This window comes from Methylobacterium sp. E-045, assembly GCF_022829685.1.
Taxonomy (GTDB): domain Bacteria; phylum Pseudomonadota; class Alphaproteobacteria; order Rhizobiales; family Beijerinckiaceae; genus Methylobacterium.
The window spans coordinates 1-55749 of the sequence record NZ_JAKSYE010000014.1; the positions used below are offsets into that span (position 1 = coordinate 1).

Annotated in this window: 52 protein-coding genes, 1 tRNA gene and 1 pseudogene (1 of these 54 only partly in view); 30 read left to right on the forward strand and 24 right to left on the reverse strand. The window is 66.1% G+C overall.

Annotation, left to right across the window (positions count from 1 at the left end; translation table 11 throughout):
- The 4 genes and pseudogenes from MKK51_RS00690 to MKK51_RS00705 form a co-directional block, all read left to right on the forward strand.
- Positions 1–219: pseudogene (locus MKK51_RS00690) on the forward strand (hypothetical protein); the annotation flags it as partial.
- A 13-nt stretch (positions 220–232) separates the two neighbouring features.
- Positions 233–1330 carry a redox-regulated ATPase YchF gene (gene ychF, locus MKK51_RS00695; RefSeq protein WP_243974365.1) on the forward strand — a complete coding sequence of 366 codons (1098 nt, stop codon included), beginning with the start codon at positions 233–235 and terminating at the stop codon, positions 1328–1330.
- A gap of 225 nt (positions 1331–1555) precedes the next feature.
- The gene (locus tag MKK51_RS00700; RefSeq protein WP_243974367.1) at positions 1556–2551 is read left to right on the forward strand and encodes a MaoC family dehydratase; all 996 of its coding nucleotides are present in this window, start codon (positions 1556–1558) and stop codon (positions 2549–2551) included.
- Between the two features lie 60 nt (positions 2552–2611).
- Positions 2612–2863 (forward strand): antitoxin MazE family protein, encoded by a 252-nt coding sequence (locus tag MKK51_RS00705; protein ID WP_243974369.1) that lies wholly within the window; start codon positions 2612–2614, stop codon positions 2861–2863.
- A 142-nt stretch (positions 2864–3005) separates the two neighbouring features.
- On the opposite strand, the gene mtnA is transcribed toward MKK51_RS00705, so the two are convergent.
- The 4 genes from mtnA to trmD form a co-directional block, all read right to left on the reverse strand.
- A complete protein-coding gene (gene mtnA, locus MKK51_RS00710) occupies positions 3006–4103 on the reverse strand; it encodes an S-methyl-5-thioribose-1-phosphate isomerase (protein ID WP_243974370.1) in 1098 nt (365 codons plus the stop codon).
- Positions 4104–4442: 339 nt separating this feature from the next.
- A complete protein-coding gene (gene serA, locus MKK51_RS00715) occupies positions 4443–6035 on the reverse strand; it encodes a phosphoglycerate dehydrogenase (protein WP_243974371.1) in 1593 nt (530 codons plus the stop codon).
- Positions 6036–6315: 280 nt separating this feature from the next.
- The gene (locus MKK51_RS00720) at positions 6316–7482 is read right to left on the reverse strand and encodes a phosphoserine transaminase (protein WP_243974372.1); all 1167 of its coding nucleotides are present in this window, start codon (positions 7480–7482) and stop codon (positions 6316–6318) included.
- Positions 7483–7624: 142 nt separating this feature from the next.
- Positions 7625–8356 (reverse strand): tRNA (guanosine(37)-N1)-methyltransferase TrmD, encoded by a 732-nt coding sequence (trmD, locus tag MKK51_RS00725; RefSeq protein ID WP_243974373.1) that lies wholly within the window; start codon positions 8354–8356, stop codon positions 7625–7627.
- A 135-nt stretch (positions 8357–8491) separates the two neighbouring features.
- On the opposite strand from trmD, the gene MKK51_RS00730 reads away from it, so the two are divergent.
- Together MKK51_RS00730 and MKK51_RS00735 are read left to right on the forward strand one after the other, a co-directional pair.
- Positions 8492–9250 carry a class I SAM-dependent methyltransferase gene (locus tag MKK51_RS00730; RefSeq protein WP_409565591.1) on the forward strand — a complete coding sequence of 253 codons (759 nt, stop codon included), beginning with the start codon at positions 8492–8494 and terminating at the stop codon, positions 9248–9250.
- A 79-nt stretch (positions 9251–9329) separates the two neighbouring features.
- On the forward strand, positions 9330–10121 hold the full coding sequence (locus tag MKK51_RS00735) for a DUF4239 domain-containing protein (protein ID WP_243974374.1): 792 nt from the start codon (positions 9330–9332) through the stop codon (positions 10119–10121).
- Positions 10122–10149: 28 nt separating this feature from the next.
- Here MKK51_RS00735 and rimM read toward each other — a convergent pair whose 3' ends face one another.
- The 4 genes from rimM to MKK51_RS00755 all read right to left on the reverse strand — a co-directional run bounded on the left by rimM (position 10150) and on the right by MKK51_RS00755 (position 13142).
- The gene (gene rimM / locus MKK51_RS00740) at positions 10150–10836 is read right to left on the reverse strand and encodes a ribosome maturation factor RimM (RefSeq protein ID WP_243974375.1); all 687 of its coding nucleotides are present in this window, start codon (positions 10834–10836) and stop codon (positions 10150–10152) included.
- A 12-nt stretch (positions 10837–10848) separates the two neighbouring features.
- Complete coding sequence (rpsP, locus tag MKK51_RS00745; RefSeq protein ID WP_227439274.1) at positions 10849–11211, reverse strand: 30S ribosomal protein S16; 363 nt, start codon at positions 11209–11211, stop codon at positions 10849–10851.
- A 120-nt stretch (positions 11212–11331) separates the two neighbouring features.
- The gene (gene ffh, locus MKK51_RS00750) at positions 11332–12894 is read right to left on the reverse strand and encodes a signal recognition particle protein (protein ID WP_243974376.1); all 1563 of its coding nucleotides are present in this window, start codon (positions 12892–12894) and stop codon (positions 11332–11334) included.
- A 17-nt stretch (positions 12895–12911) separates the two neighbouring features.
- Positions 12912–13142: a glutathione S-transferase gene (locus MKK51_RS00755; RefSeq protein ID WP_243974377.1), complete on the reverse strand. Its 231-nt coding sequence runs from the start codon at positions 13140–13142 to the stop codon at positions 12912–12914.
- Between the two features lie 307 nt (positions 13143–13449).
- Between MKK51_RS00755 and MKK51_RS00760 the strand changes: the two genes are divergently transcribed.
- On the forward strand, positions 13450–13647 hold the full coding sequence (locus MKK51_RS00760; RefSeq protein WP_243974378.1) for an amino acid transporter: 198 nt from the start codon (positions 13450–13452) through the stop codon (positions 13645–13647).
- A gap of 252 nt (positions 13648–13899) precedes the next feature.
- Here the strand turns inward: MKK51_RS00760 and MKK51_RS00765 are convergent, their stop codons facing one another.
- Both MKK51_RS00765 and MKK51_RS00770 read right to left on the reverse strand, forming a co-directional pair.
- Entirely contained in the window at positions 13900–14268 is a 369-nt protein-coding gene (locus MKK51_RS00765; RefSeq protein WP_243974379.1) for a hypothetical protein, read from the reverse strand.
- A gap of 75 nt (positions 14269–14343) precedes the next feature.
- Positions 14344–15366 carry an LLM class flavin-dependent oxidoreductase gene (locus MKK51_RS00770; protein WP_243974380.1) on the reverse strand — a complete coding sequence of 341 codons (1023 nt, stop codon included), beginning with the start codon at positions 15364–15366 and terminating at the stop codon, positions 14344–14346.
- Between the two features lie 187 nt (positions 15367–15553).
- Between MKK51_RS00770 and MKK51_RS00775 the strand changes: the two genes are divergently transcribed.
- Positions 15554–16468, forward strand: coding sequence for an MBL fold metallo-hydrolase (locus MKK51_RS00775; RefSeq protein ID WP_243974381.1), 915 nt, complete (start codon positions 15554–15556; stop codon positions 16466–16468).
- Positions 16469–16484: 16 nt separating this feature from the next.
- Here the strand turns inward: MKK51_RS00775 and MKK51_RS00780 are convergent, their stop codons facing one another.
- Positions 16485–17186, reverse strand: coding sequence for a glutathione binding-like protein (locus MKK51_RS00780; RefSeq protein ID WP_243974382.1), 702 nt, complete (start codon positions 17184–17186; stop codon positions 16485–16487).
- Positions 17187–17366: 180 nt separating this feature from the next.
- Here MKK51_RS00780 and MKK51_RS00785 point away from each other — a divergent pair, with 180 nt between their 5' ends.
- The 9 genes from MKK51_RS00785 (at position 17367) to MKK51_RS00825 (ending at position 23649) form a co-directional block, all read left to right on the forward strand.
- On the forward strand, positions 17367–17630 hold the full coding sequence (locus MKK51_RS00785) for a hypothetical protein (RefSeq protein WP_243974384.1): 264 nt from the start codon (positions 17367–17369) through the stop codon (positions 17628–17630).
- 69 nt (positions 17631–17699) lie between these two features.
- Positions 17700–17894, forward strand: coding sequence for a hypothetical protein (locus MKK51_RS00790; protein ID WP_243974385.1), 195 nt, complete (start codon positions 17700–17702; stop codon positions 17892–17894).
- A gap of 72 nt (positions 17895–17966) precedes the next feature.
- The gene (locus tag MKK51_RS00795; RefSeq protein ID WP_243974386.1) at positions 17967–18218 is read left to right on the forward strand and encodes a PilZ domain-containing protein; all 252 of its coding nucleotides are present in this window, start codon (positions 17967–17969) and stop codon (positions 18216–18218) included.
- A 128-nt stretch (positions 18219–18346) separates the two neighbouring features.
- Positions 18347–18423, forward strand: a tRNA-Pro gene (locus MKK51_RS00800).
- 49 nt (positions 18424–18472) lie between these two features.
- Positions 18473–18784, forward strand: coding sequence for an ETC complex I subunit (locus MKK51_RS00805; protein WP_243974387.1), 312 nt, complete (start codon positions 18473–18475; stop codon positions 18782–18784).
- Positions 18785–19385: 601 nt separating this feature from the next.
- Positions 19386–20798, forward strand: coding sequence for a glycosyltransferase family 61 protein (locus MKK51_RS00810; RefSeq protein ID WP_243974388.1), 1413 nt, complete (start codon positions 19386–19388; stop codon positions 20796–20798).
- 46 nt (positions 20799–20844) lie between these two features.
- Positions 20845–21618, forward strand: coding sequence for a glucose-1-phosphate cytidylyltransferase (gene rfbF, locus MKK51_RS00815; protein WP_243974389.1), 774 nt, complete (start codon positions 20845–20847; stop codon positions 21616–21618).
- A complete protein-coding gene (gene rfbG, locus MKK51_RS00820) occupies positions 21615–22718 on the forward strand; it encodes a CDP-glucose 4,6-dehydratase (RefSeq protein ID WP_243974390.1) in 1104 nt (367 codons plus the stop codon). The genes rfbF and rfbG overlap by 4 nt, the downstream gene beginning before the upstream one ends.
- A 22-nt stretch (positions 22719–22740) precedes the next feature.
- On the forward strand, positions 22741–23649 hold the full coding sequence (locus MKK51_RS00825; protein ID WP_279600905.1) for an NAD-dependent epimerase/dehydratase family protein: 909 nt from the start codon (positions 22741–22743) through the stop codon (positions 23647–23649).
- A 62-nt stretch (positions 23650–23711) separates the two neighbouring features.
- Here MKK51_RS00825 and MKK51_RS00830 read toward each other — a convergent pair whose 3' ends face one another.
- Entirely contained in the window at positions 23712–24467 is a 756-nt protein-coding gene (locus MKK51_RS00830; RefSeq protein ID WP_243974392.1) for an SHOCT domain-containing protein, read from the reverse strand.
- 195 nt (positions 24468–24662) lie between these two features.
- On the opposite strand from MKK51_RS00830, the gene glgX reads away from it, so the two are divergent.
- The 3 genes from glgX to MKK51_RS00845 all read left to right on the forward strand — a co-directional run bounded on the left by glgX (position 24663) and on the right by MKK51_RS00845 (position 29060).
- Entirely contained in the window at positions 24663–26939 is a 2277-nt protein-coding gene (gene glgX / locus MKK51_RS00835) for a glycogen debranching protein GlgX (RefSeq protein ID WP_243974393.1), read from the forward strand.
- A gap of 139 nt (positions 26940–27078) precedes the next feature.
- On the forward strand, positions 27079–28701 hold the full coding sequence (locus tag MKK51_RS00840) for a histidine kinase famiy protein (RefSeq protein WP_243974460.1): 1623 nt from the start codon (positions 27079–27081) through the stop codon (positions 28699–28701).
- A 35-nt stretch (positions 28702–28736) separates the two neighbouring features.
- Positions 28737–29060 carry a plasmid stabilization protein gene (locus MKK51_RS00845; RefSeq protein WP_243974394.1) on the forward strand — a complete coding sequence of 108 codons (324 nt, stop codon included), beginning with the start codon at positions 28737–28739 and terminating at the stop codon, positions 29058–29060.
- A gap of 113 nt (positions 29061–29173) precedes the next feature.
- Here the strand turns inward: MKK51_RS00845 and MKK51_RS00850 are convergent, their stop codons facing one another.
- Positions 29174–30385 carry an NADP-dependent isocitrate dehydrogenase gene (locus MKK51_RS00850; RefSeq protein ID WP_243974395.1) on the reverse strand — a complete coding sequence of 404 codons (1212 nt, stop codon included), beginning with the start codon at positions 30383–30385 and terminating at the stop codon, positions 29174–29176.
- A 207-nt stretch (positions 30386–30592) separates the two neighbouring features.
- Between MKK51_RS00850 and MKK51_RS00855 the strand changes: the two genes are divergently transcribed.
- The 3 genes from MKK51_RS00855 to MKK51_RS00865 all read left to right on the forward strand — a co-directional run bounded on the left by MKK51_RS00855 (position 30593) and on the right by MKK51_RS00865 (position 34375).
- Positions 30593–31141, forward strand: a complete 549-nt coding sequence (locus MKK51_RS00855) for a formaldehyde-activating enzyme (RefSeq protein WP_018042789.1) — start codon at positions 30593–30595, stop codon at positions 31139–31141.
- Between the two features lie 100 nt (positions 31142–31241).
- Entirely contained in the window at positions 31242–31964 is a 723-nt protein-coding gene (locus MKK51_RS00860) for an RNA methyltransferase (protein WP_243974396.1), read from the forward strand.
- A gap of 65 nt (positions 31965–32029) precedes the next feature.
- Complete coding sequence (locus MKK51_RS00865) at positions 32030–34375, forward strand: putative bifunctional diguanylate cyclase/phosphodiesterase (protein ID WP_243974397.1); 2346 nt, start codon at positions 32030–32032, stop codon at positions 34373–34375.
- On the opposite strand, the gene MKK51_RS00870 is transcribed toward MKK51_RS00865, so the two are convergent.
- The 3 genes from MKK51_RS00870 to MKK51_RS00880 form a co-directional block, all read right to left on the reverse strand.
- The gene (locus MKK51_RS00870; protein ID WP_243974399.1) at positions 34376–35674 is read right to left on the reverse strand and encodes an O-acetylhomoserine aminocarboxypropyltransferase/cysteine synthase family protein; all 1299 of its coding nucleotides are present in this window, start codon (positions 35672–35674) and stop codon (positions 34376–34378) included.
- Positions 35675–35709: 35 nt separating this feature from the next.
- Positions 35710–36108, reverse strand: coding sequence for a response regulator (locus MKK51_RS00875; protein ID WP_243974401.1), 399 nt, complete (start codon positions 36106–36108; stop codon positions 35710–35712).
- 108 nt (positions 36109–36216) lie between these two features.
- A complete protein-coding gene (locus tag MKK51_RS00880; RefSeq protein WP_243974403.1) occupies positions 36217–37497 on the reverse strand; it encodes an O-acetylhomoserine aminocarboxypropyltransferase in 1281 nt (426 codons plus the stop codon).
- A 389-nt stretch (positions 37498–37886) separates the two neighbouring features.
- Between MKK51_RS00880 and MKK51_RS00885 the strand changes: the two genes are divergently transcribed.
- Positions 37887–39173: an MFS transporter gene (locus MKK51_RS00885; RefSeq protein ID WP_243974405.1), complete on the forward strand. Its 1287-nt coding sequence runs from the start codon at positions 37887–37889 to the stop codon at positions 39171–39173.
- A 66-nt stretch (positions 39174–39239) separates the two neighbouring features.
- On the opposite strand, the gene MKK51_RS00890 is transcribed toward MKK51_RS00885, so the two are convergent.
- On the reverse strand, positions 39240–42326 hold the full coding sequence (locus tag MKK51_RS00890; RefSeq protein WP_243974406.1) for a hypothetical protein: 3087 nt from the start codon (positions 42324–42326) through the stop codon (positions 39240–39242).
- Between the two features lie 898 nt (positions 42327–43224).
- The gene (locus MKK51_RS00895; RefSeq protein ID WP_243974408.1) at positions 43225–43776 is read right to left on the reverse strand and encodes a CoA-binding protein; all 552 of its coding nucleotides are present in this window, start codon (positions 43774–43776) and stop codon (positions 43225–43227) included.
- 83 nt (positions 43777–43859) lie between these two features.
- On the opposite strand from MKK51_RS00895, the gene MKK51_RS00900 reads away from it, so the two are divergent.
- The 5 genes from MKK51_RS00900 (at position 43860) to MKK51_RS00920 (ending at position 48525) form a co-directional block, all read left to right on the forward strand.
- The gene (locus MKK51_RS00900) at positions 43860–44288 is read left to right on the forward strand and encodes a PaaI family thioesterase (protein WP_243974410.1); all 429 of its coding nucleotides are present in this window, start codon (positions 43860–43862) and stop codon (positions 44286–44288) included.
- 705 nt (positions 44289–44993) lie between these two features.
- Positions 44994–45455: a 50S ribosomal protein L13 gene (gene rplM, locus MKK51_RS00905; protein WP_243974412.1), complete on the forward strand. Its 462-nt coding sequence runs from the start codon at positions 44994–44996 to the stop codon at positions 45453–45455.
- A gap of 2 nt (positions 45456–45457) precedes the next feature.
- A complete protein-coding gene (gene rpsI, locus MKK51_RS00910) occupies positions 45458–45937 on the forward strand; it encodes a 30S ribosomal protein S9 (RefSeq protein WP_026175762.1) in 480 nt (159 codons plus the stop codon).
- Between the two features lie 82 nt (positions 45938–46019).
- Positions 46020–46271 (forward strand): hypothetical protein, encoded by a 252-nt coding sequence (locus MKK51_RS00915; protein WP_243974414.1) that lies wholly within the window; start codon positions 46020–46022, stop codon positions 46269–46271.
- 163 nt (positions 46272–46434) lie between these two features.
- The gene (locus MKK51_RS00920) at positions 46435–48525 is read left to right on the forward strand and encodes a prolyl oligopeptidase family serine peptidase (protein WP_243974415.1); all 2091 of its coding nucleotides are present in this window, start codon (positions 46435–46437) and stop codon (positions 48523–48525) included.
- A gap of 4 nt (positions 48526–48529) precedes the next feature.
- On the opposite strand, the gene MKK51_RS00925 is transcribed toward MKK51_RS00920, so the two are convergent.
- The 5 genes from MKK51_RS00925 to cyoA form a co-directional block, all read right to left on the reverse strand.
- Complete coding sequence (locus MKK51_RS00925; protein ID WP_243974416.1) at positions 48530–49273, reverse strand: SURF1 family protein; 744 nt, start codon at positions 49271–49273, stop codon at positions 48530–48532.
- Between the two features lie 120 nt (positions 49274–49393).
- Positions 49394–49795 carry a cytochrome o ubiquinol oxidase subunit IV gene (cyoD, locus tag MKK51_RS00930; protein ID WP_243974417.1) on the reverse strand — a complete coding sequence of 134 codons (402 nt, stop codon included), beginning with the start codon at positions 49793–49795 and terminating at the stop codon, positions 49394–49396.
- Positions 49792–50421 (reverse strand): cytochrome o ubiquinol oxidase subunit III, encoded by a 630-nt coding sequence (gene cyoC, locus MKK51_RS00935; RefSeq protein ID WP_243974418.1) that lies wholly within the window; start codon positions 50419–50421, stop codon positions 49792–49794. Before cyoC ends, cyoD begins: the two co-directional genes overlap by 4 nt.
- A gap of 5 nt (positions 50422–50426) precedes the next feature.
- The gene (cyoB, locus tag MKK51_RS00940) at positions 50427–52430 is read right to left on the reverse strand and encodes a cytochrome o ubiquinol oxidase subunit I (RefSeq protein ID WP_243974419.1); all 2004 of its coding nucleotides are present in this window, start codon (positions 52428–52430) and stop codon (positions 50427–50429) included.
- A gap of 132 nt (positions 52431–52562) precedes the next feature.
- Positions 52563–53687, reverse strand: a complete 1125-nt coding sequence (gene cyoA, locus MKK51_RS00945) for a ubiquinol oxidase subunit II (protein WP_243974420.1) — start codon at positions 53685–53687, stop codon at positions 52563–52565.
- 366 nt (positions 53688–54053) lie between these two features.
- Here cyoA and MKK51_RS00950 point away from each other — a divergent pair, with 366 nt between their 5' ends.
- Positions 54054–55385 (forward strand): MFS transporter, encoded by a 1332-nt coding sequence (locus tag MKK51_RS00950; protein ID WP_243974421.1) that lies wholly within the window; start codon positions 54054–54056, stop codon positions 55383–55385.
- Between the two features lie 75 nt (positions 55386–55460).
- Here the strand turns inward: MKK51_RS00950 and MKK51_RS00955 are convergent, their stop codons facing one another.
- Positions 55461–55749, reverse strand: partial view of a hypothetical protein gene (locus MKK51_RS00955; protein WP_243974422.1) — the 3' portion only. Its footprint extends 107 nt past the window's final position; the window shows 289 of its 396 coding nt (coding positions 108–396); its start codon lies beyond the right edge, outside the window — the gene reads right to left on this strand; it ends in the stop codon at positions 55461–55463.

Consider the following 55749-nt stretch of genomic DNA (forward strand, 5'->3'; position numbering starts at 1 on the left):
TGCACGGCGCCCCTCGACGCGCAGACCCACCGGGCGGCGATCGTCATCGAGGAGCGCTACCGCTTCTCGTGGTGGGACAGTCTCGCCATCGCCTCCGCGCTCCAGGCCGGATGCCAGTTCTTCGTGTCCGAGGACATGAGCGACGGCCAGACCGTCGATACGCTTCACATCGTCAATCCCTTCACGACTCACGCCGGCGCGACGCTGGCACTCACCTGACGGACACGCGATCATGGGCTTCAAATGCGGCATCGTCGGCCTGCCGAACGTCGGCAAGTCGACCCTCTTCAACGCGCTGACGCAGACCGCGGCGGCCCAGGCGGCGAACTACCCGTTCTGTACCATCGAGCCGAATGTCGGCGAGGTGGCGGTGCCGGACCCGCGCCTCGACGATCTGGCGAAGATCGCCGGCTCGAAGGAGATCATCCCGACCCGGCTGACCTTCGTCGACATCGCCGGCCTCGTGCGCGGCGCCTCGAAGGGGGAGGGGCTCGGCAACCAGTTCCTCGCCAATATCCGCGAGGTCGATGCCATCGCCCATGTGGTGCGCTGCTTCACCGACGGCGACGTGACCCATGTGGAGGGCAAGGTCGACCCGAAGGCCGACATCGAGACCATCGAGACAGAGCTGATGCTCGCCGACCTCGACAGCCTCGAGAAGCGCCTCTTCGCCCTGGAGAAGAAGGCCAAGGGCGCCGACAAGGAAGCCAAGGAGATGCTCGACCTCGTCCAGCGGGCGCTGCCGCTCCTGCGCGAGGGCAAGCCCGCCCGCCTAGTGAGCCGCAAGCCGGAGGAGGAGAAGCTGTTCCAGACCCTCGGTCTGATGACGGCCAAACCCGTCCTCTACGTCTGCAACGTCGACGAGGGCGATGCCGACAAGGGCAACGCCTATTCCGAGGCGGTGATCGCCCAGGCCAAGGCCGAGGGCGCGCGCGCCGTGGTGGTCTCGGCCAAGATCGAGAGCGAGATCGCGGTGATGCCGCTGGCCGACCAGGGTGACTTCCTCGAAGCGGTGGGGCTTGTGGAGCCGGGTCTCAACCGCGTCATCCGCGCCGGCTACGAGCTCCTCGGTCTCATCACCTACTTCACCGTGGGACCGAAGGAGGCGCGCGCCTGGACCGTCGAGAAGGGCACTCGCGCCCCGGCGGCGGCGGGCGTGATCCATACCGATTTCGAGAAGGGCTTCATCCGCGCCGAGACCATCGCCTTCGCCGACTACACCGCCCTGAAGGGCGAGAGCGGCGCCAAGGAAGCCGGCAAGTTCCGCCTCGAGGGGAAGGAGTACGTGGTGCAGGACGGCGACGTGCTGCATTTCCGCTTCGCCAATTGAGGGGTCGATACGTCCTCGCCTCTGCGGCACCGAGGGGGATATCCCCTCTCCCCGCGCGCAGGGCTACTGGATCGAACAATCTGTTGTTTCAGGCAGACCGCGTCCCTCTCCCCCTTGTGGGGAGGAGGGCTGCGCATCCCGCGACATGTGTGACCATCGCAGACGGGCGAAGGGAGGGGGCTGCTGCCATCGCCAGTGTGGCTCCATCCATCGATGAGAGGTTCAATGACCGGCATCACCTTCGAGGATTTCACCCCCGGCGACGTAATCGAGGGCGGCCCGCTCGTGGTCACCCGCGATGAGATCGTCGCCTTCGCGACGGAGTTCGATCCGCAACCGTTCCATCTCGACGAGGAGGCGGCCAAGGCGACGCTCGCGGGGCAGCTGATCGGCTCCGGCTGGCAGACGGCCGGGTTCGGCATGCGCCTGCTCCAGGCCCATGTCTTTCGCGGCGCCACCTCCATGGGCTCGCCCGGCATCTCGCAGCTGCGCTGGCTGCGCCCCGTCCTGCCGGGCGACGCCCTGCGAATTTCCACCAAGGTGGAGGAATGCCGGGCCTCGAACTCCAAGCCGGATCGCGGCTTCGTGCGCTTCACCCTCACGGTCCTGAACGGCCGCGACGATGTGGTGATGATCCAGGCCTTCACGGTGATGTTCGCCCGGCGCGGGGCCGATCCCCTGCCGCCGCGCGCGGTAAATCCGGCCGAGCCCTCGCCCGTCGTCGAAGGCGAGGACGCCGAGACGCTGCTCTTCCTGAAACAGGCCAAGCTCGGCACCGTCCGCGACCTCGGCCGGCACGTCTTCACCCCGGAGGCGATCGTCGCCTTCGCACGGGCCTATGACCCGCAGGCCTTCCACCTGGACGCGGACGCCGCGAAAAAAACTCATTTCGGCGCGCTCTGCGCCTCCGGCTGGCACACGGCGGCGGTCTGGATGAAGCGCCTGCACATCACCCGCCAGAGGGACATCGAACGGACGGAGCGCGACGGCCCGGTGCCGCAGCTCGGCCCCTCGCCGGGCTTTCGCGACATGCGCTGGCTCGCCCCGGTCTATGCCGGCGACACGATTCGCTATGCTTGCACCCTCCTCGACAAGCGCGAGTCGGCCTCACGCCCCGGCTGGGGCGTGGCCACCCATCACAACACCGCGCAGAACCAGCGCGGTGAGCGGGTGTTCGAGTTCACGGGGTCGGTGTTCTGGCAGTGGGCGCCGGCGGGCTGAGCGGCGGCGCCCCAACATCGAAGGCAGACGTCTTTGGCATTCATGCTTGGGCGCGGTAGCATGACGCCACAAGCGTTGAGGTTTGCCGTGAGCGCTCCACCGAAGCCCGAACCGATCATAGAGACCATTCGTCAGCGTCACGCCCGCCTGCGCCGCCAGGGATTACGGCTGGTGAGGATCTGGATTCCGGATCCAAGCTCCGCTTCGTTCGCCGAGGAAGCACATCGTCAATCGGCGGCGGTCGCCACGAGCCATCACGCCAAGGACGATCAGAGCTTCATCGATGCCGCGTCGAATTGGGACGAAGCGTGAAGCGTGGTGAAGTCTGGACGAGGACGATATCGCCTGGCTCGACCGCGCGATCTTCGTTTTCCTCGGTCTAGCCTCGATATGACCGGCTGAGTCCACAAAGGGCTCTCAGCCGCCGCCGGAGACGGCGGGAAGTCGTCCCTCGCTAAGCCTCCGAACGCCGCTCAGGATACAGCGACAGCAACCCCTCCGCATCCGCCGAGGCCACGCCGCGCTCGGTGATGATCCCGGTCACCAGCCGGGCCGGCGTCACGTCGAAGGCGGGGTTCGCCACCGGGCTGCCGGGCGACACCACCTCGATCGTGGCGAAGCCGCCATCGGCGAGGCGGCCGGTGAGGTGCGAGACCTCGCGGGCGTCGCGCTCCTCGATGGGGATCTGCGCGACGCCGTCGTCGAGGGTCCAGTCGATGGTGGAGAAGGGCAGGGCGGCGTAGAACGGTACGCGGTTGTCGGAGGCCGCCAGCGCCTTCAGGTAGGTGCCGATCTTGTTGCAGACGTCGCCCGAGGCCGTGGTGCGGTCCGAGCCGACGATGCAGACGTCGATCTCGCCATGCTGCATCAGGTGGCCGCCGGCATTGTCGGCGATGACGGTATGGGGCACCCCGTGCGCGTTGAGCTCGAAGGCGGTGAGCGCCGCGCCCTGGTTCCGCGGTCGGGTCTCGTCCACATAGACATGGACCGGGATGCCGGCCTCGTGCGCCACGTAGATCGGCGCGAGGGCGGTGCCCCAATCGACGGTGGCGAGCCAGCCCGCGTTGCAATGGGTCAGCACGTTGAGGCGCCGCCCCTTGGCCTTGTGGAGGTCGGCGAGGATCGCGGCGCCGTGGCGGCCGATGGCGTGGCAGCTCTCGACATCCTCCTCGGCGATGCGCCCGGCCTCGGCGAAGGCAAAAGCGGCCCGCTCGGGAAGCGCGACCTCGCGCAGCTTGGCGGCGACACGGTCCAGTGCCCAGCGCAGGTTGATCGCGGTGGGGCGGGTGGCGGCCAGGGTCTCGACGGCGTGGTCGATCCCGGCATCGGAAGCGTCCCGGCGCAGGCCCAGGGCCAGTCCGTAGGCCGCAGTCACGCCGATGAGCGGCGCGCCGCGCACGATCATGGTGCGGATGGCGACGGCCGCTTCGTCCAGGGTGGCGAGCCGCTTCAGCTCGAAGGCGAAGGGCAGGCGGGTCTGGTCGATGACCTCGACGGAGGCGCCGTCGGCGGCGGGAAGGATGGTGCGGTAGGGTTTGCCGTCGATGTTCATGGGCGGGCCTCTCGCATGTTCCGGGCGCAAGGGCCAGTCCTTGGGCCAAGCGCCATGCTTCCTGCTTCGATCAGGAGCGGGTGCAAGACGTTGACGGCCAGCCGGTGGAAATCCCGCCCAACCTTCCCTGGCTCGCCGGGCAAGATTCACGGGAAGCGCGATGCCTTGGCATGAGACAGCAAGCGCGAGCCCTCTCCCCTCAGCGGGAGAGGGTGGCCTTCGCGTCAGCGAAGGTCGGGTGAGGGAAGCGACGCCTCCGGAAAGACCTGTGCCGGCCCCTCTCCCGCCCGCTCCGCGGGCACACTCCCCCGCAGAGGGGGGAGGGTGGGCTCGCCCCGTTCAGAAGTTCACCGGCCGCGCCCGCTTCACCTGCGGGATCGTCTCGATCTCCGCCCGCACGCCCTCGGAGATCGGCGCATCCACGGCGCAGAAGCAGATGGCGTTGCCGCCCTCTTCCTCGCGCCCGAGATTGAACGTGGCGACGTTGACGCCGGCCTCGCCGAGGATGGTGCCGAGCCGGCCGATGAAGCCCGGCTTGTCGAAGTTGCGCACGTAAAGCATGTGCGGCGCGAAGGCGGCGTCGATGGCGATGGAGCGGATCTCGATAATCCGCGGCTTGCCGTCATGGAACACCGTCCCGGCGGCGTCGCGCGGCATGTCCTCGGCATCCACGGTGATGCGGATGACGGATTCGTAGTCGCTCGCCCCGCCCTCGCGCTTGATCTCGTCCACCACGATGCCGCGCTCGCGCGCCAGGGCGGGGGCGGAGACCATGTTGATGTCCTGCAGGAACGGCCGCAGCGCCCCCGTCACCGCCGCCGCGGTGAGCGCGCGGGTGTTCATCCCGGCGACGGCGCCTTCATAGGTGATGCGGATGCCCTTGATCGGCGCGTCCGTGAGCTGGCCGAGGAACGAGCCGAGCTTTTCGGCCAGCGCGACGAACGGCTTCAACCGGGGGGCCTCATCCGCCGAAATGGACGGGAAGTTGATCGCGTTGGTGATGGCGCCGGTCATCAGGTAGTCGGACATCTGCTCGGCGACCTGCAGGGCCACGTTCTCCTGAGCCTCGTTGGTGGAGGCGCCGAGATGCGGCGTGCAGATGACGTTCGGGTGGCCGAAGAGCGGGTTGGCGGTGGCGGGCTCCTCGATGAACACGTCGAAGGCCGCCCCGGCCACATGGCCCGCATCGAGGGCGGCACGGAGGGCCACCTCGTCCACGAGGCCGCCGCGGGCGCAGTTGACGATGCGCACGCCGGGTTTCGTCCGGGCGAGGTTCTCCGCCGACAGGATGTTGCGGGTCTTGTCCGTCATCGGCACGTGGAGCGTGATGATGTCGGCCCGCGCCAGGAGGGCATCGAGCTCGACCTTCTCGACGCCAATCTCGAGAGCGCGCTCGGGGGAGAGGTAGGGGTCGTAGGCCACGACCTTGAGCTTCAGGCCGATGGCGCGGTCGGCGACGATGGCGCCGATATTGCCGCATCCGATGACGCCCAGCGTCTTGCCCGTGAGCTCGACGCCCATGAAGCGGTTCTTCTCCCACCTGCCGGCCTGGGTCGACAGATCCGCCTGGGGGATCTGCCGCGCGAGGGCGAACATCATCGCGATGGCATGTTCGGCGGTGGTGATGGAATTGCCGAAGGGCGTGTTCATGACGATGACGCCGCGCGCCGTGGCGGCCGCGACATCGACGTTGTCGACGCCGATCCCGGCCCGGCCGATGACCTTCAGCCGGGAGGTCTGCGCCAGCACCTTCTCCGTGACCTTGGTGGCCGAGCGGATGGCCAGACCGTCGTAATGGCCGATGATCGCGGCGAAGCGTTCCTTGTCCTTGCCGAGGTTGGGGAAGAAATCGACGTCGATTCCACGGTCACGGAAGATCTGGACAGCCGCGTTCGAGAGGGAATCGGAAATGAGCACCTTGGGAGCAGCCATGATGGCCTCCGGCTCTTGAGGACGGGAATTGTTTCGGGGGTGAGGCGTGACCTATCATTCCCTCCTCCCAGCGAGGGCGCTCGTCTCCACGTGTCCGTAGGTCACGCACGGGTTCCCTCTCCTGAAAGGAGAGGGACAGGGTGAGGTGTGTGACCTTTCCCGAGATGGACCACACCTCACCCCAACCCTCTCCTTCCAGGAGAGGGGGCCATGGTGCCTTACGCGCACATCTTCTGCGGGGCGAGGCCTAGCTTCTTGGGTGGGGGACCGTAGTGTCGCCTCACGCAGCCTTGGCGAGCTTGGCCTTCTCAGCCGCATAGGCCCAGTCGAGCCACGGCATCAGGGCCTCGAGGTCCGAGGTCTCCACCGTGCCGCCGCACCAGATCCGCAGGCCGGCCGGGGCGTCGCGATAGGCGCCGATGTCGAAGGCGATGCCCTCGGCATCGAGCGTGTCGGCGATGCCCTTGGCCACCGACGCCACCGTGGCGTCGCCCTTGGCCAGCACGTCCGGATCGGTGATGACGAGGCAGACGCCGGTGTTCGAATACGTCGCCGGATCGACGGCGAGGTGCCCGATCCACGGGGTCCGCGCCACCCAGTCGTGGACGACCCTGGCGTTGGCGTCGGCGCGGGCATGGAGCGCGTCGAGACCGCCGATGCCTTGCGCCCAGCGCAGGGTGTCGAGGTAATCCTCCACCGCGAGGAGCGAGGGCGTGTTGATCGTGTCGCCCTTGAAGATGCCCTCGATCAGCTTGCCGCCCTTGGCCATGCGGAAGACCTTCGGGATCGGCCAGGCCGGGGTGTTGCTCTCGATGCGCGCCACGGCGCGGGGCGAGAGGACCAGCATGCCGTGCGCGGCCTCACCGCCCATGACCTTCTGCCAGGAGAAGGTGACGACATCGAGCTTGGCCCAGTCGAGGGGCATGGCGAAGGCGGCCGAGGTGGCGTCGCAGATGGTGACGCCGTCACGGTCGGCGGCGATCCAGTCGCCGTTCGGCACGCGGACGCCGGCGGCGGTGCCGTTCCAGGTGAAGATGACGTCGTTGTGCCGGGTGTCGATGGCCGACAGGTCCGGCAGCACGCCGTAGGCGGTCTGGTGGACGATGGGCGCGATCTTCAGTTCCTGCAGCGCGTCGGTGACCCATTCGGAGCCGAAGGCTTCCCAGGCGGCGACTTCGACCGTCTTCGGGCCGAGCATCGACCACATGGCCATCTCGACGGCGCCGGTATCGGAGGCGGGGACGATGGCGATGCGGTAATCGGCGGGCACGCGCAGCACGGTGCGGGTCAGCTCGATGGCCTCGACCAGCTTGGCCTTGCCGGCGGGGGAGCGGTGCGAGCGGCCGAGGGCGGCGTTCTGAAGGGCCTGGAGGGTCCAGCCGGGACGCTTGGTGCAGGGGCCGGACGAGAAGTTCGGCACGCGGGGGCGCGTGTTGGGACGTGTCATGACAAAGTCCATCCTTACAGATGAATGCTCCTCGTTGGGGAGGAGTGGCCCGGTGCTGCCAATGAACCTCTCGCAGCGACTTAGCAAGATGCTCGCGCGAGAAATTCAGTCCCGCCCAGAACAGGGGTGCCCGGTTTCCCGATCAAGTCTTTGAGAATGGGACCTTTGTCGGGTGAGACTTTCCCGTGTCCAGCAGGTCGGGCCGGCGCTCGCGGGTGATCCGTTCCGCCTCGTCCCGGCGCCAGCGGCCGATGGCGCCATGGTTGCCGCCGGTGAGGATGTCGGGGATCGCACGGCCCTCCCAGTCCCGCGGCCGGGTGTAGTGGGGATATTCAAGGAGGCCGCCCTCGAAGCTCTCCTCGTCGCCCGAGACCGCCTTGCCCATGACGCCGGGCAGCAGGCGCACGCAGGCATCGATGGCGACGAGGGCCGCGACCTCGCCGCCCGACAGGATGTAGTCGCCGATGGAGACCTCTTCGAGTTGCCTCGCCGCGATCACCCGCTCGTCCACCCCCTCGAACCGGCCACAGACGATGACGACCCCCGGCCCCTGGGCGAGGTCGCGCACGCGGCCCTGGGTCAGGGGGCGGCCGCGCGGGCTCATGAGCAGCCGGGGGCGGGTATCGCCGGGGGAGGCGGCGGCATCGATGGCCGCACCGAGCACATCGCAGCGGAGCACCATGCCCGCGCCGCCGCCGGCGGGGGTGTCGTCCACCGCCCGGTGGCGGCCGATCCCGTGCTCGCGGATCTGACGGGCCTCCAGGGTCCAGGTTCCCCGCGCGAGGGCATCGCCCGAGAGGGACATCCCGAGGAGCCCGGGAAACATCTCGGGGTAGAGGGTGAGGATCGTGGCGGACCAGGGCGCGCTCGTCATGCCGCTTGATGGCGCGTGTGGTGAGGGCGGGTCAACAATGCCCTTCTCTCTTACGCCGCGACAGACTTCGCCGATACGCCAACGCGTTGCAACCGGGGGAGGGCACTTCCCGGGGGGCGACCTCGTTGTCCCGCCATGTCCCGTCGTCTTGCCATGTCCCGTCGTCTCGCCCTCGCGGCCTGCCTCGCCCTCATCGTCCCGGCCTTCGCCGCAGAGCCGCTGGCACCTCCCGGCGCCCCCGCCTCCGCCTTTCCGAGGCCGGACCGGCCGGTGGCCGAGATCATCGCGCCCCTCTGGGCGTCGGAATCCCAGCGCGACCGGGTCGACGAGGTCGGACAGGTCGCCCGGCTGATGCGGATCGCGCCCGGGGAGACGGTGGCCGATATCGGGGCCGGCAGCGGCTATTACACGGTGCGCCTCGCCGAACGCGTCGGGCCGCAGGGCCGTATCCTCGCCGAGGACGTGACGCCGCGCTACCTCGCCGACCTGACGGCGCGCATCGCGCAGGCCAAGCTCGGGAACGTCACCGTGGTACGGGGCGAGCCCCACGACCCGAGGCTCCCGTCCGGCTCCCTCGACGCGGCGGTGCTGGTCCACATGTATCACGAGATCAGCCAGCCCTACGGCCTCCTGCACAACCTCGCCGCCGCCATGAAGCCCGGCGGCCGTGTGGGGATCGTCGATGCCGACGCGATTCCCTCGCGGCACGGTACGCCGCCGGCCCTGCTGCGGTGCGAACTCGCGGCGGCCGGCTACCGGGAGACGGGGTTCTCCGTGCTGGAGGGCGGGGTCGGCTATCTCGCTATCTTCGAGGCGCCCACGGCCGATGCGCGTCCCGCCCCCTCCTCGATCATCCCGTGCAAGGATGGGGCGACACGATCCGACCGGCGATGATCGCGCACGGATTCACGGTTCGGTAGCGGCGAACCTCTAGGGTGGCCCCGCCTCGAAGACCGAGCGGGAGAATGCGTGCGTGGTCCTGACGTTTTGGCTCGATCAGCCTGTCTGGCTGATGTTCGTCCTTTTGAGCGCGGTCTTCGCGGTCTGCATGGGTGCGATCAGCATCCTCTCGATCTGGTCCGCGACCCGGCCGGGCATGCACAAGCTCGGGATCGGCGTCGTCGCCCCCTACTTCAACGCCATCTCGGTGATGCTGGCGCTGCTCACGGGCTTCGTCGCCAACGACGCCTGGGAGCGTCAGCGGCAGGCGACCAAGATCGTCCAATCGGAGAAGACCAACCTCCTCGCCGTGCATGACCTGAGCCTCGCCACGGCATCCGACATGTCCGCCATCCGCGCGAAACTGGTCGCCTATGCCAATGCGCTGATCGACGACGAATGGCCGAAGATGACGGTGGGCGAGTCGTCGGCGACCGCCAACGACGCCCTGGGCCAGCTGATGCAGTCCGTGGCCGATCCCCGGCACAGCGCCGAGGCGGGAGCCGCCGCGCACGGGAGCCTTCTCGACGCGGTGATGAACCTGCGGGCCGAGCGCGGCACCCGCCTCGGCCTCGCCGATGTGCAGGGCGACCAGTCGAAATGGCTCACGCTGATGGTGCTGGCCCTGCTCACCCTCGTGTCCATCGGACTGATCCACGTGGACAAGCCGGTGCCGCAGGCCGTGGCGATGATCCTGTTCTCCATCGCCACGGTGACGACTTTGGGCATGATCGGCCTGCACGAGCGGCCGTTCGACGGGCCGATGCCGGTGACGGCGGCGCCCTTGGAGACGGCGCGGACGGCGATGACCAGCGTCAAGCCCTGACCGGTGCCCCAGTCCGGGCGCGCTCGCCTCAGGCCGGCTCGTCGGGCGGCTTCGGCCCGGCGGGCGCGAACAGGTCGTCCGGCGGATCGACGACGACCCGGCCGTTGGCGACGTCCAGGGTCGGGACGAAGAGTTTGGTGAAGGGCAGGAGCGCGGTGGGACCGCCGAGGGCCGGCTTGATCTCGAGGAGATCGCCGCCGCCGTAATTCGGCACGTCGGTGACGGTGCCGAGGAGCGCGCCGGACACATCCACCACGTCGAGGCCGACGAGGTCGGCCGTGAAGAACTCGTCTTCGTCCTCCGCGGTGCCGAGGCGTTCGCGCGGCAGGTAGATGGCGAGGCGGTTCAGGGCTTCCGCGCCGTTGCGGTCGGACACGCCCTTCACCCGCACCACGAGGAGGTCGGGAGAGGCTCCGCCGGCTCGGCGCACGTCCGTGAGTTCGATACGCTGGCCACCGGCGCCGATCAGCGGCCCGTAGGAGCCGATCGCCTGCGGATCGCCGGTATAGGATTTCAGGCGGATCTCGCCGTTGAGCCCGTGCGCACGGCCGAACTCGCCCATCTGGACGAGGCTCGGATCCGTGGAGGGAAGCGGGACCTCCGGCATCGGCCGGGGCCGATGCGCGGAGGTCGCCGAGCCCGAGCCGATACGGCCCGGGCGGTCGCGACGGCCGCCATCGCCGGTGGGGGTGCTGCCTCCGGGACGGCGCGCCATCGCGGGACCGCCTTAGGCCGCGGCGTCTTCGGCCGGGGCGGCGGCCTTCTCGGCGCGCTTGGCGGCGCGCTCCTTGGCCTTCTCGCCCGGCTCGGCCTTCTGCGGGTTGTTGCGCGCAGGGCGCTTGGCGAGGCCGGCGGCGTCGAGGAAGCGAAGGACGCGGTCGGTGGGCTGGGCGCCCTTGGCGAGCCAGGCCTGGATCTTCTCGGACTCAAGCACGATGCGGGCCGGATCGTCCTTGGGCTTCATCGGGTCGTAGACGCCGACCTTGTCGATGAAGCGGCCGTCGCGGGGGGCGCGGGCGTCGGCGACGACGATGCGATAGTACGGGCGCTTCTTGGCGCCGCCACGGGTGAGGCGAATCTTGAGGGACATGGTTGTGCTCCTAGAGGTTACTGGGTCTGGTCATGAGGCGAATGGCGAATGGTAAGTGGCGAATGGAGCTCCGAACCGCGCCCCACCTCTTCGCCCTTCGCCATTCGCCATTCGCTCAATTCATTTCTTCTTCCCGAATGGGAAACCGCCGAGGCCCGGCAGACCGCCCGGCCCCTTCGGTCCTCCGAGCCCCGGAAGGCTCGGCATCTTTCCGCCGCCGAAGCCCGGCGGCATGGGCGGCAGCTTGCCGCCCATCTGCTTCTGCATGGCCTCGATCTGCTCCGGCGTCGGCTCCGGCATGCCGGGGGGAAGGCCGGGCATGCCGCCCATCCCGCCGCCGCCGAGACCGAACATCGAACCGAGCGCCTGGCCGATGCCGCGCTTGCCCGAGCCCATCGCCTTCATCATGTCGGCCATGGTCCGGTGCATCTTGAGGAGCTTGTTGAGCTCCTCCACCTTCGTCCCCGACCCCGCCGCGATGCGCTTCTTGCGGGAATTCTTGAGGATGTCGGGATTCTTGCGCTCCTGCGCGGTCATCGAGGAGATGATGGCGCGCTGGCGCTTGAACATGTTCTCGTCAAGATTGGCGCCCTCGACCTGCTTCTTCATGGCGCCCATGCCGGGCAGCATGCCCATCAGGCCGCCGATGCCGCCCATCTTCTCCATCTGGGCGAGCTGCATCGACAGGTCGTCGAGGTCGAACTTGCCCTTGCGCATCTTCTCCGCGGTGCGGAGCGCCTGCTCGTGGTCGATGGTCTCGGCCGCCTTCTCCACCAGCGAGACGATATCGCCCATGCCGAGGATGCGGTTGGCGACGCGGGAGGGGTGGAACTCCTCCAGGGCGTCGACCTTCTCGCCGGTGCCGACGAGCTTGATCGGCTTGCCGGTGACGGCACGCATGGAGAGGGCCGCGCCGCCGCGCGAATCGCCGTCCATGCGGGTGAGCACGATACCGGTGACGCCCAGGCGCTCGTCGAAGGCGCGGGCGGTGACCACCGCGTCCTGGCCGGTGAGCGCGTCGGCCACCAGCAGGACCTCGTGGGGCTTCGTCGCCGCCTTCACCTCGGCGGCCTCGGCCATCAGCGCCTCGTCGAGGGTGATGCGGCCGGCGGTGTCGAGCATCACCACGTCGAAGCCGCCCAGACGCGCGGCCTCCATGGCGCGACGGGCGATCTGCACCGCAGACTGGCCCTCGACGATGGGCAGGCTGTCGACGCCGACCTGACGCGCCAGGATCGCCAGCTGCTCCATGGCGGCCGGGCGGCGGGTGTCGAGGGAGGCGAGCAGCACCTTCCGCTTGTCGCGGTTGGTCAGGCGCCGGGCGATCTTGGCGGTGGTGGTGGTCTTGCCCGAGCCCTGGAGACCGACCATCAGGATGGCGACGGGAGCAGGCGCATTGAGATCGATGAGGCCGGCTTCCGAGCCGAGCATGGCCACGAGTTCGTCGTTGACGATCTTCACGACCATCTGGCCGGGGGTCACCGACTTGACGACGACGGCGCCCACCGCCTTCTCGCGCACCTTCTCGGTGAAGCCGCGCACCACTTCGAGGGCCACGTCGGCTTCGAGCAGGGCGCGCCGCACCTCGCGGAGCGCCGCGGTGACGTCGGCCTCCGTGAGCGCACCCCGGCGGGTGAGCCCGGAGAGGATACCGGACAGGCGGTCGGACAGGCCTTCGAACATCGCGTGTGTCTCCGAACCTACTGGAACAGGCCGGCGGACGAGACGCGGCGCGCCTGTAGCGCGGCCTCGAAACCGCTGATCGCCGCCGCGAATTTGTCCCGGCACTCGGGGTTGCAGAACCCGACCACGGCGCCGTTGTAGAGCGTCAGGGAATCGGCCGCGATCGGCTTGCCCGACCAGGGGCAGACCTCGTTGACCGCATCCTCGATGCGAAGGGGTTCATGGACTGGCGACAGGGCGAGACTCACTCGACTGGATCGGCGGAGCGACGACCTGTTCCCAACGCGAAACTCGCCCGAGGGCGCATCGCGCTGTCGGGCGTTGACCTCCGGCCTCGCAGGGCCGGTCGGCGTTCGAATTGACGACATGTCGTCGAATGAAGTGTGAGGCGGTTAGTCCGATGACGGCGGCAAGTCAAGTTTTCGCGGTTGCGGCCTGACCTTCCACTCGGCAGCCGGCATCGTGAGACTGCCGCATCGACGGACCGGTCATACCGTTCGGACGGACATCGGACGGGGGCGCCATGGATGCCGAACGCGATGGATGAGAGAAACAATGGGTAACGGGAACGATGCCGGCTCCCAACTCGTCGCGAACGAGCGCGCGAAGCTGACGGCGGCCTATGTGAACGGTGTCGCCATCGCCGTCCTGGCCGTCGGAGGTCTGGCACCGCTCTTCGCCCAACGCACGGCCGCACCGGGTTCGCCCGGTCAGCCTTGGCTGACACCCGCTCTCTCATTGCTTTGCATCTGAGTCAGCGGAGTCCTACATTGGGCGGCAAGAGGTTTCTCGCGGGAACTCCGGTGATGGACGCGCACACCCTGACGTCGCTGCTGTTTCCCATCGGCGCCCTGGCGCTGGGACTCGGAACGCTCTGGTTCGCGCGTCGCGCGCATTGAGCAGCCTGCCCCGAGGGAACCGCTTCGCCCCGGGATGACCGGGCGCCCCCGGCAGCGTCTCCGGCGCGGGATCGGCCGCCGGCACAGACGAGCGACGGCAACACGATCACCGGGCCTCGAATTTCGGCTTTCGCAATTCCGCCTGGAGTTTCAGAACCTCGTCGAGGGTCATCGAGCGGCTGCTCCAGTTCGTCTCCATGATGTTGATGGCGGTGAAGCTATAATGGGCCTTGCCGCCATAGGCGTCGAAGGCCGTCCCGTCCGGGTCCGGCGCCACCGGCTTCACGTAATCGACCCGGTAGGACGGGTGGCCGCCCTTGCCCGTCACCGCGATGCGGACCGACGCATTCCCGTGCCGCTTCTGGCAGAAGCGCATGTTGGTGAGCAGCCGGCTCAAGTAGGCATCGGCCTCCTCCAGGTTCGGAACCACGTCCGCGAGGGTCGCGTCGGAGGGAAGGTGCGTCTTATTGATCATGTCGGCCTATAGGGTTGGTGGCGCACCATAGGCACACCATTCCGGCGACGCGAGACCCCGCCGGCGCAGCTGGGGTCAGCCCGCGACGAGTTCCCGCGCCGGCGCGGTCCGGACCGGCGCCGCGGCCACATCCGCCAGGATCTCGTAGGAGCGCACGCGCGCGGCATGGTCGTGGATGGCGCTGGCGACCATGAGTTCGTCCGCGCCGGTCTCGGCGATCAGGTCCGCCAGCCCCCGGCGCACGGTCTCCGGCGACCCGACGATGGCGCGGGCGAGCATCCCCGAGGCCTGGCGCTTCTCGGAGGGCGACCAGTAGGTCTCGATATCGTCGATGGGCGGCGGCAGCAGGCCCCGCGTGCCGCGGAACATGTTGGCGAATTGCTGCTGCGCCGAGGTGAACAGGCGGCGTGCCTCGGCGTCGGTCGCGGCCGCCACGACGTTGACGCCGACCATGGCATGGGGCGCGCTCGACTGCTCGGACGGGGTGAAGCGCTCGCGATAGACGCCGAGCGCCTGGATCAGGGCATCCGGCGCGAAATGCGAAGCGAAGGCGTAGGGCAGGCCGAGCATGGCGGCGAGCTGCGCCCCGAACAGGCTGGAACCGAGGATCCAGAGCGGCACCTTCGTGCCCGTCCCAGGCACCGCCTGGATCACCTGGCCCGGCTGCGCGTCGCCGAGAAGCGCCTGGAGTTCGAGGACGTCCTGCGGGAACTGGTCCGACGTCTCGGGCGAACGCCGCAGGGCGCGCAAGGTGCGCTGGTCGGTTCCGGGCGCCCGGCCGAGGCCGAGATCGATCCGGCCCGGAAACAGGGTCTCCAGGGTGCCGAACTGCTCGGCGATGACCATGGGCGAGTGGTTCGGCAGCATGACCCCGCCGGCCCCGACGCGGATGCGGCTCGTGCCCGCCGCCACATGGCCGATCACGACGGAGGTCGCCGCGCTGGCGATGCCCACCATGTTGTGGTGCTCGGCGAGCCAGAACCGCCGGTAGCCCAGGCGTTCGGCGGCCCTGGCGAGGTCGAGGGTGTTGCGCAGGGCGCCGCCGGGGGTCGAGCCCTGCGGCACGAAGGCGAGGTCGAGAACCGACAGAGGGATCATGAATCGCGTGTCCGTTTGCATCGGCGACCGGCTCGCGCCGGCCATGAACGTCCCCATAGCTAGGGAAGATCGAGACGGGACCGCCGCTTCGCAAGCGGGCCGACCGGCGCGGGAGCCATGCGTTCAGGCCGGCTCCGGGGTGAGGCGATCGTCACCCGACCCGCGACAGCGCCCCGCGGCGACCTATATGGCTGTGCCCCGACGTCCCGCCCCGAACCCGAGCAACGCCGCCGTGTCTCCCGGATACCTGCCCTTCGCGGGCGCCCTCGATCTCCCCGCCTATACCTGTGACAATTGCGGGTACTGGCAGCGCCATTTCGAGCCGCCGCCCTCGTGCCCGATGTGCCTCGACGCACGTCACGTGGTGCCGCAGAAGGGCTGGCAGTTCTGGAGCGAGCGCGAGGCGCAGGAGCGCTTCCCCTGCCATTGGGAGGAGCTGGAGCCGGGAATCTGGCGGTTCTGGAACGATCCCGTCTCGGGCATCGGTCCGAGCGCCTACCTGATCCAGACGCCTCACGGGAATATGGGCTTCGAGGCCTGCCCGGTCTTCAGCGAGGCGGCGCTGAAGCACATCGCTGCCCTCGGCGGCATGCAGGTCCTGTCCTCCTCGCACCCGCATGCCTATGGGGCGCTGGTGCAGCTGCAGGACCGGTTCGACCCGGAGCTGTGCCTGCCGGCCGCCGACTTCATCTGGAGCGCGGCGCTGCAGGTCTCCTGGCCCTATGACGACTTCCTCGAACCGCTCCCCGGCCTCGAACTGCACCGCACCGCCGGGCATTTCGACGGCCACGCCGTGCTGTTCGACCGATCGCGAAAGATCCTGTTCTGCGGCGACGCCCTCAAGTTCGAGCTCGACCCGAAGGATTTCCGTCGGGCCGAGACGATCTCGGCCCACAAGGCCTTCGTGCGCGGCGTGCCGCTCACCACCAACGAGTTGCGCCGCTACCGCAACGTCTTCGCCCAGCTCGACTTCACCCAGACCTGGACGCCGTTCGAACCGGCCGCCAATTGCGGCCGGGCCGAAGTCCTCGCCCTCATCGACGGCATGCTGGCGACCCGCCCGCATGCCGCTCCGGTGAGGCTCGACAGCCTCCGGCGTTAGATCAACCCCGCTTGGGTCAGACGCGTTTGGCGGTCTGGCCGAACATGACCTTCTTGGCGTCCTCGCTCATGGTCTTGCCGTGGTCGGGATTGACCTCCGGGGCGCGGGCGTAGGCGGCCTTGGTCGCCGGGCGCTCGGCGATGGCCGTGAACCAGCGCTTCAGGTGGGGGAAATCGTCGAGGTTCTGGCCCTGCTTCTCCCAGGGGACGATCCACGGATAGGAGGCCATGTCGGCGATGGAATAGGCGGGACCGGCGACGAACTCGCGGTCGGCCAGCCGATGATCGAGGACGCCGTAGAGGCGGTTCGTCTCCTTCACGTAGCGCTCGATGGCGTAGGGGATCTTCTCCGGCGCGTATTGCGAGAAATGGTGGTTCTGGCCGAGCATGGGCCCGAGCCCGCCCATCTGCCAGAACAGCCATTGCAGCACCTCGGCCCGCCCCGGCAGGTCGGCGGCGATGAAGCGTCCGGTCTTCTCGGCGAGATAGAGCAGGATCGCCCCCGATTCGAAGAGGGTGATCGGTGCGCCGCCCCCCGGCGGTTCGTGATCGACGATGGCGGGCATCCGGTTGTTGGGAGCGATGGCGAGGAAGTCCGGCTTGAACTGCTCGCCCTTGCCGATGTTCACCGGCTTGATCGCGTAGGGAAGCCCGGTCTCCTCCAGGAACATCGTCACCTTGTGGCCATTCGGCGTCGGCCAGTAATGTAGATCGATCATCGAAATTCCTTTCAGCGCGCCGCGCGTGCCGGGGAGCGCCGAAGGTCGAGTTGGCGACCGGCCGCACGGAGGTCAAGCCGCGCCGTTCACTCGAATGCGAGGGATTGTTCGAGCGATCGATTCAGAGGTATCGTGCTTGCATGATCCTTCACGGGGAGACCCGAGCGGGAGAGTGGCAGGATGAGCAGCGCGATCTCGATCACCAGCGGCGGGATGGTGGCGGCGTCCCAGCGCTTCGGCAACGCGGCGGAACAGATCGCCGCGGTCGGCATGACGCTTCCCAGCCCGACGCAGGTGGAGACGAACCTGCCCAGCGCGACGCAGGTGGACCTGTCCAGTTCGGCCCTGCAGCTGATGGAAAGCAAGGCGGGCTTCGATGTCGGCACGGCCGTCCTGAAATCGACCCTCGACACCGAGAAGCGCGTCCTCGACATCCTCGTCTAGCATCCCGCTCGTGTAGCGTCCCGCGCCACGAGGCATCGCAACCCCATCCATCGACGGAGGCCCCTCCCGATGACGATCACGGTTTCGCTGAACTCGCTCGGACTGTTGAAAGCCCTCGACGTGGTGACGAGCGCCCGCATGGAGGCCCTGCGCAACCGGGAGACCGAGACGAAGCTGGTCTCCGTCAATGTGGGCGCGCCCACCGCACCGACCGTGAGCGCCCGTCCGACAGGCCAGGACCGCGTCGTCGACGTGTTGGTCTAGCAGACGACCGAAGGCCTGAAAATTAACCGGCGTCGATGACAGTCGATGTCCGGTTAGAGCGGGATCCATGACGTGACTACCAATCGTCGCAGTGCCTCACGCAAGGATGCCTTTCGCATCGGGGCGCTTTCCTTCGGGGGCAGCCGGGCGGATATCGACTGCCTGGTCTGGGACCAGTCCGAAACCGGCGCCCAGATCGAGGTCGAGGCGCCGGAGGCGGTTCCGGATCAGTTCACCCTGGTGATGACGGCCTACGCCAAGCCCCGCGCCTGCACCGTGGTCTGGCGACGGGATCGGAAGCTCGGCGTCACGTTCTCCGTCTGATCCGCATCGCCGTCGACGTGGGGGGGCGAGGGAAATCCGGCCCTCCTTCACCATCGTGGCGGTTATCGCTGCGGCGCGCTTGCTGTTTGCTCCCAAAAACCGTACCTCCGCACTGCGCGCGAGCGTGTCGGGGTGTAGCGCAGCCTGGTAGCGCATCTGGTTTGGGACCAGAGGGTCGTAGGTTCGAATCCTATCGCCCCGACCAATCGCCTGCGTATCGGCCGTCCCCTCCTGCTGGAGCTATCGACCCCACGATGCCGAGTGCCCGAATCTTCCAGCCCGCCAAGGATGCCTCGCAATCCGGCACGGCCCGCACCAAGGCATGGCTGCTGGAATTCGACCAGAGCTCTCCGCGCGACACCGACCCCCTGATGGGCTGGACCGGGTCGTCGGACATGCTGCAGCAGGTCAGGCTGTCGTTCGACACGCAGGACGAGGCCGTCGCCTACGCCACCCGCAACGGCATCACCTACCGGGTCGAGCAGCCCCAGAAGCCCGCGATCCGCAAGGGCCTGTCCTATTCGGACAACTTCAAGTTCAACCGCACGGCTCCCTGGACGCACTGACGGGTCTTCGGAGCCGTCAGCCGAGCGCCCGGCTCAGAGCTGAATCAGGATCGTGACCGCGCCGAAGATCAGGACCGACGCAACCGCGACGGCGAGCAGGATCAGTGCGGCGCGTGATTCGCGCATGTCATCATCGGTCATCGAACCCATGCTACAACATCGGGTGACATTCTGGGAGTGGGACCGGAGAAGGCGGATGGTCGATCGATAGCGGCACGAGACCTGCTTTTCAGATCGGAATGGACCAGATCACCTTCATGCTATCGCGGACCTCCCTGTGGATGAGGTCGTGATCGCGGCGCAGAGAAACTTGATTGATTGTGCGGCCATGACATTGAGAGTGGTTGCACATACGATCCAGAGGACGATCGGATTGATTGTAGGTCTCGCAAGCGTCACTCGCTCCCATACCGACTATTGGACGCGAGAAATCACCGGAGACGATAGCCTCAGTCATTCATCAAGACTTCATAATCGCGAACTGTTGGGCGACAGTCGACCAATTTACGCCGCAAGGTTATGACAAATGGATCGCGATACGACATTGATGAATAATTCGCTTATTATAGGATCGCCCGCCAATGAGAGCTTCCACCGAACAATGCGCAAGCTGAAAGGTTTCGCTTCTGCGGGGCGCTGGCTCAAACTTCTCCTGACCGCCAAAAAGAGCGAAAGTCCAGTCGATCATCCCTATTTCCTCGATTATCAACTGCGCGCTGCTCTCGAGCTCGGCGATGAGGCCGAGATTAAACGTTGCTGTGCCGAAAGCCGACAGATCGATGATGCCGGTCGTGTCATCAAACTCGTGTCACTGGCCACGAAGTGGAAGCGACCACTCGACGCCGCTGAGATGCTAAATGGGCTTCCTCCTGATTTTAAATCAGACAAGGCCCGGCGGCTCGCAGTACGCCTCAAGAAGATGCCGAAAGACCGCGTTACACGCCGCGAAGTCCATCGGCTGATCTCAAGATTCATAGCGCCGCAGGCCGCACGAACGGAAACCGTGACACATCGTTTTCCCACCGACTCGGAAAATTTCAGCGTGCCCCCGTCGCGTATCGAGGTCGTCCGCCTCGAAGGTATCGAACCGGCGATAGAGGAACTCGTCAAGACTCTGTTTACCAAGTTCGAAGAGCGCCTCGAAGAAAAGAAGTTTCCCGTCGTCACGGAATACAGAGACGTTTTCACCAATGAATTGGGAATGATCTGGTCCGCGGACGGAAGCGTCTTCCAGGCATCGAACCGCGGCGGACCAAGTGTGACCGACCCAACCTCCGTACCCATCTTCGAAGCAGCCTTCAGCTGCGCCGGCCGGCACAAAGGCTATTTCGAGTGGATCGTGCGACGGCTGAGCGGCCTCGCCTGGCGCCTTGATCCCAGCACGCCCGACTGCCCAATCCTGCTCCGGAAGCAACATCTGAGCTTGGCCAAAGACGCGCTGGGCGTGCTCGGTATTGCCGAAGACAAGCTCATTGCAATCGAGAGCCCGGTATTCTGTCGCCGGCTATACGTGGGACACGCGGAGATGGGCGTACTGCCTCGCAGGGATGCCTTCCAGAGGACGTACGGCGACCTTATCGCCGCGGCGGAACACCGGAACGATCGCGACGTGCCTCGCCGCTTCTATATTTCCCGCCGCGATTCGGCACGCCGCTCCATGGCCGGCGAACTGGATTTCGAGACGGCTCTCGCCGAACGCGGTATCACACCCATCGTGCTCAGCGAGCTTGGCTTGCTCGAGAAAATCAATCTCTTTCGCGACGCGGAACTGGTCGTCGGCGCACATGGCGCCGGCTTGTCGCATCTTGTCTTCGCTAAGCCAGGCGTGAGGGTCATCGAGATCGCGCCCACCACGTTGGCCAAATCCAAGATGCTGGGCGTGCAGACGTGCTTCACGCGGTTGTCAGCCGTCTACGGGCATCATCATACGTTCGTGCTCCAGCCCATGGACCCGGTGACGTTCGAGTGGTCGCCCAATATCGCGGATATCGATAGGGTGCTGGCCGCCGGCTGATGTCGCTCAATAACATTTCTGTTCAGACAGATTCCGAGGAGAGACTATGAAGGCGATTATTCTCGCAGGCGGACTCGGTACTCGTCTCAGTGAAGAAACATCGGTGAAGCCGAAGCCCATGGTGGAGATCGGTGGCAGGCCGATCCTGTGGCATGTCATGAAGATCTATGCCGCTCATGGCGTGAACGATTTCGTGATCTGCTGTGGATACAAAGGCTACATCATCAAGGAGTACTTCGCCAACTATGCACTGCACAACTCCGACATGACCATCGATCTGTCGAGCGGCGAGATGGTGTTCCATCGCCGTTGGGCTGAGCCGTGGCGCGTGACGCTGGTCGATACCGGCGAGGACTCGATGACGGGCGGCCGGTTGCTGCGCACAGCGGACCATGTCCGCGACGAGCAGGAATTCTTCTTCACCTACGGCGACGGGTTGGGCGACGTGGACATCACCGCCAGCCTCGCTTTCCATCGCGAGCATGGCCGTCAGGCGACGCTCACCGCCGCCTACCCGCCCGGTCGTTTCGGCGCGCTGGGCATCCACGACAAGGTCGTCACGAATTTCGAGGAAAAGCCCAAGGGTGACGGATCGATGATCAATGGTGGCTTCTTCGTACTGTCGCCCAAGGTGATCGAGCGCATCGCCGATGATCTCACCGTCTGGGAGCAGGAACCGTTGCGCGGCCTTGCCAGCGATGGGGAGTTGATGGCGTTCGAGCATCGCGGATTCTGGCAGCCGATGGATACGCTCCGCGACAAGCACATGCTCGAAAGCCTGTGGGCGTCAGGCAAAGCACCGTGGAAGGTGTGGGCATGAGCGCCGTAGCCAGCGCCGCATCCGAACGTGGTGGCGCCGCATGGTGGCGCGGCAAGCGTGTCTTCGTCACGGGTCATACCGGCTTCAAGGGCGCATGGCTGTCCCTGTGGCTCACCCGCTGGGGAGCCGAGGTCACGGGCCTGTCCCTGGCGCCGCCGACGCAGCCGAGCCTGTTCGAGGAGGCGGAGATCGCGAAGCGGATGACGTCGCATATCGGCGACATCCGTGACGCCGAACTCGTCAAGCGCCTGATCACGGAGGCGCAGCCGGAGATCGTGCTTCACCTCGCGGCCCAGCCCCTGGTGCGCTTGTCCTATCGCGAACCGGCCGAGACCTACGCCACCAACGTCATGGGCACGATCCATGTACTGGAAGCCGTCCGCGCCACGCCGTCAGTGAAGGCGGTCGTCTCGGTGACCAGCGACAAATGCTACGAGAACCGCGAATGGCCCTGGGGCTATCGGGAGAACGACCCGATGGGCGGGCACGATCCATACAGCAGCAGCAAGGGCGCGTGCGAGATTGTCATCGCATCCTGGCGCAAGTCGTTCTTCTCGACGCCGGATTCGGCCCGGGTCGCCTCGGTGCGCGCGGGCAACGTCATCGGCGGCGGCGACTGGGCGGAGGATCGCCTGGTTCCCGACATCCTGCGGGCCTTCGAGGCGGACAAGCCGGCGGTGATCCGCAATCCGGGCGCGACCCGGCCGTGGCAGCACGTGCTCGAACCGATCGGCGCCTATCTCCGCATCGCCGAGCACCTGTACGAGGACGGCCACGACTGGGCCGAAGGCTGGAACTTCGCCTGTGACGGGGACGACATCCGCCCGGTGGGTTACATCGTCGACCGGATGGTGACGCTGTATGGCGGCACGGCGCGCTGGGAGCTGGACAAGGACGGGCATGTCCACGAAGCGCATGCTCTGTCGCTGGATTGCTCGAAGGCACGCCAGCGGCTTGGCTGGCGGCCCACATGGCGCCTGGACCGGACCCTGGAGCGGATCGTCGACTGGTCGCAGCGTCGGCTCGCGGGCGAACCCGTCGGCGCCTTGAGCGAGGCCGAGATCGACCTGTTCCTGGCCGATATGGCCGCTCGCGCGTAGCGCGGTGCTGCTCCGTTCGGGCATGGGAAGGTTTGGATGTGGCAAGGAGGCCGGCACGGTGCGGGTAGCGATAACCGGAGCGTCCGGCTTCCTGGGCAGGAGAGTGACCGCCGCCCTCGTGGCGCGGGGCGACGACGTCGCCCTCCTGGCCCGTCCCTCCTCGGTGCTCGAGTCGGGCGGGGCCTTGATCTTCCGATTCGCCGGCTCGGATGAGGCGGCACGGCATGTGAGCGCGATCGCGCCCGACGTGCTGATCCACCTCGCAGCCGCCCAGGGGCGGCGGGGCGAGAGCCCGGCGATGATGGTGGATGCCAACGTGACGTTGAGCGCGGCGCTGCTCGGGGCGATGGGTGACGGAACGCTGTTCGTCAATACCGCGACGACCCTGCCGCCCACGGTGAACCTCTATGCGCTGACCAAGCGCCACTTCGTCGATCTCGCCCGCCTGCTCGTTGCGCAGGGTCGAACGGGCGTGCATGTGGCGAATGCGGAATTGCAGATGATCTACGGTCCGGGGGACGATCCGGACAAGTTCGTTCCCGGCCTCGCCCTGCAACTGGTTCAGAACCTGAAGCCGCTCGTGACCACGCCGGCAACGCAGCGCCGCGATTTCGTCCATGTGGACGATGCCGTGGCGGCCATCCTCGCCCTGATCGATGCACGAGGGCGGCTTCCCTCTTGGCAGGATGTGCCCCTCGGGTCCGGTGTCGCGGTGCCGCTCGGTGACTTCATCGAGCGCGCCATCCGGGCGAGCGGCTTTGATCGGCCGTGGCAGCGGTCGCTTCCTCCCCGTACCGGAGAGCCGCCCGAAATGGTGGCCGATACGTCTGTCCTGCGAGATCTGGGCTGGACCGCTCGAATGGACCTCGACGACGGGATCGCCCAGTTGATCGCCGACGCCCGCCGCCGCCTGAGCGTCGGCGGCGACTAAGCGTATTTCGCTAGGGCGGTTTCCGATTCTGTTCTTTGACGCGAGCGACCCTGCGAGACCGCCTACAGCCGCGCCAGGAGTTCGGCCTTCTTGGCCGAGAACTCCGCTTCGGTCAGCACGCCCTTGCGATGGAGGTCGGACAGTCTCTCGAGGGTCGAGATCACGTCCCCCGACGGGGCTCCGGCCTGATGGGAGTCCGGCTCCGGGGCCGGGCGCGGGCGGTCTTCGGTGCGTGTCGGGGCTGCGATCGGGTCGGGGTGGAACGGCTTCGGCTCGAGGGAGCGTTCCGGCGTGGGGGCTACGCTGACCCGCTGGAGCGATTCGAGGTCGACGTCACCGTTGCGGCCGCTGAAGCGAAGGCTCTGGGTATCGCCCTGCTGCTGCGAGACGCCGGAGATGTCGTAATGCCCGGTATCGTAGAGCACCAGGGTTCCGGCGGTCTCCACCGCAAGCAGCCGGCTATCCGGGAAATAGGCGTAGCGCATGCTATTCTGCGAGCCCGACGTCGCCGGCCTGCCGAGTTCGGCCGGCCACCAGTCGGCGGACGGCGAACCGCTGTCCCAGCCGCCGGGGGGCAGGGATTGGGCCAGATCCGAGCAGATCGCCGCCACGCGCGACTTCAGACTGGCGTCGAACATGTTGCCGATCATCGTCATGCCGCCGGACGACCATTGGCCGAACCCTCCGAGTTCGGGATGGTTGAACTGAGCCATGGTCCCATTGCCCGCTTCCAGCGCGCGCATGAGATGGCGGACGGCGTCGATGCTGACGCCGTGCCGGTCGGCGACGGTCTGTAGAACGGACGATCTGTCGGGCATGGGCTGGCTCCGGGACGGCGACGATGTCGAGGGCGGCAAAGCAACGCGATCATAGAACGGCACTGACGCGAAAAGGCGTCTCGCAGCGCAAAAAGTTTCCGCGCTGGCGGACCCTACGGTCAAGCATGAACGTTCACTCGGCAGAATTCATGTCGTCGGGCGCCGCCTCACGCCGCGAGCCCCCCTGGAGTGATCATGGTCGCCAAGAACCCCCCGATGCAGCAGGCCGCCGCGCAGACAAAGGCGGTGCGATCGCGCATCAAAGAGGGATCACCGTATCCGCTGGGCGCCAACTGGGACGGACTCGGCGTCAACTTCGCCCTGTTCTCCGCCCATGCCACGAAAGTCGAGCTTTGCCTGTTCGACGATGCCGGAGAGCAGGAGCTCGAGCGGATCGAGCTTCCCGAATACACCGACGAGATCTGGCACGGTTACCTGCCCGACGCGCGGCCCGGCACGATCTACGGCTACCGGGTCCACGGTCCCTACGAGCCCAAGGCCGGCCATCGCTTCAACCCCAACAAGCTGCTGATCGACCCCTACGCCAAGGGACTCGTCGGCTCCATCACTTGGAACCCGGCCCTGTTCGGCTATCAGATGGAGACGGGTGACGACCTCACCTTCGACGAGCGCGATTCCGCGCCGTTTACCCGTCGCAGCCGCGTGATCGACCCGGCCTTCACTTGGGGACGGGACCGCAAGCCGCACGTGCCGTGGGAGAAGACGATCTTCTACGAGACCCATGTGAAGGGCTTCACCAAGCTGCATCCGGCCGTGCCGGAGAAGCTGCGCGGCACCTATGCCGGCCTCGGCAACCCCGCCGTCCTCGACTACATCAAGAGCCTCGGCGTCACCTCGGTGGAGCTCCTGCCGGTCCATGCCTTCGTGCAGGACGACTATCTCCAGGAAAGGAACCTGGTGAATTACTGGGGCTACAACACGATCTCGTTCTTCACCCCGGCGCGGCGCTACGCGGCGGTGCCGGACTTCGCCTTCTCCGAGTTCAAGGAGATGGTGGCGCGGATGCACGGCGCCGGCCTCGAAGTGATCCTCGACGTGGTCTACAACCACACCGCCGAGGGCAACGAGAAGGGGCCGACCCTGTCGTTCAAGGGCGTCGACAACGCCTCCTACTATCGCCTCATGCCGGGCGACGAGCGCTACTACATCAACGATACCGGCACCGGTAACACCTTCAACCTGTCGCACCCGCGCGTCCTGCAGCTCGTCACCGATTCCCTGCGCTACTGGGCGACGGAGATGCGGGTCGACGGCTTCCGCTTCGACCTCGCCACCATCCTCGGGCGCGAGCCGCACGGTTTCGACGAGGGCGGCGGCTTCCTCGATACCTGCCGGCAGGACCCGGTGCTGAACTCGGTCAAGCTCATCGCCGAGCCGTGGGATTGCGGTCCGGGCGGCTATCAGGTCGGCGGCTTCCCGCCGGGCTGGGCCGAGTGGAACGACCGGTTCCGCGACGACGTGCGGGGCTATTGGCGCGGGGATTCCGGACTTCTGCCGAGCCTCGCCTCGCGCATCACCGGATCGGCCGACAAGTTCAACAAGCGCGGGCGCAAGCCCTGGGCCTCGGTGAACTTCCTCACCGCCCATGACGGCTTCACCCTGAACGATACGGTCTCGTACAACGAGAAGCACAACCTCGCCAACGGCGAGGACGGGCGGGACGGCCACTCGCACAACCTCTCGAACAATTACGGCGTCGAGGGACCGACCGACGACGAGGCCATCCGCGCCGTCCGCACCCGCCAGATGCGCAACATGATGGCGACGCTGTTCCTCTCGCGGGGAACGCCGATGCTGCTCGCCGGCGACGAGTTCGCCCGGAGCCAGGGCGGCAACAACAACGCCTATTGCCAGGACAACGAGATTTCCTGGCTCGACTGGGAGGGGATCGACGATGCCGGCCGCGACCTCGCCGAGTTCACGCAGCGCCTCACCATCCTGCGCGAGGCTCTGCCGATCCTCACCCGGGGCCGGTTCCTGACGGGGGCCTACGACGAAGACCTCGGCGTCAAGGACGTGACCTGGCTGCGGCCCGACGGCGAGGAAATGTCCACGGAGAACTGGACGGATGGCGGCGCGCATTCCATCGCCGTCCTGCTCGACGGCCGCGCCCAGGCCTCGGGCATCCACCGCCGGGGAGGCGATGCGACTCTGCTGATCCTCTACAACGCCTACAGCGACCTCGTCTCCTTCACCCTGCCGGGTTCCGTCGGCGGCGTCGGCTGGACGCGGCTCCTCGACACCAACCTGCCCGACAGCCAGGAGGTCGGAACCTGGGCGATCGGCGATCGCTACGACGTCACCGGACGCTCGATGCTGATGTTCGTGCTCAAGCCCGAGGAGACGCCGGACGGCGAGGTGACCGAGATGGAGCGGTCCTACCAGCACGTGATGCAGGCCTTCGAGCGTGCCAATATCGAGAGCGTGCGCTTCGCCTCGCCGGCGACGTAGGCGTCCGGTGCCGGTGACGACGCGGGTGAACCCCGCACCTGCGTCGTCATCACGGGGACCGTCACGGAAACGAATGCGATGCGGACCGTTGATCAGGGCGGCCCGCTTCGTACTCCATGGCTGAAACAATCGACCGATGATGATCACCCCTCCCGAGACACCGCCCGCAGGTCGTTCGCCGCGCGTGAGAACCGGGGCGGAATCTGAGATCGCCGAGCGCACCAGCGACATCTTCTTCACCGCCGTCGAAGCGACCCGCATGCCGATGGTGGTCACCGACCCGCGGCAGGACGACAACCCGATCATCTTCGTCAACGACGCCTTCACGGCCATGACGGGCTACGACCGCGAGGAGATCATCGGCCGCAACTGCCGTTTCCTCCAGGGACCCGATACCGACCGCGAGACCGTGGGCGAGGTGAGCGACGCGATCCGGGGCAAGAGGGACCTCGCCATCGAGATCCTCAACTACCGCAAGGACGGGTCGACCTTCTGGAACGCGCTGTACGTGGCGCCGATCTACGACGCGGCCGGCGAACTGGTCTATTTCTTCGCTTCGCAGCTCGACGTCTCCCGAAGGCGGGATGCCGAGGAGGCCCTGGGCCAGGCACAGAAGATGGAGGCGCTCGGCCAGTTGACCGGGGGCATCGCGCACGACTTCAACAACCTCCTCCAGGTCATCGTCGGCTACGTCGATATCCTCAGCACCGGCCTCGACCAGCCGGACGCGGACCGGAACCGCCTGCGGCGCGCCACCGACAACATCCGCACCGCCGCCGAACGGGCGACCACCCTGACCCAGCAGCTCCTCGCCTTCGCGCGCAAGCAGCGGCTCGACGGGCGCGCGGTCAATCTCAACGCCCTGGTGAAGGGCATGGAGGATCTGGCCAAGCGAACCTTCAGCGATGCGGTCAATCTGCGCCTCGACCTGCGCGAGGGCCTCTGGAATTGCCGCGTGGACCCGGCCCAGGCGGAGGCCGCCCTTCTCAACATCCTGATCAACGCCCGGGACGCCATGCCCGACGGCGGGGACCTCGTGATCTCCACGGACAACCAGGATATCGCCGCGACGTCCTCGCGCGGGTCGGGTCCCCTGAGCGAGGGCCGCTACGTCACCGTGACCGTCACCGACACCGGAGCCGGCATTCCCCCGGCGATCCTGGCCCGGGTGATGGAGCCGTTCTTCTCCACCAAGGACGAGGGCAAGGGGACGGGTCTCGGCCTGTCCATGGTCTACGGCTTTGCCAAGCAATCCGGCGGCGCGGTCCAGATCGACTCGGTGGAGGGCAAGGGCACGAGCGTGCGCCTGTCCTTCCCGGCCGCCGCCGAGGACGACCGGCGGCCCACGCCCGTGGTGCAGCAGACGGCCGACCGTCAGGGCACCGAGACCATCCTCATCGTCGACGACCGCGAGGACGTGGCCGAACTGGCGCGCACCATCCTGCGGGATTTCGGCTATACCCTGTTCATGGCGCGGAACGGCCGCGAAGCCCTGGACATCCTCGATTCGAACGGTTCGGTGGACCTGCTGTTCACCGACCTCATCATGCCGGGCGGCATGAACGGCATCGTGCTGGCCCGCGAAGCCAAGCGGCGCCAGGCGCATCTGAAGATCCTGCTGACCACCGGTTACGCCGAGGCGAGCCTCGAGCGAACCGATGCCGGGGGTTCGGAGTTCGATCTCCTGAACAAGCCCTATCGCCGGACCGACCTGATCCGCCGCGTTCGCGCCATCCTCGACGGCCCGACCGCCGACAGCTGAGGCGGCGGCGAGGGGCTCGATACGGGAGGCTCGCCGTGCCGCAGGGTGACAAGTCGAAATACACCGACAAGCAGATCCGCAAGGCCGAGCACATCGCGGATTCCTACGAGGAGCGCGGCGTACCGGAAAAAGAGGCCGAGGCGCGGGCCTGGGCGACCGTCAACAAGGACGACGGCGGCGGCAAGCATCCGGGCGGGTCGGGCAGGGGCAAGGCGAGCGCCCATCCGGCGGCCCACACGGGCGGCGCCAGGGGCGGCAAGGCCTCGTCCTCCCGCACCGCCGAGCAGCGCTCGGCATCAGCGAAGAAGGCCGCCGCGACCCGCAAGCGGAAGGCGGAGGCGGCGAGGCCCGCATCCTGAAGCGGCGGAGACCGCACGGCTCATGACCGTATTCCCCTCTCCCCGCCCGGCGGGGAGGGGGGAAACCCGCACATCGTCCGGCTGCATGCCTCGGAACGATGCGCGCACCGTCCTCAGGCCATGGCGAGCTTGAGGTTCGCGTCGACCTTGTCGAGGAAGCCGGTGGTGGAGAGCCAGCGCTGGTCGGGGCCGACGAGGAGGGCGAGATCCTTCGTCATGAAGCCGGCTTCCACCGTGTCGACGCAGACCTTCTCAAGGGTGTTGGCGAACGTCGCCAGATCGGCATTGTCGTCGAGCTTGGCGCGGTGGGCGAGGCCGCGGCTCCAGGCGAAGATCGAGGCGATGGAGTTGGTGGAGGTCTCCTTGCCCTTCTGATGCTCGCGGTAGTGGCGCGTCACCGTTCCGTGCGCGGCTTCCGCCTCCACGGTCTGGCCGTCCGGCGTCATCAGCACCGAGGTCATTAGGCCAAGCGAGCCGAAGCCCTGGGCGGCGGTGTCCGACTGAACGTCGCCGTCGTAGTTCTTGCAGGCCCAGACGTAGCCGCCCGACCATTTCAGGCACGAGGCCACCATGTCGTCGATGAGACGGTGCTCGTAGGTGATGCCGAGCGCCTGGAACTTCGCCTTGAACTCGGCGTCGAACACCTCCTGGAACAGGTCCTTGAAGCGGCCGTCATAGGCCTTGAGGATGGTGTTCTTGGTAGAGAGGTAGACCGGGTACTTGCGGGCGAGGCCGTAGTTCAGGGAGGCGCGGGCGAAGTCGCGGATCGACTCGTCGAGGTTGTACATCGACATGGCGACGCCGGCGGCGGGGAACTTGAACACTTCCTTCTCGATGACGGTGCCGTCGTCGCCCTCGAACTTGATCGTCAGGCGGCCCTTGCCGGGCACCTTGAAGTCGGTGGCGCGGTACTGGTCGCCGTAGGCGTGGCGGCCGATGACGAAGGGCTGCGTCCAGCCCGGCACGAGCCGAGGGACGTTCTTACAAATGATGGGTTCACGAAAAATCACGCCGCCGAGGATGTTGCGGATCGTCCCGTTGGGCGAGCGCCACATCTCCTTGAGCTTGAACTCCTCGACGCGTTGCTCGTCGGGGGTGATGGTGGCGCACTTCACGCCGACGCCGTGGCGCTTGATCGCCTCCGCCGCATCGACGGTGACCTTGTCGTTCGTGGCGTCGCGGTGCTCCACGCCGAGGTCGTAATAGTCGAGGTCGAGGTCGAGATAGGGGTGGATGAGCTTGGACTTGATCTCGCTCCAGATGATCCGGGTCATCTCGTCGCCGTCGAGTTCGACGACCGGGTTCGCCACCTTGATCTTCGACATGATCCTCAGAACCTTTCTCATCACGCGGCCGGGGCCGGCCGCGCTCCCGCTCGCTCGCGGTCATAGCGCGCTGCAACAGGACGCGAAAGCCGTGCCCCTTACAGATCGCGCAGGGCGTCGGCAGGGTCGAAAATCGCCGATCACCCTGGACATCCGGCGATGGGGCGGGAATGTGCGGGCCATTCCGACATCGAGAAGGACATGTCCATGAGCGAACGCATCATCCTGCGGGCCGGCGAGGCCCTGGTCGCCGGCGGCCCGCCCAACACCGCCTCCGAGCCGGAGGTGATCATCGGCGAACTCGACGGGCCGGTAGGCACCGCCCTGGCCACCCTCACGGGCGACCAGGTCGTCGGCCACAGCCGCGTCTTCGCGCTCCTCAACACCGACATCATGGTGCGCCCGGTAACGCTCTGCGTCTCCAAGGTCAGCGTGACCGAGAGCAAGTACACCTCGATCCTGATGGGCACGGTCCAGTTCGCCATCGCCAACGGCGTCCTCGACGCCGTGCGCCTCGGCTACATCCCCAAGGAGAAGGCCAACGATCTCGGCATCATCTGCTCGGTCTGGCTCAGCCCCGGCGTGATCGAGGCCGAGACCGTGGACCACAAGGCCCTGTTCGAGATCCAGCGCAAGGGCATGACGGAGGCGATCCGCAAGGCCATGACCAACGAGCCCTCCATCGACTGGCTCCTGGAGAACCAGGACAAGATCATCCACAAATACTACCAGATGGGCCTCGACGGTAAGATCTGAGCGGGTCCGCAGATAGCGGGGGAGCCGTTGCACCGGCGGCTCCCCCCATCGTGTCCATGACGGACTATGCGTCGGGGCCGACCCGTGGCAGAGGGCGACGATGATCGCCCCCGTCGTCATCCTGGTCGAACCGCAGCTGGCCGAGAATATCGGCATGGTCGCCCGCGCCATGGCCAATTTCGGCCTCTCCGAACTCCGCCTCGTGGCCCCCAAGAACGGCTGGCCGAAGAAGGGCGTGCGCGAGGCCGCCTCCGGGGCGACGCATGTCCTCGACGGCGCCACCGTCCACGCCACGGTGCCGGAGGCCATCGCGGACCTGAATTACCTTTTGGCGACCACGGCCCGCGAACGCGGGCAGATGAAGCGCGCCTATGCCCCCGACGCGGCGATGGCGGATGTGGCCGCGCGGGCGGGACAACGTGTGGGCGTGATGTTCGGCCGGGAGCGGATCGGGCTGACCAACGACGAGGTCTCCCTCGCCGACGCCATCGTCACCTTCCCCGTCTCGCCCGACTTTCCGTCGCTCAACCTCGCGCAGGCGGTGCTCCTCGTCGGCTACGAATGGCGCAAGGCGTCGGGTCAGGCCCGCCTTCCCTTCACCGGCGAGATGCAGGCGCCCCCCGCCACGCGCGAGGCGATGGCATCCCTCGTGGCCAGCCTGGAAGGGAGCCTCGACGCGTGCGGGTTCTATCCCCCCCAGAAGCGGGACATGATCGCCCGCAACATGCGCGACATGCTCCATCGCATGGCCCTGACGGAGCAGGATGTCAGGACGTTTCGCGGGGCGTTGCGCGCCTTGACAAGGATCAGCGAGAAAGACTGATAATTGTTATTGCGGCAGCCGGTTCTTAACGCCTGCGCGACGATTGCGTGAGAGTGTCATGCACCATGTGGAAGCATCGTCTCAGGGCCATTGGCGGCGAATTCGTCTCGGTCGAGCGGGAAGGGGCGTTCCAGCAGGAGCGACTGTCCGAGACCCTGCGCCATGCGCGATTGATTTTTCTCGGCGGCGTTCTCCTCAACACTCTCTTCCTGCTGAGCGACTGGCGCTTTGCCGGGCAGACCCATTTCTGGGTCGCCGTTCCCGCCCGCCTCGGCATCATCCTGGTGTCCATCCTCAGCCTGCTGGCGACGTGGAACGTCGCGAGTTTCGGCAGGCTCCAGGTGGTCATGGTGACATGGGAGATCCTCGTCGCCGGAGCCGTCGCGCTCCTGTGCTCGTCGCGATTCGACATCGCGCTGTTCGTCATCCTCCTGCTTCCGGCGATCTACATGGTCGTCATGCCGACCCGCTTTCTGTGGAGTGTGACGACGAGCGCGATCGCGTCCGTCGCGCTGACGGCGGGCTATTTTCTGCCCGCGCCCCTGCCATCCACGGCATTCGGGATCTGTCTCGCGGTGCTGACGTCCAACACCGCGATGCTGTTGTTCGTCGTGCGGTCGAACCGCCTCCGGCGTCTGGAATGGATGGCGACCCAAGCGGAGCGCCGCGCTAATACCGAACTGGCGGACAGCCGCCGCCTGTTCGAGACGATGTTCAAGGCGGTTCCGATCCCGATCGTCGTATCGCGCGCGGATGACGGCCAGATCGTCGATGCCAACGACGCCGCCACACGGTTCTACGGGCTCCACGACGGCGATCTGCTGACCCGATACACGACGCACGATCTGCTCGATGGGCCGACACGGCGCCTGATCCAGGCGGAACTCGACCGGACCGGCACCGCCAACGAGATCGAGGTCACCACGGGTGCCTCGGGCCGGGTACACCGGGACGCCATGCTGTCGGCGGTTACCGTGGAGATGGAGGGGGCGACCCGCATCATCTCGAGCCTCGTGGACATGACGAGCCGCAAGGCGGTGGAGGAGCGGATCCACCTCGCCGCGCAGCGCGACGTCCTCACCGGCCTGCCGAACCGCGCCTTGTTCCAGACCACCCTCGATGCGGCGCTGAGTCGGGCGGAGGCGTCCGGAGAGCGCGTCGGCCTCATCCTCATCGATCTCGATGCGTTCAAGGAAGTGAACGACACCCTCGGTCACGACGCGGGCGATGCAGTGCTCAAGGAGGTCGCCCGGCGCCTCGGCAAAGCCGTCGGCCCGCAGGATCTCGTCGCCCGCCTCGGTGGCGACGAGTTCGTCGTGATCGCATCCTGCGAGAAGGACCGTCATCAGCCGAGCCGGCGCATCCATGCCCTGTCACGGGCGATCCTCGATGTCCTGAAACCGGCGATGGGGGTATCGGGGCGCGTGGTCTCGCCCCGCGCCAGCCTCGGCCTCGCCCTCTACCCGGAACACGCCGCCAGTCCGACCGACCTCTTCACCAACGCGGACCTCGCCCTCTACGCGGCCAAGGCGGCCGGACGAAACCGCGCGACGCTCTTCGTTCCGGCGCTCCGGGCGGATATCGAGCATCGCGTCTCCGTCGCCCGCGAGATGAGGTCGGCCCTCGAAGTCGGCGGCTTGATCCCCCACTATCAACCCAAGATCGACCTCGCCACGGGCCGGATCGTCGGCTTCGAAGCCCTGGCGCGTTGGCAGCATCCGAGTCGCGGCCTCCTGTCACCGGCGAGCTTCGCGACGGTCTTCGACGATGCGCAGATCGGGATCGCTGTCGGCCAAGTCCTCGCGCGCCAGATCTTCGCCGACATCGCGGGATGGATCGCGCAAGGCTACGATCCCGGCCGGGTGTTCCTGAACCTGTCCTCGGCTCAGTTCGCCCAGGACAACCTCGCCGAAGGCCTGATCGCCGATCTCTCCGCCGCCGGGCTCGCCCATGACCGCATCGGCGTCGAGGTGACGGAGACGGTGCTCCTCGGCGGCCACGGAGACCGCGTTTCGGCGATCCTCTCGACCTTGCACCGCGCCGGCGTCCGCGTCGCCCTGGACGATTTCGGAACCGGTTACGCCTCCCTCACCCACCTGAAGCAATATCCGGTGGACGAGATCAAGGTCGACCGCAGCTTCGTGCGCGATCTCGAACGAGATCCCAACGATGCCGCCATCGTGACGGCGGTCGTGCAGCTCGGACAGAATCTCGGCCTCGACGTTACCGCGGAGGGGGTCGAGACCGAAGCGCAGGCGGCGTTCCTGCGCGAGCAGGGCTGCGCCTATGCGCAGGGCTATCTGTACAGCAAGCCCATGCCGCAGAGCCGGGTCCCGTGGTTCCTCAACAAGCACGCCGGCAAAGCCGCCTCCCCGGAAGCGGAGGGCTCGGCCGAACTCAAATTCGCCTGATCAGGCGGCGGCCTGATCGAGGGCCTGGGCGATATCGGCGATCAGGTCCTCGGCATTCTCCAGGCCGATGGAGAGGCGGACGGTCTCCGGGCCGACCAGGGCCGCGGCCTTGTCGGCATCGCTCAGCTGGCGGTGCGTCGTGGTGGCCGGATGGATCGCCAGGGATTTGATCTCGCCGATATTCACGAGGTGCGAAACGAGCTCCAGGCTCATGATGAACTTCACCGCCGCCGGCTGTCCGCCCTTGAGCGCGAAGGTGAAGATCGATCCCGGCCCCTCCGGCACGTAGCGGGCGGCCAACGCCTCGCCCTCCTGGCCGGGGAGGGCGGGATAGCTCACCCATGCCACCGCCGGATGGTCCTTGAGGAAGGCGGCCACCGCCTTGGCGTTCGAGCAATGCCGCTTCATGCGCAGGGGCAGGGTCTCGATGCCGGTGAGCGTCAGGAACGCGTTCATCGGCGACAGGCCGGGGCCGAGATCGCGCAGGCCGAAGAGTCGACAGGCCACCGCGAAGCTGAAATCGGGGAAGCGGTCCGAGACGACGAGACCGTCGTAATCGGCCCAGGGCTCGGTGATGAGGTTGTAGCGCCCCGCCGCCGCCGGCCAGTCGAACGTGCCCGCGTCGCAGATGATGCCGCCGATGGTCTGGCCGGAGCCGCCGAGGAACTTCGAGGTCGAGTGGAAGACGATGTCGGCGCCGTGCTCGATGGGGCGGATCAGGGCCGGGGAGGCGAGGGTGTTGTCCACCACCAGCGGCAGATTGTGGCGCTTGGCGACCTCGGCGATGCCGGCGATGTCCATCACCGTGGCGCAGGGATTGACGATCGATTCGCAGACGATGGCCTTCGTCTCCGGCGTGATCGCCGCCTCGAAATCGGCCGGCGTCAGGCCCTTGGCGAAGAGCGGCTTGAGGTCGTAGCGCGCGTCGAGGCGGTTCATCAGCCCCAGCGAGCCGCCGAACAGGCGCGGCGAGGCGACGTAGGCGTCGCCGCTCTTCATCAGCGTCATCAGCACGAGGAGGAGGGCCGACTGGCCCGACGAGACGGCCACGGCGGCCTTGGCGCCTTCCAGGGCGGCCACCCGGCGCTCCAGGGCGGCCACGGTGGGGTTCGAACCGCGCGAATAGGAGAAGCCGGTGCGCCGCATGGCGAAGATGTCGGCGGCCTGCTCGGTGGATTCGAACACGAAGCCGTTGGTGAAGTAGATCGGCTGGACGCGCGCGCCGGTGGCGGGGTCGGGGGCCGCGCCGGCATGGACGGCCTGGGTGGCGAAGCGGAGCGGGCGGGTCTCGGTGGCCATGATGGGCGTCGCGATCTTCGAAAGAGGTGTGACGGTCAGGCAGCGCGCCTGGCGAAGGCCCGCAAGGTCCGGACCAGGGTGGAGGGTGCGTAGGGTTTGGGGATGAACCGCGCGCCCTCAGGCATGTCGTGCGGCCCGGGCGTCCCCATGCCGGAGACGACGAGGACGGGGATCGTCGGCCAGCGGTGGGCGACGAGGCGGGCGAGGGCGAACCCGTCCATGGAGCCCTGCGGCATGTCCACGTCGGTCATCAGCAGGTCGATCTCCTCGTTCCGCTCCAGGATCGTCAGCGCCTTGTCGGCCTGCGGCGCCTCGAGGACGCGGAACCCCGCATCGACCAGGGTGTCGGCGGCCTCCATCAGGAGAAGGCCGTCGTCTTCCACCACAAGGATGACCGGGGGCTCCCCGGAGGTCTCGAAAGGATCATGCGTCATGCGAAGCGAACGATCTGGATGAAGGAATAGTTCGCGGGGTAGTCCCCGTCCCCCCGAGCGTCAAGGTCGCGGGGAGGCGGGCAGGGCCGACGGTCGATTCCAATGAAATCAAGCCTTTAAGGCCTGGTCGAGATCCTCGATCAGGTCCGCCGGGTCCTCGATGCCGATGGAGAGGCGCACCACCTCCGGCCCGGCGCCGGCCGCGGATTTCTGCGCGTCGGTGAGCTGGCGGTGGGTGGTGGAGGCCGGGTGGATCACCAGCGAACGGGTGTCGCCGATATTCGCCACGTGGGAGAAGAGCTGCAGGTTGGCCACGAGCTTCACGCCGGCCTCGTAGCCGCCCTTGAGGCCGATGGTGAAGACCGCGCCCGAGCCCAGCGGCGTGTAGCGCCGGGCGAGCTGGTGGTACTTGTCGGTCTCCAGGCCCGGATAGCTCACCCAGTCCACCGCCGGATGGGTGCTGAGATGGGTGGCGACCTCGAGCGCGTTGTCGCAATGGCGCTGCATCCGCAGGGGCAGGGTCTCGATGCCGTTGAGGATCAGGAAGGCGTTGAACGGCGACAACGCCGGGCCGAGATCGCGCAGGCCCAGCACCCGGATGGCGATGGCGAAGCCGAAATTGCCGAAGGTCTCGGACAGGACCATGCCGGAATATTCGGGGCGCGGCTGCGACAGCATCGGGTAGCGGTCGTCGCCGGCCCAGGGGAAGGTGCCGCCGTCGACCACGAGGCCGCCGATGGAATTGCCGTGTCCGCCCAGAAACTTCGTCGCCGAATGCACGACGATGTCGGCCCCGTGCTCGAACGGGCGGATCAGGTACGGCGTCGCCATGGTGTTGTCGACGATGAGCGGGATCTTGTGGCGCCGGGCGATGACGCTCAGGGCCGCGATGTCGGTGATGACGCCGCCCGGATTGGCGATGGACTCACAGAAGATCGCCTTGGTGCGCGGCGTGATCGCGCGCTCGAACGAGTCCGGATCGTCGGTATCGGCCCAGACCACGGTCCATCCGAAGCTCTTGTAGGAATGGTTGAACTGGTTGATCGAGCCGCCATAGAGCTTGTTGGCCGCCACGAACTCGTCGCCCGGCTGCATCAGGGCGTGCATGGTGAGGAACTCGGCCGCGTGGCCCGAGGCCACCGCCACGGCGGCGGTGCCGCCTTCGAGCGCCGCGATGCGCTCTTCCAGCACCGCGTTGGTGGGGTTGGTGATGCGCGAATAGATGTTGCCGAAGGCCTGCAGCCCGAACAGCGAGGCGGCGTGGTCCACGTCGTCGAAGACGAAGGACGTGGTCTGGTAGATCGGGGTCGCGCGGGCGCCCGTGGTGGCGTCGGGAGCGGCGCCGGCATGGATCGCCAGCGTGTTGAAGCCTGGGATACGGTCGGTCATCACTTCCTCCGGGGGCCGGCGGGCACGCACTGGCCGTCGTTCTAGCGCCTGTGCCGGGCCGGACGGAAGAGGTGCCATGCCCCCGTTCCGCTTAAACGAACAGAAGTTCTTTATGGCGGACGAGAGCCGTGGGTCAAGGGTGGGCACTCGGCATTATGGCCGGGTCGGGGTGTCGCGAGGGCGGCGCGAACGTCCCTCCCCCCTCTGCGGGGGAGGGTGGTCGCGGAGCGACCGGGAGAGGGGAGCGACGCTTCCGGATAGACCGCTCCCCTTATCCGACCCGCTGACGCGGGCCACCTTCTCCCGCAGAGGGGAGAAGGAGAGCGGCCGGCACGATCCTGCACGAATTCGCATGGAACTCGCCCGCGCCTGCGGCTATAGCGCCGCATATGCTCCAGCCCGCTCCGCCCCCTCCCGTCTCCGCCGCGAAGATCCTCATCGCCAGCTTCGTCGGCACGGCGATCGAGTTCTACGACTTCTACGTCTACGCCACGGCCGCCGCCCTGGTGATCGGGCCGATCTTCTTCTCGGCCGACGATCCCTCGGTGCAGACGCTGGCGGCCTTCGCCACCTTCTCCATCGCCTTCATCGCGCGGCCCCTGGGCGCGGCGTTCTTCGGGCATTTCGGCGACCGGGTCGGGCGCAAGGCGACGCTGGTGGCCTCGCTGATGATCATGGGCCTCTCCACCGTGCTCATCGGCTGCCTGCCGACCTATGCCACCGCCGGATGGTGGGCGCCCTTTGCCCTCTGCGTCCTGCGCTTCGGCCAGGGCATCGGCTTCGGCGGCGAATGGGGCGGCGCGGCCCTGCTGGCGGTGGAGAACGCCCCGCCGGGGCGGCGCGCCCTCTACGGCATCTTCCCGCAGCTCGGCGCGCCGGTGGGCTTCATCACCGCCAATCTCGGCTTCCTCGGCCTCGCGCTCGCCCTGACACCGGCCGATTTCCAGGCCTGGGGCTGGCGCATTCCGTTCCTCGCCTCCGCCGTGCTGGTGGGCGTGGGGCTCTATGTCCGGCTGAAGCTCACCGAGACGCCGGTGTTCAAGGCGGCGATGGAGAAGGCCGCCCCCGAGCGGGTGCCGCTGGCCGTCATCTTCACCAAATACATCAAGGCGACCCTGCTCGGCACCTTCGCCATGGTGGCCTGCTACGCGGTGTTCTACCTCTCCACCGTCTTCGCCCTGAGCTACGGCGTCTCGAAGCTCGGCTTCGACCGGCCGACCTTCCTGCTGTTCGAATGCGTCGCCGTGCTGTTCATGGGCTTAGGCATCCCGCTCTCGGGCTGGGCAGCCGACCGCTACGGCCGCCGCCCCGTCCTCCTCACCGGCCTCGCCTTCACCGCCTCGCTCGGCCTGCTCCTCGGCCCGATGCTGGGAAGCGGCCAGGGCGGCCTCGTCCTCGGCTTCCTGTGTCTGGGCCTCTTCGCCATGGGCTGGCTGTTCGGACCGATGGGCGCCCTCCTGCCCGAGCTCTTCCCCACCCGCGTCCGCTACACCGGCGCCTCGGTGACCTACAACCTCGCCGGCATCCTGGGCGCCTCCGCCGCGCCGTATCTGGCGCAGCGGTTGTCGGACTGGGGCGGGATCGGTTGGGTGGGGTTGTATCTGGCTGTGGCGGCTGGGGTTAGTTTTGTGGCTGTGGCGCTGATGGAGGAGACTGGGAAGACCGCTATCTCATGAGACAAGTGAAACTGTTGGTGACGCCAAGCCATTGACTAGTGTATCGGTCACGAGAGAACATGGCTTCTACTCGAAGCGTTCGTCACGGGCTTTGTCTCGCTGGGTCTCCCGCTGCCGCTCGCTGGCTGCTTCTCGTAAAATTTTGCCCTTCTCTTCGGCAACAAATTCCGCGAAGCCCTCAGTGGCGACATCCAACTCCGAGCTGTCGAGCAAAAGAGCATTCGCTTCCATTATAGCGGCTCGCGAATCGCTCCAGCGCATCGGTCGAAACCTTCGAATAAATACGGCGAGGACACTTCTCGGATCGGGTGATTTCGCGAGAAGCGCTTTGGCATGATCTGACCAAACTAAAGGGCCGCCTTCTTTAGGGCGATGTGTGAATGAGACGAAAGAGGCTGCGAGAATATATCGAGCCTTCCATTCTTGATCGCACCAAATAACAAGCTTCTCGCAAGAAATTTCGTCTGCCGGATTTGGCCGATGACCACCAAGGTGATCGAATACATTAACATCTGTCCGCCCATCGTCCTCGTGCCCCGCAAACAGCGTATCTAGAACAGCGACTGGCTGAACGCTAAGTAGGGCCTTTAGCAGGTCGTCGTTCTCGAACGCGTAGGCCTCGCGCGCCGCTACCGCGGCACTCAGCCGCCCTGCGATTTCCGCGGCGAGTGGAGCAGCCTCGGGTCCTATCAGAGAAGCTCGCACAACCACCGCTAATTTGTAATCGTCACGCCGCTTTTCCTTTCGGAACCTTACGCTTCTCAGAAGCTCACGCCCGGCACTTAGCAGCTTAGGATCGTGCTGGAGTTTTCCCGATTTGTCTGCGTGAAAGCGCATGAAGAGAATATCCACCGCTACCTCTAGACCATCAGGCCGCGCGGCAATGAGAAGGAGCAAATCTCTCAGTTCTTTGCCCGACAACTGCTCAGTCGCTCGGCCATTCGCCAAGCTCCGATAAACCCAAACCGGAACTTGATCTGAATTCAACGACCGCTTCAGCCGCTCGACGCTGCGATCATCGAGTCGAAGTGCCGACTGTAGTAAGGGGACAACGGCAATCATGTCGGATTGATCAAGCGCAACGTCGAGCAGTTCATGTACTAGGTCGCGATCATTTTCCCAGATTTCGGCTAGGAAGCCCCTGAGCATGTTGATGTCACGCTGCTCCAGCGGAAGCTGTCCAAGACCGAGCATAAAGCTCGCCCAAGTGGCGCGCCGATCCTCGGATGCCTTGGCGAGGCCACCGCCGAACGCCCATGTCCTGTTGCCTCCACGAAGGAGGTCAGAAAGCAGCTCGGCAAAAATCTCTTTGTCTCCTGCTACCGCCTCGCCAAGCTCGGAGGCAACTGCCTCTTGCCGCTCGAACGTATTCGTGATGTCGCCCTCAAGATGTATCTCCTCAAGATCGAGCCCCCCCAACCTATCTCCTAGAACGACTGCCCGGACGCGTGCGGGAAGGTTGGAAGGCTTCAAATCCGATAACAGACTAGCTAATCGAGAAGATCCGTCCTGAGTCAGACGGCTTTTGTCAAAACTCATTGTCTGGCTGCATGCAACCCAGCCTTCGCGCCAAAAGCCGTCAGCGGCGAACCGCCGAGATAAAATTTCAAGTTCACTATACATTTGCGCGGAGGTCCATAGGCCTCGAAAGTTTTCCGCAACCAACCCTCTGAGCTTGTCTTTGAGGTGTTCCTCAGTGAACGCCAGCCTTTCTAACATTTCGAGCGCACAACCGTACCATTGACGCACTTCTTCATCGCCCTTAGGCGAGTAGCCATAATCCCTAGACCGAGCACCAAATTCGAAAATATGTGAAGACGTAAAATGTGTCGCTTCCAGAACCTGACTTAGGGATAGCAGCCCAAGGCATAGAACTTTTTCTTCACTCGATTTGAGCATTTTTTCGATAAATTCAAGCCTTTGATCTATAGAAGCGTGAGTTCCCGAAAGATGAATTGTGAATAACGAGATAAAAATATCGGATGCTTCCTTGGCGTCACGCTCAACCGTGCTTTGCGTTGATGCTCGTGCTAGCAGTAATGCACTTCGTTCAAATAGGGACTTATCGTAAGCTAAGGAGTGCAGCAAAGATCCATGTCGGCGCCAAGCCGCGACTGCTACCTCAGGATCGCCATTGCCGAGCCGTTCAAGAGCGGCGAGCGTTGCTTCGGGCGACACGGGCGCGATATTCTCAAACATCGCGCCGCCGATTTCGCCATGAGCCCCCACGTCGCCCAGAAGGCCTGCGGGCGCGAGCCACCGTTCGACGATAGCGACGGCACGAGGATGCTCATGAAGGAACGCCTGTCGCCGCGAGAAGGAACGGGCCAAGCGAGGCATTCCGCCTGTAACGAGTTGCTGGTCGATGAGGTCATACGGCGTGTCTTCGAGCGCGCGAGCTGCAAGTCGGTTCGCAATGGCATGCGGGAGCACAGCTCGCCATACGCCGCGCTGCTGGACAAGATCTCTTCGCAGCAACTCTCCAACATGCCGATAGAGCTCCCGAGGTTTTTGATCCGCCAGTAGAGCTAGGCGTGATAGTTCTACATCGTCGCCCGCCAGCGCTTCGCCTTCGAAAGAATATACCAACGAACAGACTTGAGCGGCGATAAGCAGGGCGTTGTCATGAACATGCCGTTGGCGAAAGAGGCGCTGGAAGAGTTCGTCGTCGGAAAGGCGCGCGATTGTTTCGGTACGCCCCACGGTCCCGGCAAGCGCAATCGCGATTCGCGCGTTGCCGCCAGATGCATCGGCGATGGTGCGGGCATTCACCTCGGACAGGTATGGGTAGCGCCGGCGGATCAGTTTCTCGATCAGCTCAGGTGATGAGGTATCAAGAGTGACAACTTGAGTTCCCTCGGGCTGGTCGTCGCGGACATCGTACTCAACGGTCAGGACGCTGACTGTACTATTAGCAGCCGCACATAGATCCGAAAGTCTATGGTGAAGTTCTATAGGACAGTTATCGACAATTAATACTGCGCGCATGCGATTCGCCAGGAGGTCTGACGCCAGGCCCATCGGCTGTGGGTCCGGGTTGTCTGACATGTTGGTGTAAACGGCGAGCGAGGGCGCAAGAGGGCGTGATCCAATTCGGGCATCAAACAAGGCCTGAACCAGGCGAGTTTTGCCAACACCCGAAAGCCCCACCAAGCGCACTATCTTACCGTTTCGCATAAGGACATCACGTAGGACATCGATTGCGTCAATTACCGGCCGCGAAGTTATGCTGTGGTCAATACCGAGGTTAAGGCGCAGCTTGTCGTCGAGAAGGTATTCCGCTCCGACGTCCTCCGCTGGTCCGCTCCATGGTCCATAAGGACGCCAACCGACGAAGGCCCGGCCCACCCTTTCCTTTACCCACGTGATTAAGCCGGGGTGGCACCGCACCCAGGTGGCTAAGCGAGTGCGGTCGTAGAAATCCGTGAATAGCTGATCGCGGTTTTCGACACCCGCAAGCGCCTCGCGTAATGCATTTCGCCGGCTGCGAAGAGCGATGTCGGCTGTAGAGCCATGAGAGCTGACTATAATATAGGCCCCAGCTCCGTCGGCCAGCTCCCGAATGACTGGCCGGATCGCACCCATTGGTCGCATCTCGGCCAGTATGTCAGCTCTGGCCATACTTGGGGTCTTAACTTGAAACCCCGTGGAGGCGCGGGGTAGAAAACCGTCGATGATTGTGCTTGCAGGCAAAGTGACACGTACGTCGAGGCCACCATCCGCCGCCGTCTGACTACCTCCCCATGTTACTGCAGCAGGAGATACCCCACGCCTTGCTAGCTCGGCTTCACAAAGCCGCCCGACCAGTTCCCGAAGATCTCTATCGTTGAGTGCTGCTATTTCGTCAGCATTAACATCAAACATGGACTTGCGTCACAATTAGCGAACCATGAACCGGCGTAAAATACCCATCCAACTCGGACATCGATATTATCAACTCCTACTATTTGCCACGAATAAATTTGAATTGACATACATTTAAGAAAACCGAAAAATACAAATCGATTTAGTGCTGGGAAGGAGATTTACTTTATATACGATCTAAGCAACATTACCCCCGCTCAATCGTCAACCGCTGAACCCCCTTACCCCCCAAAACCGGCCGCTTCGAACTCAAGATCCGGGAATTCACCCCGGTCCAGCCGATCTCACCCGAGATCCGCCCGTACTCGATCTTGGGGCAGCGGTTCATGATCACCTGGATTCCCGCCGCCTCGGCGCGGGCGGCGGCGGCATCGTCGCGGACGCCGAGTTGCATCCAGACGATCTTCGGCAGCACCGGCAGGGCGAGGGCCTCGTCCACGAGGCCGCCGGCCGCGTCGGAATTGCGAAAGATCTCGACCATGTCGACGGGGCCGGGGAGGTCGGCGAGGCGGGCGGCGACGGGCTTGCCGAGCAGCGTCTGCCCGGCGAGGCCGGGATTGACCGGGATCACGTCGTAGCCCCGCGAGAGCAGGTATTTCAGCACGATCCAGCTCGGCCGGGCCGGGTTCGCGGACGCGCCCACGAGGGCGATGGTCTTCGTCTCCGTGAGGAGCCGGCGGATCAGCGCGTCGGGATAACGGTCGTGGCGGGACGGATCATGGCGGACGGGGTCGGTCATCGGGACTCTTGCGTGACGGGCAGGTTCTTGCCTGACAGGGTCCGGACTTGTCCGCCATCGCGCCCCGTGCTGCAAGGCGAGCCATGACGACGACCATGAGCCTGCCTGAGACCATCGCCTTCCTGGAGCGGGACTTTCCGCAGATGAACCATGACGGGCGCGTCTTCCATCTGGAGGCGGTGGGGCCGCTCTCCGCGCGGATGCGCCTCGACCATCACGAGCGCTTCCTGCGCCCCGGCGGCACCCTCTCCGGCCCGGCCATGATGGCGCTGGCCGATTACGCCCTCTACGCGGCGATCCTCGCCAATATCGGCCCGGTGGGTCTGGCCGTGACGACGAACCTCTCCTTCAACTTCATGCGAAAACCCGGCCCCACCGGGCTCGTCGCCGAGGCCACGCTCCTCAAGCTCGGCAAGCGCCTCGCGGTGGGGGAGGCGCGCCTCTTCGCCACCGGCTCGGACGACCTCGTCTGCCACGCCACCGGAACCTATTCGATCCCGCCGGAGCGGTGAGCCGCCACCTTACCCTCCCCCCTCTGCGGGGGAGGGTGCCTGCGGAGCAGGCGGGAGAGGGGGCGACCTCTCCGGAAAGCGCGCTCCCCTCACCCGACCCACTCCGTGGGCCACCCTCTCCCGCAGAGGGGAGAGGGGGAGGCAGTGGTGGATACATCGAGCTTGGAAAACCTCGATCCCGCCGGAGCGGTGAGCCTCCGACCCTCCCCCCCCTCTGCGGGGGAGGGTGCCTGCGGAGCAGGCGGGAGAGGGGGCGACCTCTCCGGAGAGCGCGGTCCCCTCACCCGACCCACTCCGTGGGCCACCCTCTCCCGCAGAGGCGAGAGGGGGAGGCGGTGCTGGATACATCGAGCCTGGAAAATCTCGATCCCGCCGGAGCGGTGAGCCTCCGACCCTCCCCCCTTTGCGGGGGAGGGTGCCTGCGGAGCAGGCGGGAGAGGGGGCGACCTCTCCGGAGAGCGCGCTCCCCTCTCCCGACCCACTCCGTGGGCCACCCTCTCCCGCAGAGGGGAGAGGGGGTTTCGTGTTGCGGTATCCTGATACCGCATCTCCGAAACACCTCGTTTCCTTGAGGTTTTTGCCGATTCCGCTTATCCGAAATGCCTTGACGACTCAGCCGTCGCCCCGTATTGCAGCCTCCAGCGCCGCTGCGTGTCTCACGTGGCGGCGCATCGTTTTGCAAGACATCATACGGAACGCCACGGGATGAAGACCTTTTCTCTGAAGCCCGCCGACGTCGACAAGAAGTGGATCATCGTCGATGCGGAGGGCCTGGTCGTCGGCCGGCTCGCCTCCATCGTCGCCATGCGCCTGCGCGGCAAGCACAAGCCCGCGTACACGCCCCACGTCGATTGCGGCGACAACGTCATCGTCATCAACGCCGAGAAGGTGAAGTTCACCGGCCGCAAGCGCGAGCAGAAGGTGTACTACCACCACACCGGCTACCCGGGCGGCATCAAGGAGCGGACCGCGAAGTTCATCCTCGACGGCCGGTTCCCCGAGCGCGTGGTCGAGAAGGCCGTGGAGCGCATGCTCCCCCGTGGACCGCTGTTCCGCCAGATCATGGGCAACCTCCGGGTCTACAAGGGCACCGAGCATCCCCACACCGCCCAGCAGCCGCAGGCGCTCGACGTCGGCAGCCTCAACCGCAAGAACGTGAGCGCTTGATCATGGCGACCCTCCAGTCCCTCTCCGACCTGAACCGCGCCAACGTCGAAGATCCCGAGAACGCGGCCCCCGTCCACGTTCAGAAGCTCGACGCGCAGGGCCGCGCCTATGCCACCGGCAAGCGCAAAGACGCGGTCGCCCGCGTCTGGATCAAGCCCGGCAACGGCACCGTCGTGGTCAACGGCCGCACGGTCGAGACCTACTTCGCCCGCCCGGTGCTGCGCATGATCCTGCGCCAGCCCCTCACCATCGCCAACCGCGTCGACCAGTACGACATCACGGTCACGGTGCATGGCGGCGGTCTCTCCGGCCAGGCCGGCGCCGTGCGCCACGGCCTGTCCAAGGCGCTCACCTACTACGAGCCGGAGCTGCGCGCGCCCCTGAAGCGCGAAGGCTTCCTCACCCGCGACAGCCGCGTGGTCGAGCGCAAGAAGTACGGCCGCAAGAAGGCTCGCCGCAGCTTCCAGTTCTCGAAGCGCTGAGCGTTTCGGTTCTCTCACGGTTTGGAAAGGGCGGCCTCGTGCCGCCCTTTTCGTTTGTCGCGACACAGTCAGAGGTCCCTCGATGCCCAACGTCTTCCGGCGCGTTCACGCCCCCGTCGTCACCGCGGTCACGCTCTGCCTGTCGAAGGCCGGCGACGAGGTGAAGGGCGAGGTCAAGCTCGCCGACGGACGCCAGTTCAGCACCACCGGCGTGATGCCCGTCGCCCAGGCCTTCGGCATCGCCGTCCATGTGGCCAACGAGGGCGGCCTGGAAATCGTGGTGATCGATCCGCAGAGCGCCTGGAAGCCGAGCTGGGGAACGCTCGAGGGCTGAGGTCGTACGAAACACCGCCACGTGCCGCAGGAAACCCTGTCGCGTGGCGCTCGAAGACCCGTCGCGTGGCGCTGGAAGACCCCGTCGCGTGGCGCATGAAACGGGGGTCCGATTCCGCATGGCGGCGGTCGCCATTCCGGGGGAATCACCCTAGTTTCGGGGCATGATCCAGCCGACGCCCCCCTCCTTCGACCCCCGTCCCACCCGCGCCGATCCGGATGACGACCCCCATCTCTGGCTCGAAGAGGTCGAAGGCCGGGAGGCCATCGCCTGGGTCGAGGCGCGCAACGCCGAGACCCTGGCGCGCTTCACCGACCCGACCATGGAGCGCGACCGCGAGGCGGTGAAGGCCATCCTCGACCGGCCGGACAAGATCCCCCTCGTCTCCCGGCGCGGCCGGCTCCTCTACAACGTCTGGCGCGATGCCGAGCATCCCCTCGGCCTGTGGCGGCGCACGGACGAGGCCTCCTACCGCGCCGGCGCACCCGCCTGGGAGACCCTCCTCGACATCGACGCCCTGGCCAAGGCGGACGGGGTCGACTGGGTCTGGGGCGGCGCGACGCTGATCCCCGGCACCCGCGACCGCGCCCTGCTGAAACTGAGCCGGGGCGGGGGCGACGCCACCATCCTGCGGGAATTCGACCTGCCGACCCTGAGCTTCGTCGCCGACGGCTTCACCCTCCCCGAGGCGAAGGGCGGGGCGGATTGGCTCGACCGCGACACGCTGATCCTGTCGAGCGCCCTCGGAGACGGCATGGCCACCCGCTCCGGCTATTCCCGCACGGTTCGGCTCTGGACGCGCGGCCAGGACCCGCTCGCGGCCACCGTCCTGTTCGAGACCGCGCCGGACAACATGGGCCTCTGGGGCGGGGTCGACCACGACGCGCCCACGGAGCGGGTGGTGTTCATGGAGCGCACCGGCTTCTTCGACGGCACCGTCCATATCGGCGACCGGACGGGGCCGACCCATCGCCTGGACGCCCCCACCGACGCCGAAATTTCCCTCCACGGGGACGATCTCGTCATCCGCACGCGCTCCGGCTGGGAGGTGGGCGGCAGCGTTCACGCGGCCGATACGGTGCTGGCCATCGCCCTGCCGGCCTTCCTCGACGGCGACCGCGCCTTCACCGTGCTGTGGGAGCCTTCGGAGCGGCGAGCCCTGCAGAACGTGTCCTGGGCCGGCCCGCGCCTCATCGTCGATGCCCTGGACGACCTGCGTCCCGCCTACAGCGTGTTCGAACCGGGGGAGGGCGGCTGGAAGCGCCTGAGTCTTCCGGGCCTGCCGGAGATCGGCACGGTCTCGGTCTGGCCCTTCGATGCCGAGCCGAGCGAGTCCGACGGTTCGCTCCTCGCCATGGTTCAGGATCCGCTGACGCCGCCGACGCTGCTGTCGATCCCCGGCGATCTCTCGGCTCCCACCATCCTGCGCACGACGCCATCCGCCTTCGACACGAACGGCCTGACGGTCACCCGCCACGAAGCCGTCTCGGTGGACGGGGAGCGCATTCCCTATGTCCAGGTCGGCCCCGCCGGGGCGACCGGCGACGCGCCCGTGCATCTCTCGGCCTATGGCGGGTTCCAGATCTCGCTGCTGCCGACCTATCAGGCGGTGCTCGGCAAGCTCTGGCTGGAGAAGGGCGGCACTGGCGTCGTGGCCAACATCCGCGGCGGCGGCGAGTTCGGCTCGCGCTGGCACCAGGCCGGACGGCGCGAGGGCAAGGCGCTATCGCATGACGATTTCGCGGCGGTGGCCGCCGATCTGGTGGCGCGCGGCGTGACGAAACCCCAGCGCATCGCCGCGCAGGGCGGCTCGAATGGCGGCCTCCTCATCGCCAACATGCTGACCCGCTACCCCGAGCGCTTCGGCGCCCTGTTCTGCACGATTCCGCTCATCGACATGCGGCGCTATGCGAAGCTGCTGGCGGGCGCGAGCTGGGTCGCCGAATACGGCGATCCGGAGGTGGAGGCGGATTGGAGCTTCCTCGGGGCCATCTCGGCCTACCATGTGGCGGAAGCGGGCAGGCCCTATCCGCCCATCCTCATCGCCACCACACGACGGGACGACCGGGTCCATCCGGGACATGCCCGCAAGATGGCGGAGAAGCTGCGTCACCTCGGCTACGACCCGGCCTTCTTCGAACCGGCGGCCGGCGGCCACGGCTACGGCAAGGACAATTCCGAGACGGCCGCCTTCCTCGCCCTCGGCATGGGATTCCTCCGGCAATCCATCGGCTGGGTTCCGGAGGAGGAATGACCGGTCAGGTGTCGCGCCGGCGCATCCCGTCGCGGATGACGTAGGCCCCGCCAGCGGCCGCCATGATGGCGAGGGCGAACCAGGTCAGCGCATAGACGAGGTGGTTGTCGCTGAAGGCGACCACGGTGAGCCCGCCCACGGGATACCCGCCGGGATTGGGCGTCGCGTCGGCATCGATGAAGTAGGGCGCGGTCGGGCCGAGGCCCCGTGCGGCGGCGATGGCCGCCACATCGCGCGAGTACCAGCGATCGCCAGAGGGGTCGTTGTGGCGCAGGAAACCGCCACCGGGCTCCGACATGCGCAATAGGCCGGTGACGCGGGTCTCGCCCGCTCGCCGGCCGATCTCCCGCGTAGTGGGATCGCGCTTCTCAACCGGCACGAAGCCGCGATTGACGAGGATGGTGGAACCGTCCGTGCCGACCAGCGGCGTCATCACCCAGTATCCGCCGCCGAGTTCGGTGACCGCCTGGACCAGGGTCTCCCGGTCATCCGCGAAGGTTCCGATGGCGAAGACTCGCCTGTAGGCATCGCCTCCGGCATCGAGCGCGGGCCAGTCCGCGCGCGCCGGCGCGGGAACCGCATCGGCGTGGATCCGCGCATCGACGCGGGCAATCAGGTCATGCTTCCATGCCCGGCGCTGGACCTGCCACGTGCCGAGCGCCGCGAAGGTGACCACGGCCACGAGTGTCAGGACGCAGATCGCAGCGAGCGTCAGGGACGCCCGCCGCGAGGATTTTCTCGTGCTCATCGAGAGACGAAGACACCGACGCCATGGCCCCGTTCTGGATCTCGCATCCGGGACGGGGCCCTGGGTGTCCGGTGTCGCATCATCTGTCCCGCGAACAGCTTATCCGTCCGGCGTGATCCGCTAATGGTGCTGATGCAGGCTGGTCGGCGTCATCGGCATCATGTTGGTGTTGAGGTGATACATGACCCAGACGGAGCCGGTGAGCGTGATGACCACGAGCGTCAGGGTGAAGATCAGCGCCAGGATCGTCCAGCCGCCCTCGGACTTGGTGTTCATGTGCAGGAAGTAGATCATGTGAACCACGATCTGCACAACGCCGAAGCCCATGATGACGAGGCCGGTGAGACGGGGATTTCCGAGCACGTCCCCCATCACCAGCCAGAACGGAATGGCGGTGAGGATGACCGAGAGCACGAAGCCGGTGACGTACCCCTGGAAGGAGCCGTGACCGCTCTGGTCGCCGTGGCCCTTGACGTCCTCTTCATGGTCCGCGGCGTGGGCGGACTGGCTGGCGGCGCTCATTGCAGCACTCCCATGAGATAGACGAAGGTGAACACGCCGATCCAGATGACGTCCAGGAAGTGCCAGAACATCGACAGGCATTGCAGGCGACGCTGATTCTCGGGAATCAGCCCCTTCTGCTCCGTCTGGACCATCAGGACGATGAGCCAGACGAGGCCGAGGGTTACGTGCAGGCCGTGGGTTCCCACCAGGGTGAAGAACGACGACAGGAAGGCACTGCGCTGCGGTCCGGCGCCCTCGTGGATGAGGTGCGCGAACTCGTAGACTTCGAGCCCGATGAAGGCGAGGCCGAACAGGCCGGTCACGGCGAGCCAGAACTGCATCCGCCGTTGCTCGCCCTTGGCCATCTCCAGCATGGCAAAGCCATAGGTGATGGACGAGAACAGCAGCATCGAGGTGTTCAGCGCCACCAGCGGCAGGTCGAACAGGTCCTTCGGGGAAGGACCTGCCGCGTAGTTGCGACCGAGAACGGCGTAGGTGGCGAAGAGGGCCGCGAAGATGAGGCAATCGCTCATCAGGTAGATCCAGAAGCCGAGCATGGTGCCGCCTTCGGGATGGTGATCCTCCTCCATGTAGAAGGAGGGTGCCTCGCCGTCCTTGGCGAGGGTGGGGGAATGCGACGCCATGGTTCTCAGACCCGACCTTCGAGCAGCCGCGTCCGTTCAGTCTCGGTACCGATGACGGCATCGGCCGAGATGTAGAAGTCGCGGTTGTAGTTGAACGTGTGACCGATGGCGACGACGGCCATGGCGATGAAGGTCAGCGCCGCAAGCCACCAGATGTACCAGATCATGCCGAATGCGAAGCCGATGCTGAGGATACCCAGGATCATGCCCGTGCCGGTGTTCTTCGGCATGTGGATCGGACGGAAGCCCTTGAGCGGTCGCGCATAGCCGCGGCGCTTCATGTCCGACCACGCATCGTGATCGTGGATCACCGGCGTGAAGGCGAAGTTGTAGTCCGGCGGCGGCGAGGAGGTGGACCATTCGAGGGTCCGCCCACCCCACGGATCGCCGGTGTGGTCCCGCAGGGCTTCGCGCCGCATGAAGCTCACCACGAGCTGGATGATGAACGAGAGGATGCCAAGCGCGATCAGGCCGGCGCCGAAGGCGGCGATGATGAACCAGATCTGCAGCGACGGGTCGTCGAAATGCTGCACGCGGCGGGTCACGCCCATCAGGCCGAGGACGTAGAGCGGCATGAAGGCGAAGTAGAAGCCCGTGAGCCAGAACCAGAACGACATCTTCCCCCAGAACGGGTCGAGCCGGAAGCCGAACGCCTTGGGGAACCAGTAGGTGATGCCGGCCAGCATGCCGAACAGCACGCCGCCGATGATGACGTTGTGGAAGTGGGCGATGAGGAACAGGCTGTTATGCAGCACGAAATCGGCCGGGGGCACGGCGAGCAGGACGCCGGTCATGCCGCCGATGGTGAAGGTCACCATGAAGCCGATGGCCCAGAGCATCGGCTCCTCGAAGCGGATGCGCCCCTTGTACATGGTGAAGAGCCAGTTGAAGAGCTTCGCCCCCGTCGGGATCGAGATGATCATCGTCGTGATGCCGAAGAACGAGTTCACGGAGGCCCCCGAGCCCATCGTGAAGAAGTGGTGCAGCCAGACGAGGTAGGACAGGATCGTGATGACCACGGTGGCATAGACCATGGACGCGTAGCCGAAGAGCCGCTTGCCGGAGAAGGTCGAGACGATCTCGGAGAAGACGCCGAAAGCCGGCAGGATCAGGATGTAGACCTCCGGGTGACCCCAGATCCAGATGAGGTTCACGTACATCATCGGGTTGCCGCCGAGGTCGTTCGAGAAGAAGTGCGTGCCCACGTAGCGGTCGAGGGTAAGCAGCGCGAGAACGGCCGTGAGGATCGGGAAGGCGGCGACGATGAGGATGTTCGTGCAGAGCGCGGTCCAGGTGAAGATCGGCATCTTCATCATGGTCATGCCGGGGGCCCGCATCTTCACGATGGTCGCGATGAGGTTGATGCCCGAGAGCAGGGTGCCGATGCCGGCGATCTGGAGACCCCAGATGTAATAGTCGACGCCCACGCCCGGGCTGCCGGCGGGGCCGGAGAGCGGCGGATAGGCGAGCCAACCGGTACGGGCGAACTCGCCGACGAACAGGGACGCCATGATCGTCGCGGCACCGCTGACGGTCATCCAGAAGCTGAAATTGTTGAGGAACGGGAACGACACGTCGCGCGCGCCGATCTGCAGCGGCACGACGAAGTTCATCAGGCCGGTGACCAGGGGCATCGCCACGAAGAAGATCATGATCACGCCGTGGGCGGTGAAGATCTGGTCGTAATGGTGCGGCGGCAGATAGCCCTCGTTGGCGCCAAAGGCCATGGCCTGTTGCGAACGCATGAGAAGCGCATCGGAGAAGCCGCGCAGCAGCATCACCAACGCCAGCACCACATACATGATGCCGATCTTCTTGTGGTCGACGGAGGTGAACCAGTCGCGCCACAGCGGCCCCCACCAGCGCATGTAGGTGATGAGGCCAAGCAGCCCGACGCCACCGATGGCGACGCCGATGAAGGTCACGAGCAGGATCGGCTCGTGATACGGGATGGCTTCGAGAGTCAGCCGCCCGAAGACGAGCTTCTGAAGATCGAGATTGGCAAACATGGGATCGCTTCGTTCCCGGTTGTCGGCGAGGGGACGGTCCGATCGCTTCGGGCCCCGTCTCTCATGGGTTCAATCTAATGGTGCCGTCGCCGTGACGCGCCTGTCCCGAAGGCCGCGCGTCATCGCGTCGGCCTAGCGGTTCAATTGCACCGGGGCAGGGTCGCTTTGGTTCGTGTCCGGCCCGGAATGGTCGTGGTGATGGTCATGCCCCTTGGCGGGGTCGACCTCCTGGGTGCGTGGCTTCTTCTCGGAAGCGGGGAACGTCGCCCCCTGTGCTTCCTCGCCGCGGACGGCATGACGGTTGTCATAGCGGAGCCGCTCCTGGTTGGCGTGGCTCTCCTTGCCGGCGCCACCCTTCGAATCGATGCTCATCATCTCGCCCATGCACATCTTGCCCTCGATGACGCACATGTTGAGGATGGCGCTGTAGAGGCCGGGCGCCACGGAGGAGTAGTAGCTCACCGGCTCACGCTCGCTCGGCTTCTCCAGGGCGACATAGGCATCGCGAGTGAGCTCCTTGCCTTCGGCTTTCGCCTTGGCGACCCACTGGTCGAACCCCTCCTGGGTTACGCCGTGGAACTTGAAGTTCATCCGCGAGAAGCCCTCGCCGCTGTAATTGGCCGAGAAGCCCTCGTAGACGCCCGCCTTGTTGACGACGGCGTGCAGCTTCGTCTCCATGCCGGCCATGGCGTAGATCTGCCCCGCCAGAGCCGGAATGAAGAACGAGTTCATCATCGAGGCCGAGGTGATCTTGAAGTTGATCGGCACGTCCACCGGTGCCGCCAGTTCGTTCACCGTGGCGATGCCGAGATCGGGGTAGAAGAACAGCCATTTCCAATCGAGGGCGACGACCTCGACGGTCAACGGCTTCACATCCGCCGGAAGCGGCCGCGAGGCGTCGATGCGGCTGAGGGGCCGGTAGGGATCGAGCGTATGCGTGCTGATCCAGGTCAGCGCCCCGAGGGCGATGATGATCACGAGGGGGGCGGACCAGATCAGCACCTCGAGCTGCGTCGAGTGGTGCCAGTCCGGATCGTACTCGGCTTCGGTGTTCGACTGGCGGTAGCGCCAGGCGAAGAAGAGCGTGAATGCGATCACGGGTAAGATGATCAGCAGCATCAGCCCCGTCGAGGCAACGATCAGGTCACGCTGCCGCGTGGCGATGTCGCCCGCAGGTTGCATGACGACCATGTTGCAGCCCGACAGAAGGGCCACGAGAGGCAGGATAGCGAGAGCGCGCAAGGATCTGGATGACATCCGACCGGCTGCAGTGAGACGTCCGCGGACGGAACGTCGGGAGGAAACATCTGGTTTACGAGAGGCGGCGGTTCGAACCGGACCGCTTCCCGCGAGACCGGTTCGATACGGGCTTCTCCTGCGCAGCGCAAAGGCGCCGTGGCAAGTGCCTGCGGCTTCAATCAGCCGGGCGTTTAGAGCATAGCTGATTTGTCTCGCGAGAGGCAGTAAGAGGGGGAGCATCATCCGCGGACAATATGCCATAGCGGACCGCGAATCGTGCCGTTGCATCGCTTTGCCGCAGTGCAACACACGTCCATAATCGGAACACAGGGGCGCGCCAAGTGCGGCGTGTCCTCCCACCCTTCAAGCAGCGAATGGCCGTCCATGAGCCAAGATTACGCGTTGCAGACCCCGCCGCATCTCAGTGCAGGTGCCCGGGCCGGCGCCACCGAACCCGAAGTCGCCCCCGGCGACATTGCCGTGGGCGTCCTCATCGGCCGGACATCGGAGTTCTTCGACTTCTTCGTCTTCGGCATCGCCTCGGTATTGATCTTCCCGAAGGTCTTCTTCCCGTTCGTGCCGCCGCTGGACGGGACGCTCTACGCCTTCGCCCTCTTCGCCCTCGCCTTCGTCGCGCGGCCGATCGGTTCGGTGATCTTCATGGAGATCGACCGCCGTCACGGGCGGGGCGTGAAGCTGACGATCGCCCTGTTCCTGCTCGGCGGCTCGACGGTGTCGATCGCCTTCCTGCCGACCTATCACAGCATCGGGATGGCCTCGATCTGGCTGCTTGCCGCCTTCCGGATCGGACAGGGGCTCGCCCTCGGGGGAGCCTGGGACGGCCTGGCTTCGCTCCTGTCGATCAAGGCCCCCAGCGACCGCAAAGGCTGGTACGCGATGATCCCGCAGCTCGGAGCGCCCATCGGCTTCGGGCTCGCCAGCGCGCTGTTCTCGTTCTTCCTCGCCAATCTGACGATGGACGACTTCCTGGATTGGGGATGGCGGTATCCGTTCTACGTCGCCTTCGCGGTGAACGTCGTCGCGCTCTTCGCCCGGCTTCGTCTCGTTGCGACGGAGGAGTTCACACAGCTCCTCGAGACCCGTGAACTCGCCCCGACCCCGGTCTGGGAAATGATTCGCGCGCAGGGACGGACCGTCCTCATCGGTGCCTTCGTGCCACTGGCGAGTTTCGCCCTGTTCCACCTCGTGAGCATCTTCCCGATCAGCTGGATCACCCTGTTTACGAAGCGCTCGGCCGGCGAATTCCTGCTGGTGCAGTTCGTCGGTTCCATGGTCTTTGCTGGCGCGATCGTGATCTCGGGAATCGTCGCGGATCAAGTGGGACGGCGCCGGCTGGTGGGGATCGCGGCCAGCCTCATCGGCCTGTTCAGCCTCGCCAGCATCCTCGCGCCGCTCCTGTTCGGCGATAGCGAGACCGGCCAGACGATCTACGTCCTCGTCGGTTTCGGTCTTCTCGGCCTCTCCTACGGCCAGACCTCCGGCTCGGTGACCGAGAATCTCGGAACGCGCTACCGCTATACCGGCGCGGCGCTCACCTCGGACCTCGCCTGGCTGATCGGAGCCGGCTTCGCGCCCCTCGTGGCACTGAGCCTGTCGAGCCGATTCGGCCTAGCCTGGGTCGGCGTCTACCTCCTGTCCGGCGCGGTCGCGACCCTGAGCGCGCTCGCCGTCAACCGGAAAATCGCCGCTTACTGATCGCTGAGGTCAGAGGCTCTACGCAAAAGGCCCGCATGCCATGCATGCGGGCCTTTCTCGTTCGGGCCGGTCGGTTCAGCGGATGGCGGCGCAGGCGGCAATGGACGGACCAAGGGCGAGATCGCCCTGTCGCGGATTATTAAGGGCAAATGCTCCGGCATCCTCGCGCGGGAAGAAGCTTGGACCGAGCTCGCGCTCGAAGAAACCGTTGCCGACCTCGTAGAAGCAGCGGTCCTTCACGGCGGTCACCGCGAAGCTTCTTTGAAGGACGGGTTGTCCGAGGGGCACGCCACCGCGCAGCACTCCGCCGCAATAACCGGAGATATCAACAGGAGCCGGCCCGTCGAGCCTGATCGTCCGCGAG

Excerpts from the sequence above, each read along its gene's own strand:
- MKK51_RS00770 (WP_243974380.1), bottom strand. The coding sequence starts at position 15,366 with ATGATCCCTCTGTCGGTTCTCGACCTCGCCTTCGTGCCGCAGGGCTCG.
- MKK51_RS00840 (WP_243974460.1), top strand. The coding sequence starts at position 27,079 with ATGATCACCCCTCCCGAGACACCGCCCGCAGGTCGTTCGCCGCGCGTG.
- glgX (WP_243974393.1), top strand. The coding sequence starts at position 24,663 with ATGGTCGCCAAGAACCCCCCGATGCAGCAGGCCGCCGCGCAGACAAAG.
- MKK51_RS00700 (WP_243974367.1), top strand. The coding sequence starts at position 1,556 with ATGACCGGCATCACCTTCGAGGATTTCACCCCCGGCGACGTAATCGAG.
- MKK51_RS00920 (WP_243974415.1), top strand. The coding sequence starts at position 46,435 with ATGATCCAGCCGACGCCCCCCTCCTTCGACCCCCGTCCCACCCGCGCC.
- mtnA (WP_243974370.1), bottom strand. The coding sequence starts at position 4,103 with ATGAACATCGACGGCAAACCCTACCGCACCATCCTTCCCGCCGCCGAC.
- cyoB (WP_243974419.1), bottom strand. The coding sequence starts at position 52,430 with ATGTTTGCCAATCTCGATCTTCAGAAGCTCGTCTTCGGGCGGCTGACT.
- MKK51_RS00780 (WP_243974382.1), bottom strand. The coding sequence starts at position 17,186 with ATGATCGATCTACATTACTGGCCGACGCCGAATGGCCACAAGGTGACG.
- MKK51_RS00885 (WP_243974405.1), top strand. The coding sequence starts at position 37,887 with ATGCTCCAGCCCGCTCCGCCCCCTCCCGTCTCCGCCGCGAAGATCCTC.
- MKK51_RS00830 (WP_243974392.1), bottom strand. The coding sequence starts at position 24,467 with ATGCCCGACAGATCGTCCGTTCTACAGACCGTCGCCGACCGGCACGGC.
- MKK51_RS00785 (WP_243974384.1), top strand. The coding sequence starts at position 17,367 with ATGAGCAGCGCGATCTCGATCACCAGCGGCGGGATGGTGGCGGCGTCC.
- rimM (WP_243974375.1), bottom strand. The coding sequence starts at position 10,836 with ATGGCGCGCCGTCCCGGAGGCAGCACCCCCACCGGCGATGGCGGCCGT.
- MKK51_RS00855 (WP_018042789.1), top strand. The coding sequence starts at position 30,593 with ATGAGCGAACGCATCATCCTGCGGGCCGGCGAGGCCCTGGTCGCCGGC.
- MKK51_RS00730 (WP_409565591.1), top strand. The coding sequence starts at position 8,492 with ATGTCCCGTCGTCTTGCCATGTCCCGTCGTCTCGCCCTCGCGGCCTGC.
- MKK51_RS00860 (WP_243974396.1), top strand. The coding sequence starts at position 31,242 with ATGATCGCCCCCGTCGTCATCCTGGTCGAACCGCAGCTGGCCGAGAAT.
- cyoA (WP_243974420.1), bottom strand. The coding sequence starts at position 53,687 with ATGTCATCCAGATCCTTGCGCGCTCTCGCTATCCTGCCTCTCGTGGCC.
- rfbG (WP_243974390.1), top strand. The coding sequence starts at position 21,615 with ATGAGCGCCGTAGCCAGCGCCGCATCCGAACGTGGTGGCGCCGCATGG.
- MKK51_RS00875 (WP_243974401.1), bottom strand. The coding sequence starts at position 36,108 with ATGACGCATGATCCTTTCGAGACCTCCGGGGAGCCCCCGGTCATCCTT.
- MKK51_RS00850 (WP_243974395.1), bottom strand. The coding sequence starts at position 30,385 with ATGTCGAAGATCAAGGTGGCGAACCCGGTCGTCGAACTCGACGGCGAC.
- MKK51_RS00760 (WP_243974378.1), top strand. The coding sequence starts at position 13,450 with ATGGGTAACGGGAACGATGCCGGCTCCCAACTCGTCGCGAACGAGCGC.
- cyoC (WP_243974418.1), bottom strand. The coding sequence starts at position 50,421 with ATGGCGTCGCATTCCCCCACCCTCGCCAAGGACGGCGAGGCACCCTCC.
- MKK51_RS00865 (WP_243974397.1), top strand. The coding sequence starts at position 32,030 with ATGTGGAAGCATCGTCTCAGGGCCATTGGCGGCGAATTCGTCTCGGTC.
- rpsP (WP_227439274.1), bottom strand. The coding sequence starts at position 11,211 with ATGTCCCTCAAGATTCGCCTCACCCGTGGCGGCGCCAAGAAGCGCCCG.
- MKK51_RS00705 (WP_243974369.1), top strand. The coding sequence starts at position 2,612 with ATGACGCCACAAGCGTTGAGGTTTGCCGTGAGCGCTCCACCGAAGCCC.
- MKK51_RS00900 (WP_243974410.1), top strand. The coding sequence starts at position 43,860 with ATGACGACGACCATGAGCCTGCCTGAGACCATCGCCTTCCTGGAGCGG.
- MKK51_RS00925 (WP_243974416.1), bottom strand. The coding sequence starts at position 49,273 with ATGAGCACGAGAAAATCCTCGCGGCGGGCGTCCCTGACGCTCGCTGCG.
- MKK51_RS00880 (WP_243974403.1), bottom strand. The coding sequence starts at position 37,497 with ATGACCGACCGTATCCCAGGCTTCAACACGCTGGCGATCCATGCCGGC.
- MKK51_RS00805 (WP_243974387.1), top strand. The coding sequence starts at position 18,473 with ATGCCGAGTGCCCGAATCTTCCAGCCCGCCAAGGATGCCTCGCAATCC.
- trmD (WP_243974373.1), bottom strand. The coding sequence starts at position 8,356 with ATGACGAGCGCGCCCTGGTCCGCCACGATCCTCACCCTCTACCCCGAG.
- rfbF (WP_243974389.1), top strand. The coding sequence starts at position 20,845 with ATGAAGGCGATTATTCTCGCAGGCGGACTCGGTACTCGTCTCAGTGAA.
- MKK51_RS00720 (WP_243974372.1), bottom strand. The coding sequence starts at position 7,482 with ATGACACGTCCCAACACGCGCCCCCGCGTGCCGAACTTCTCGTCCGGC.
- MKK51_RS00775 (WP_243974381.1), top strand. The coding sequence starts at position 15,554 with ATGGCTGTGCCCCGACGTCCCGCCCCGAACCCGAGCAACGCCGCCGTG.
- MKK51_RS00790 (WP_243974385.1), top strand. The coding sequence starts at position 17,700 with ATGACGATCACGGTTTCGCTGAACTCGCTCGGACTGTTGAAAGCCCTC.
- MKK51_RS00810 (WP_243974388.1), top strand. The coding sequence starts at position 19,386 with ATGCGCAAGCTGAAAGGTTTCGCTTCTGCGGGGCGCTGGCTCAAACTT.
- MKK51_RS00765 (WP_243974379.1), bottom strand. The coding sequence starts at position 14,268 with ATGATCAATAAGACGCACCTTCCCTCCGACGCGACCCTCGCGGACGTG.
- ffh (WP_243974376.1), bottom strand. The coding sequence starts at position 12,894 with ATGTTCGAAGGCCTGTCCGACCGCCTGTCCGGTATCCTCTCCGGGCTC.
- rplM (WP_243974412.1), top strand. The coding sequence starts at position 44,994 with ATGAAGACCTTTTCTCTGAAGCCCGCCGACGTCGACAAGAAGTGGATC.
- MKK51_RS00950 (WP_243974421.1), top strand. The coding sequence starts at position 54,054 with ATGAGCCAAGATTACGCGTTGCAGACCCCGCCGCATCTCAGTGCAGGT.
- serA (WP_243974371.1), bottom strand. The coding sequence starts at position 6,035 with ATGGCTGCTCCCAAGGTGCTCATTTCCGATTCCCTCTCGAACGCGGCT.
- MKK51_RS00895 (WP_243974408.1), bottom strand. The coding sequence starts at position 43,776 with ATGACCGACCCCGTCCGCCATGATCCGTCCCGCCACGACCGTTATCCC.
- rpsI (WP_026175762.1), top strand. The coding sequence starts at position 45,458 with ATGGCGACCCTCCAGTCCCTCTCCGACCTGAACCGCGCCAACGTCGAA.
- ychF (WP_243974365.1), top strand. The coding sequence starts at position 233 with ATGGGCTTCAAATGCGGCATCGTCGGCCTGCCGAACGTCGGCAAGTCG.
- MKK51_RS00870 (WP_243974399.1), bottom strand. The coding sequence starts at position 35,674 with ATGGCCACCGAGACCCGCCCGCTCCGCTTCGCCACCCAGGCCGTCCAT.
- cyoD (WP_243974417.1), bottom strand. The coding sequence starts at position 49,795 with ATGAGCGCCGCCAGCCAGTCCGCCCACGCCGCGGACCATGAAGAGGAC.
- MKK51_RS00915 (WP_243974414.1), top strand. The coding sequence starts at position 46,020 with ATGCCCAACGTCTTCCGGCGCGTTCACGCCCCCGTCGTCACCGCGGTC.
- MKK51_RS00825 (WP_279600905.1), top strand. The coding sequence starts at position 22,741 with ATGGGAAGGTTTGGATGTGGCAAGGAGGCCGGCACGGTGCGGGTAGCG.